This is a genomic window from Peribacillus muralis (assembly GCF_001645685.2).
In the GTDB taxonomy this organism is placed as follows: domain Bacteria; phylum Bacillota; class Bacilli; order Bacillales; family DSM-1321; genus Peribacillus; species Peribacillus muralis_A.
The window spans coordinates 1511101-1568771 of sequence record NZ_CP017080.1; the positions used below are offsets into that span (position 1 = coordinate 1511101).

Sequence of the window (57671 nt, forward strand, 5' to 3'; positions counted from 1 at the left end):
GTTTATGAAGGAGAACATATTTGGGGTATCAAGCCAAGGAATGTCCAGCAAACGATGGCCCTGGATTTGTTGCTTCGGTCCGATATCCAACTGGTGACGCTGATAGGGAAAGCGGGGACAGGGAAGACGTTATTGGCATTGGCAACAGGCTTGATGCAAACGGAAGATCTGTCACAATATAAAAAACTTTTGGTTGCCAGGCCGATTGTTCCGGTAGGCAAAGACATCGGGTATCTCCCGGGTGAAAAAGAAGAAAAGCTAAGACCTTGGATGCAGCCTATTTTTGACAATCTGCAATATTTGTTCAATACAAAAAAACCAGGTGAATTGGACGCCATTTTAGCAGGTATGAGTTCGATTGAAGTCGAGGCCTTGACGTATATAAGGGGAAGAAGCATCCCAGATCAGTTCATCATCATCGATGAAGCGCAGAACTTAACCAAGCATGAAGTGAAGACAATATTGACGAGAGTCGGTGAGCGAAGCAAAATTGTCTTGATGGGGGACCCGGAGCAAATAGACCATCCCTATTTAGATGAATACAATAATGGCTTGACCTATGTGGTGGAGAAATTCAAGACCGAACGGATTGCCGGGCATGTTAAATTGATAAAAGGGGAAAGGTCAGGACTAGCCCAACTCGCCGCAACGCTATTATAAAGGGATCGGCAAGCGGGGAGTACCCCTTGCCGATCCTTTTTAAGCTAAACATCCCCTATTTTATGGTGAAGGAACGCACATTCTTTATCGGATTTTCGAGGTTGGAGGCATCTCCGAAATAGATTTCCAAAGGGCCTCCCTCGGTTACTTTAAGAGGTTTGCCGTCCTTGGAAAAGCCTAGGAAAAACTGAAGTGCCACTTCCACCGGGAATGTAAGTTCATTATCTGCTGTTGTAACCAGTACTTCAGTTACGCCGCTTTCAGGTTCGGCATTATTAAAAAAAGGTTCGAAAGGGATGCCAAAAGTCCCTTCCATCAATCTTTGCTTTTCGAATTTTCGCTCCGTTTTCAAAGTAGGCGGCAATGTTGCACCCTCTTGAATTTCTTTTTGCCAATGCTTGGATGCTGCGATCGTATACTCTTCCAATTCATTGACTTCAGCTCTGTCAGCGTGGAAGTATGTATCGATTTCAACTTTACGGTCATCAAAAATCCAGACACCGGGATCTAGCGTAATAGGATATTTCACCTTTCCATTAATAAACACGATGGGTTCCAAATATCTCATTCCTTTCTGTTGCACTTAAGTAATTATAATCAATTATAAATGAAATGTCACATCATCAAGAATGTCGATTCATATTGATGGCTCCGTATGTGTACGGAGAGACGAATGTGACTAACCCGCGGGAATTTGTTTGTCAATGTCCTTGCTTTTTCACAAAACTAAAGGTAGAATTTAAAGATAAGATATAATCGCTCTGAGCGGGGGGATTTAACATGGCATCTGATATGCTTGTCAATCATCGAGAAAAAGCTTATGCTTTATTAAAAGCAGATGCTGACAAGATTCTAAAACTGATAAAAGTTCAAATGGAGAATCTCACTATGCCTCAATGTCCTTTATATGAAGAGGTACTTGATACTCAAATGTTCGGCCTTTCACGAGAAATCGATTTTGCCGTACGTTTAGGCTTGGTAGAGGATACCGAGGGTAAATCCCTTTTGGAAACACTCGAACAGGAATTGTCAGTTTTGCATGAAGCATCATTAAAAAAATAATATATAAAACATACTAACTCAAACAAATCTCGATGATTGTTTGAGTTTTTTATTTATGTACAATAACTTTTAATAGTGTTATACTAAATGTAATAGTGACATACTAATTAACGCGAATTAGCTCAATCAGGGCTTTTTTTACTGTCCACGATCAATCCGTTTAGAAAAGCGGAAAACTTTCAGATTTTTCGAAAATTTCTTTTTGCATTTCGATTATTGCAATAAAATCGATTAACAAATGCTGATTTGATTTCAGAAAAAGAGTACGCTTAATTCCTTGTTTTTGCATGCGAATATACATAATTTTTTATTTTTTTATTGTATTCAGTTTATTTTAGTATTATGGTTATATTAATCGATTTTTAATACAACTGTTTCTTTTTGATAATATATTATAATAGCTTAATTTCTAGTTGCTAAATGCTGAGGGTTATTTATCCATTTATGATAAGATACGTGAAAGTGAAAGCTGAAAATATATCGAAATAATTAGAATCGCAATAAAATAGACATTATTGGATCGTTCTCCCCTGTAGCGTGGGAATAATTTAGTGAATAAAAAGTGGTGTATCCGTCACGCTTTTTTTCTATATATTCTATAAAAATACATATTGAGTAGGGTGGTAGCAATGGGTAAACGTATAGAAAAAGTACTAGCGGCAAATCGTGGAGAAATAGCGATACGTATTTTCAGGGCATGTACGGAATTGGACATTCATACAGTAGCAATCTATTCAAAGGAAGATTATGGTTCTTATCACCGTTATAAAGCGGATGAAGCATATTTGGTTGGAGAAGGCAAAAAACCGATCGATGCATACTTGGATATTGAAGGCATCATTGCAATTGCCAAAATGAGCGGAGTCGATGCGATTCATCCTGGCTATGGTTTCCTCTCGGAAAATATCGAGTTTGCTAAACGTTGTGAGGAAGAGGGCATAATCTTCATCGGACCCGAGTCAAGACACCTTGATATGTTTGGGGACAAAGTAAAAGCTAGAACACAAGCGGAACTAGCTGATATTCCGGTCATTCCTGGAAGCGAAGGTCCAGTGACGAGTGTGGAAGAAGTCAAGGCATTTGGTGAACAATACGGTTTTCCAATTATTATAAAAGCATCGTTAGGCGGCGGCGGACGCGGAATGCGGATTGTCTCTAAGGTTGCAGAAGTAGAAGAAGCATATGATCGCGCAAAATCAGAAGCAAAGGCAGCCTTTGGGAATGATGAAGTGTATGTAGAGCGGTTCATCCAAAATCCTAAACACATCGAGGTTCAAATCCTCGCCGATACCCATGGGAATATCGTCCATCTCTATGAACGTGACTGTTCGGTTCAGAGGCGGCACCAAAAAGTTGTCGAAGTGGCACCTTCCGTTTCCCTTTCGGATGATTTAAGGGAGCGGATTTGCGAGGCTGCAGTCAAACTTGCGAAAAATATTGACTATGTGAACGCTGGCACGGTCGAATTTCTTGTAGCCAATGGGGAATTTTATTTTATTGAGGTGAATCCAAGGGTTCAGGTTGAACATACGATCACTGAAATGATCACAGGCATTGATATCGTTCAATCCCAAATCATGATTGCCGAAGGACATGAACTCCATGGCAAGAAGATCGGGATTCCTGAACAAGCTGGAATAAAAACGCACGGATATGCCATTCAATCACGGGTGACGACTGAGGATCCTTTGAATAACTTCATGCCCGATACCGGCAAGATGATGGTCTACCGTTCAGGTGGGGGCTTTGGGGTTCGTCTGGATGCCGGGAATGGGTTCCAAGGTGCGGTGATTACGCCTTATTACGATTCTCTTCTCGTTAAACTTTCAACACATGCGCTTTCATTTGAGCAGGCAGCTTCTAAAATGGTCCGTAACCTTAAGGAGTTCCGGATCCGTGGAATTAAAACGAATATTCCCTTCCTTGAAAATGTTGTAAAACATGAAAAATTCATAACTGGTGAATACGATACGTCTTTCATCGATTCAACACCGGAGCTGTTTAGCTTTCCGGTCAGGAAAGACCGCGGGACCAAAATGCTTTCATATATCGGAAATGTTACAGTAAATGGCTTCCCGGGCGTCGAGAAAAAGAAAAAACCTGTTTTTGATCCAGCTCCAATTCCTAATGTGACTGGTTTGCCGCTTATTTCGGGTACAAAAAGCATCCTTGAACAAAAAGGCGCAGATGGTCTCGTTAACTGGATTAAAGAGCAGAACGAGGTATTGATCACTGATACGACGTTCCGTGATGCACATCAATCCTTACTGGCGACGAGAGTCCGGTCGAAAGATATCCTTGATATTGCCGAGCCTACGGCAAAACTCCTTCCTGAATTATTTTCTATGGAAATGTGGGGTGGGGCAACGTTCGATGTAGCTTATCGATTCTTGAAAGAAGATCCATGGGACAGGCTGTTAAGTTTCAGGAAGAAAGCGCCGAATGTCCTTTTGCAAATGCTTTTGAGGGCATCAAATGCGGTAGGCTATAAAAACTACCCTGATAACGTCATTCGTGAATTCGTGGAAAAATCAGCGGATGCAGGAATTGATGTTTTCCGGATCTTCGACAGCTTAAACTGGGTCAAAGGTATGGAGGTGGCGATAGATGCAGTCCGTCAATCAGGGAAAATTGCGGAAGCGGCCATTTGTTATACGGGAGATTTGAATGACCCATCAAGAAGTAAATACAATATCGACTACTATAAAAACATGGCAATGGAATTGGAACATGCCGGTGCCCATATTCTGGCGATCAAGGACATGGCCGGGCTGCTGAAGCCGGATGCTGCCTATCGACTAGTGTCGGAATTGAAAGCAGCGACATCCCTGCCAATCCACCTTCACACCCATGATACAAGCGGGAATGGAATCTACATGTATGCAAAAGCGATTGAAGCTGGTGTGGATATCGTCGATACGGCAATTGGATCTTTAGCTGGTCTGACATCACAGCCGAGTGTGCAAACCCTTCATTATGCACTGGAAGGATCAAGCAGACAGCCTAAATTGGAAGTCGATGCACTAGAACGTCTAGGCGAGTACTGGGGCGAGGTCAGGAATTTCTACCATGACTTCGAAAGCGGCATGAATGCCCCGCATACTGAAGTGTACAAACACGAAATGCCAGGAGGTCAATACAGCAATCTGCAGCAACAGGCAAAAGCGGTGGGACTGGGAGAACGCTGGCATGAAGTGAAAGAGATGTATCAACGCGTCAATGCCATGTTCGGTGATATCGTTAAAGTTACTCCTTCTTCCAAAGTGGTGGGGGATATGGCTTTATTCATGGTGCAAAATAACCTATCCGAAGAAGATGTTCTGACAAAAGGCAAATCCATTGATTTCCCTGATTCGGTCATCGAGTTATTCGAAGGTTACTTAGGTCAGCCGGTTGGCGGTTTTCCAAAAGAACTTCAGGAAGTTATCTTGAAAGGAAAGAAACCTATAACGGTAAGACCTGGAGAATTATTGGAAGAAGTGGACTTCGGTGCCCTGAAAGAAGAGTTATTCAAGGAATTGGGACGGGCTGTTACGGATTTCGATGTGCTCGCATATGCCTTATATCCAAAAGTGTTCTTGGATTATAATAAAACCATCGAGCTGTTTGGCGATGTCTCTAATCTTGATACCGCCACTTTCTTATATGGAATGCGGTTAGGGGAAGAAATAGAGGTTGAAATTGAAAAGGGAAAAACGCTTATCGTTAAATTGGTATCAATCGGTCAACCGTTGGCTGATGGGACACGTGTTGTATATTTCGAGTTGAATGGACAATCTCGTGAAGTGATCATCAAGGATGAGAATATAAAGTCTTCCGTAATTTCAAAAATGAAAGCTGATCCAAAAAATAAAGAACAAATCGGTGCGACGATGCCAGGTACGGTCATTCGTGCAGTCGTAGAAAAAGGTGATCAAGTCAAGCAGGGGGATCACCTGATCATTACGGAAGCGATGAAAATGGAAACGACCGTCCAAGCGCCATTCTCTGGTACCATTAAAGATATCTATGTAAAAGATGGGGAAGCGATTAGTACAGGGGATTTATTGATTGAAATAATTAAGTAAAACCGCTGACTGGGTGCTGGGAGGGTGCTTAGCTCTTTGAGCCTCCCCATACCCGTTGTTTAATGTACGGTCAAGGGTAAGTGTCAAGAAAAGCAAGAACCACCAATCTGAAATGATTGGTGGTTTCAGTCTGTATACACTCTCGTGAATAAGGAGAGTGTATACAGTTTTTTTGTTTATTCTTTGTATTTGCACCCGTACTAATCAACGTAGCCGATAACTCGGCAAGTATGACTATATATACGATGACCTTTTTTTTTCACTCACTATATCATTAACGGAACAATCAGATATTAACGAGCGGGTAGCGTCGTCGTGATATCATGCTCATTTTGACCATTGACCGAGCGGGAGGAACTCCCTTTCAGCTGGGCTAAAGCATTTTTTTTGCTTCTTGAAGTCAGCAGCATCAAATAGCTCATGACACCAAAAAAGCAAGCGATGAACAAGGCGTGTGATAATGCGATGTATAGATTCTGCCTTGAGAAGATGATGAATGCTCCGGCGATAACTTGCAGTAAGACGAGAATGAATGCAGCAATCCATCCGCCGTAGATCACTTTTTGATTTTTGTAATGTTTATGTGCAATATAAGTCACATAAGAAACCCAAAGGAATATCGTCCCAGCAATCGCGCGATGACCCATTTGTACCCATTCATATAAATTGGAGGGGAGCGCAGGGCTGTCGTTTATACATAAAGGCCAATCTTTACAGATCAAGCTGGATTCTGTATGCCTTACAAGTGCCCCCGTATACACGACAACTAAACTGAAGATCAATATACCGATGATATGAAATGTCATTCGCTTATCAACGATAAGTTTTTCGGCTTCGAACTTCTTGTCCACTTCAAAAATCAACAGCGTCAATAAAAAGACGGATGCGAAGGAAATCAGTGAAATGCCAAAATGAAGGGCGAGGACAAAATCGGATTGTGACCATAGGACGGCAGCGGCCCCTATCAACCCTTGCAGTAACAGGAAGCTAAAAGAAAGAACGGATAAAAATCGCGCTTCACGAATATGCCCGATCTCCCGCCAAGACATATACGATAATAATAATACCAAGAAACCTCCGGCGCCTGAAACGAGGCGATGGGAAAGCTCAATGACCAATTCAAGCGTAATTTTGTCAGGGATCAATTGGCCATTGCACAATGGCCAGGACCTCCCGCAGCCCATTCCGGAATCCGTCTTGGTGACTAGAGCTCCACCCAATAAGATGAATAGCATTACAATCGTAGTTAAAACAGCAAACCATTTAAGAGACGATTTCACTAGTAGCCCCACCTTTTTCTCTGTAGCCAAGTTATTTTGTTCCATAGGATTAATAATAGCATTATTTTTCACAAATATTTGTCGAACTTCCTCGATATTACACAAAATAGAATGATTTTACAAGTTCGGATAATACTATGGGCCGTGAATTAAAATGCCCGAAACAGTTGAAAGTTACATAAGACTTTGATAGAAATAATAGAGAGTGTAAACCTTCAAGTAGGTGCAAAATAGAGATAGAGCCTAGGGGATGATGAAAATGACATACTATTCAAGTTCTGATGAAAAATTTGGTAGCTGCTTACGATTGCAGTGAAAGCTATCGAGACACAAATTGGTCAAAAAATATCCGAAAAATTTTCACAAAAGCTTCCAAAAATGTGTTTTAATATATTGGAGAAATGATTTTACTAAATTTTACTGTTTTAAGCTGATGTAAAGAATAATAGCTCTCGATGTATTTCATTGACGATAGTCATTGGTAATTTATTTACTTTTTGTTTTACGCTTCCTTGGTTACAAATATCGAAAAGTATGAAATAATGTTCCTATAGCATATGTAAGTATTTTTTTGCATGTGCGTTTGTGTTGAATGATTTAAAGGAGGAAAACAAATGTCAGAAACAAGGGGTTTGTCAGAAGCTGTCATGAAGGACAGTAAAGCCGCCCTTCAATCGGATATACCGGAAACAACAGCTTGGAAGGACTTTCTCGCGCTTATAAAAGTGGGGATTGTCAATTCAAATATAATAACAGCTTTTACCGGCGTATGGTTAGCCCTTCATTTTTCGGGCCTTAGCTTTTTAAGTAATCTTGATGTAGTATTTTATACACTTGCCGGATCTGCGCTTATCATGGCAGGGTCGTGCAGTTTCAATAATTATTATGACCGAGATATAGATCATTTAATGGAAAGAACGAAAAACCGGCCGACAGTAACCGGTAAAGTTCAACCTTCGAAGGTTTTGGCGCTAAGCTTCGGCTTGATTGCTGCAGGGTTGATTTTACTTGCCTTGACTAATATGACAACTGCCTTGCTTGGTGCGTTTGGCGTCTTCGCATATGTTGTTCTATATACCATGGTCTTTAAACGGAGATTCGTATCGAATACGATCATAGGCAGCATATCTGGAGCGGTACCTCCGCTTATTGGTTGGGCTGCCGTCGACCCGAACCTGGATACGATTGCTTGGGTTTTGTTTGCGATCATGTTCCTATGGCAGCCGCCCCATTTTTATGCACTTGCGATGAGGCGTGTCGAAGAGTATCGTGCAGCGGGTGTTCCGATGCTTCCGGTCGTAAAGGGGTTCAAGGCTGCAAAACGGTCTATCATGCTGTGGATCATCTGTTTAATGTTCATTCCTTTCTTCCTGGTTCCATTAGGAATTCCGCTAGTCATTTTGGCAGCATTATTAAGTACAGGCTGGCTTATTTTGGGAATCAAAGGGTATAGAAAGAAAGATGATGTCAAATGGGCAACATCCATGTTTGTATATTCCTTAAATTATATGACCATTTTATTTGTAGCGATGGTTATTGTCACACTCATCTAGGCTTGGTTAAATGGAGCTGCAGCCTGTCCTTTACAGGCTGCAGCTTACTAATAAAAATTACGTGAACCGCCATACATACATATTAATGGAAACATTTTTCAGCTAGGTCATTCATAAGAGCGGTTACATGTATTAAGATCCTTAGATTAGGGATTCTTTCTTTTTAGAAATTGACATAGAGGGAATATTCGCAATTGCGCCCATTTTTGTTTTTGTGAGAAAATTTTGACGAAAGAGGGGGTTTCTGAAACTATGAAGAAAAGGCTGCACAAATGGCGCCTATTTGCTTTGCTGGGTATTGTAGGACTTGTCCTTTCGGGCTGCGGCGAACCATTTCTATCCGCACTGAAGCCAGCTGGCGATGTTGCGCAATCTCAGTTCGACTTGCTGATATTGAGTACACTGATCATGGTATTGGTTATTATTGTAGTACTTATTTTGTTCGTTGTAGTGTTACTGCGCTTCCGTCGGAAGAAAGGTGACGAAACAATACCGAAACAAATTGAAGGAAGTCATAAACTCGAAATTATCTGGACTGTCATACCTATCCTTCTTTTAATTGTTCTGGCTGTACCGACCGTCGTCACCACCTTCGACCTGGCTGACACAAAGGCGATGGATAAGAAAGATAAAGATGGAAAAACGAAGGATGCACTTGTCGTGAATGTTAGGGCAAACCTTTATTGGTGGGAGTTTGAATATCCAGACCTAGGCATCGTAACAAGCCAGGATTTGGTTGTGCCTACCGACCAAAAAGTTTATTTCAACCTAACTGCTTCAGATGTCAAGCATTCATTCTGGATACCGGCTGCCGGAGGAAAGATGGATACGAATACGGATGGGGTCAATAAGTTTTACTTACAATTCGATAGTAAAAAGGCAGAAGATTCGAATAATTTATTTTACGGGAAATGCGCCGAGCTTTGTGGTCCTTCCCACGCTTTGATGGACTTTAAAGTCGTTCCGAAAGCAAAAAGCGACTTTGAAGCATGGGCAAAAGATATGAAATCCGTAAAAGAGCCTGTCGTTGAAGGTGATGCTGCCAAGCAGGGAGAAGCTGTGTTCAACAAAAGCTGCATAGGTTGCCATGCAGTGACCCCGAATGATAGCAGACCTGAGGCTGCTCGTCAGGCACCTAATCTGGCTACTTTTGGTGAACGCCAAAAAATAGCGGGCGTATTGGATCATACGGAAGCAAATTTGAAGAATTGGATCAAAGATCCTGAGAAGTATAAACCGGGCAACACGATGACCGGTACTTACGGCGAACTTTCAGATTCAGATATTGATGCGCTGGCAGCTTATCTTTTACAGCTTAAGGTGGAAGAAAAATAGACGTTTGATCAAGGAGGTTAAATCGTGAGTACGTACGCTAATAAAAAAGGTTTTGGCGCTACGATTTGGGATTATTTGACGACCGTGGACCATAAGAAAATCGCCATTTTATATCTTATCTCTGGCGGGTTATTCTTTGTAATCGGCGGTTTGGAAGCGATGTTTATCCGTATTCAGCTTGCAATCCCAAATAATGACTTCGTAAGTGCCGGCTTTTATAATGAAATATTGACCATGCACGGTACAACCATGATATTTCTGGCAGCGATGCCATTGGTATTCGCTGTAATGAATGCGGTTGTGCCATTACAAATAGGGGCCCGTGATGTCGCGTTCCCGTTTTTGAACTCGTTAGGTTTTTGGTTGTTTTTCTTCGGAGGAGTGTTTTTGAACCTTTCTTGGTTTTTAGGCGGGGCTCCTGATGCAGGCTGGACGTCATATGCATCGCTTTCCATGCACTCTGCAGGACATGGCATAGATTTTTATGTTCTCGGTTTGCAGTTGTCAGGTTTTGGGACACTAATAGCGGGGATCAACTTCCTTGTCACCATCATTAATATGCGTACACCTGGGATGACCTATATGCGGATGCCGCTGTTTACCTGGTCAACATTTGTGGTATCAGCCTTGATATTATTCGCGTTTCCACCACTGACCGTTGGGTTGGTATTAATGATGTTCGATCGGATGTTCGGCGCGAATTTCTTCGATGTAGCAGCAGGGGGAAACACCATTATTTGGGAGCATTTGTTCTGGATATTCGGTCACCCTGAAGTGTATATCTTGATTCTTCCTGCGTTCGGAATATTTTCGGAAATTTTTGCCACATTCTCCAGAAAAAGATTATTCGGTTATTCTTCAATGGTATTTGCAACCGTACTAATCGGTTTCTTAGGCTTCATGGTATGGGCCCACCATATGTTCACCACTGGTTTGGGACCTATTGCAAATGCGATTTTTGCTGTCGCTACCATGGCAATCGCGGTTCCAACAGGAATTAAGATTTTCAACTGGATCTTCACGATGTGGGGAGGAAGCGTCAAGTTCACGGTACCAATGCTTTATGCAGTTGCCTTTATACCTTCCTTTACCATGGGTGGCGTGACAGGAATCATGAACGCATCTGCACCTGCCGATTATCAGTTCCATGATAGCTATTTCGTTGTTGCCCATTTCCACTATGTCATAGTCGGTGGGGTTGTATTGGGATTATTGGCTGGGATCACTTTCTATTGGCCGAAAATGTTTGGGACGATGTTAAATGAGAAATTGGGACAGATCACATTTTGGACGTTTTTGATCGGTTTCCATTTAACATTCTTCATTCAACATTTCCTAGGTCTGATGGGGATGCCTCGTCGCGTTTTCACGTTCTTGGATAATCAAGGCCTCAATACAGGTAATATGATCAGTACCGTCGGCGCCTTCTTAATGGCAATTGGGGTTTTGGTGATGGTAATCAATATCATCATCACATCATTTAAAAACGAAAAAGTCGGCAATGACCCATGGGGAGATGGCCGTACTATTGAGTGGGCCATTCCTTCACCGCCGCCATTTTATAATTTCAAACAACTGCCGCTTGTTCGCGGTTTAGATGCTTACTGGGTTGAAAAGATGGAAGGTAAAAAGGAAATGACCCCTGCAGAACCTTTAGGAGATATCCATATGCCGAATTCATCCTTCCTGCCGGTGACGATTGCCTTCGGTTTATTCGTAGCTGCCTTCGGTGCTTTATATCATATGGATGATAAGTCGTGGACACTGCCTATCATCATCGTTGGGCTTTTGATCACATTCGGTTCAATGTTGATCCGTTCCGTAAAAGATGATCATGGATACCATATTCATAAAGAAGACCTGATGGATGATAAAGACAAGGGAGGTAAGGCATAATGCACGCAGATGAAAAATTCACGGATGCCACTTGGCCTGCCGCTCCCGAGAAAGCAACTCTGGAAGGGAAAAATAAGTATTTAGGATTTTGGTTGTTTCTTGGTGGAGAGACGGTCTTATTCGCCTCACTATTTGCCACTTATCTTGCCTTAAAGGATAAAGTGCCGAATGGTGAAGCAGCCTTGGCAAAAGATTTATTCGAATTGCCACTTACTTTTGTAGCGACGATGCTGTTATTGACAAGTTCATTAACAAGTGTATATGCGATGTACCATATGAAGAATAATCATTTCAAACAAATGCAGGCTTGGCTAGTCCTGACGATTGCTCTTGGTTTTGCCTTCTTGGCGCTTGAAATATATGAATTCAATCACTATGTTCATGAATTTCATCATACCTTTACAAGCAGCGCATTCGGCTCAGCTTTTTATACACTTGTCGGCTTCCATGGGGGGCACGTTGCCTTTGGCTTGATGTGGTTCATATCCCTAATGGTACGTAATGCAAGACGGGGACTGAACTTGTACAATGCCCCTAAATTTTATATTGCAAGTCTATATTGGCATTTCATTGACGTCGTCTGGGTGTTTATTTTTACAGTCGTATACTTAATGGGAATGGTGGGATAACTGATGGCGAATGAACAATCAAATTCAGCGAACCCGAATGTCGATTTAAAATATCGCCGTAAGAAAAATGCTGAAGAGATGAAACATCAAGTAGTAACTTTTGTATTGATGATATTCTTTACAGTGATTTCATTCATAGCAGTGGCTATGGAAGATTTCTCACATTGGTTCATCAAACCGGTCATTTTACTGCTCGCGGTCATTCAGGTGGTTTTCCAGTTGTATTACTTCATGCACATGAAGAACAAAGGACATGGTACGATTGCTTTGTTCTTATTCTCTGGACTTGCGGTAGGGTTAATAACCGTGCTCACTTTCTTGACGATCGTTTGGTTATAACTAAGGAAATCGGCTATTGAAAGATAGCCGGTTTTTCTTTATGTGCCGATGCTGAGGCGGAATAATCCAGGTTTGTCTATATTTGTTACTATGTTTCATTTTAGGTATAATGAAAGCAAGGAAAAAGATGATGAACGAGGTGATTTTTTGTCTATTGATATTTTTGGATTTCGTGCTTTATGGAGTCCTTACTATTTTGCGGCCCTCGTACTTATAACCGTAGGCTATTTTTGGCTGGTGACAAAGAAAAGGGGACAGTTTTCAGGCAGTGCATCACTTACGGGTAAGCAAATCACGTATTTTTTACTGGCGATGATCCTTCTTTATGTGGTGAAGGGTTCGCCGCTCGACTTGTTGAGCCATATCATGTTCAGTGCCCATATGTTTCAAATGGCTTTGCTCTATCTTGTGATTCCCCCATTGTTCATCATTGCCATACCAGATTGGCTTTGGAGGTCTTTCATCAATTCAAGGGGAGTTCGCGGCTTCTTTAATTTCTTTACAAGACCTCTTTTTGCTCTTTTACTATTCAATGTTCTGTTCTCGTTATATCATATACCGTTAGTGTTCGACTTCATTAAAACGGGAATGTGGATACATGCGGGGTACACCGTCCTTTTATTCGCGACTGCCATTCTGATGTGGTTCCCGCTAGTCAATAAATTGGCGGAACATGAAAGCCTATCAGGTGTGAAAAAAGTGGCTTATATTTTTGGGAGTGGCATTTTGATGACCCCGGCTTGTGCCTTGATCATTTTTGCTAATGCGCCGCTTTATGATACATTTACGAACGCGGAATCTTGGGCGAGCGCAATGGCTCTTTGCGTACCTGCTTCCGCATTGTCCAACTTAACACTCAGTGGTCCGGAGATGTTCAATGGATTGCCCTTGCTCGAGGACCAACAGCTCGGCGGGGTCCTGATGAAGGTGATTCAAGAAATCGTGTTAGGTTATGTATTGGGTGTCATTTTCTTTGCATGGTTCAATAAGGAGAATGGCGGGCAAAACGATATCGATCCGATTCCTGCGGAGTTTCAGACTGTCAAATAGCCAGCGGGGTCTTAAAAAACTTGTCTAGTGGCAGACAAGTTTTTTATACGTTTGCCCGCCCGCCCAATCCGGATACGGTGATTAGGGGGGAATAATGATTCTGCCTAAATAGCCAGTGATTTGTCTTGGCTTTTCTTTAAAAGTGAGCATTCTGTTAATAATGCTTGATTTTATTGAATTTTATGGTTGCCTCTTATAAAATGATAGATGATTACTAAATATAGAGAGGAATGCAATACTTATGTCTTTACCAATCCTTCCAACGATAAGTACAGCCTTCATTGTATTAAGTGCCATCACTGTTGCAATAGGCTGGTACCAAATTAAACAACGTAAAATCGAGACACATAAAAAAACGATGATGGCAGCTGCTGTTTTCGCAGTGATCTTTTTCGCCATCTATCTCTCTAGAACGGTGTTTATCGGCAGTACGTCATTTGGCGGACCAGATGACATAAAAATTTATTATACGATTTTTCTGATCTTTCACATCACGCTTGCGACAACCGGAGCCGTATTGGGAATCATCATGCTTACCACTGGATTTAAAGGGAATTTTGCCATTCATAAAAAAATTGGACCTACGACAAGCATCATCTGGTTTTTCACGGGGATCACTGGTGTGGCCGTATACATCCTGCTTTATGTCATTTATCATGGAGGAGAGACAACCTCTTTAATAAAGGCAATCCTAGGATTTTAAAATGATGAAAAAGCCTGGTGCAGAAAGCATCAGGCTTTTGTATTACGTGCTGATCACCTCGCTTTTCTTCGAGGCTGTTATAGGCCATTGAATTGTGTAAGTTCTTCTTTGACTTGTGCGAGGATTTTTTCGCTTTGTTTAACTAGGGAAGAAGGGAAATCCTCACCTTCGCCATATTCGACTCCATGTGGATAATAGTGTTTCCCCAATAGCGGAACCATTAGTTTAATAACGGCCCTATGGGCGCCGACATCGCCTTCTGTAGCATAGCCAAGTATTCGCAAGTAAAAAATGCCTTCTTTTAATTCGAATTTACGATCGTAGCTGACTCTTTCGTAATCCCATTGCTCTGCACGAATTAACCCATATTGGGGCATTAGGTCATCTAATCGGTTTAGGTCAGCTGTGATATTTTCGATTCCAAAGCTTTCAAATTTCACGAGTAGTACCTCCCATGTTCAGTATTTGAGAATGAAAATGACATACCGGGAAAATATTATGTACAAGAATATATTAAAAATCTCCAAGTATGTTTATAATATACCATTTTATCCTATATTTAATAATAGTATGAAATGCTGGAAGTTGCAATGAACTTAATTCATCGTATTTTAATCATTCGCAAAAGTATCACTAGTGAATAAATTTAATGAAGGAACAGCTTATCGTAAATTAGAAAATTATGCTTGAACAATGATATAATCAGGTAAGGTAGGCTTTTGCATTGGATACATAAAATAGATAGAGAGAGGGTGTGTTCCTCTGCGCAGATTAGGTAAGGTTTTGGTGTTGATCATTATTTTTTTCGTTATTGGTATTTATCTTAATATCGGCAATGAAGATGGAGGGAACCCTCTTTTAGATGGTAACAAGGGTGTTAACCCCAATGAACATTTAAATGAAAAGTCCACTACCTCCGAAAAGGGAAGAGTGGCTAAAGCAACGGAAGGTCTGGCCGTAACGATCGGGAAAAATGCAGAAGAGATCGAAGCGGAATTCGGTGAGCCTGATCGAATTGATCTGTCGGCCTACGGATATGAATGGTGGATATATAAGAAGGACTATAGCAATTATATTCAATTAGCCGTTGAAGATGGAAAAGTGGTATCAGCATACGGAATCGGTGAGAAGGTAAATGTCGCTCCATTTAAAATTGGGCAGTCCCTTGATGCCATCTATTCCAGCTTATATATAGAACCAACTGTTGATATCGAGGTTGACGACAGCTCCTATCGTTTCGAATTGTCTGAGGAAGACATGAACATGAGGCCGTTGATCAAACTCGGGAACATTCATGTTCAGCTGTACTTGGATAAATTCACAGGGACGGTTTCGAGCATCCGGTTTTTGAATGATTCCGTCCTTTTGAAACAGCAGCCATATGAGTTGACCTACCATGGTAAACTTCCGAGTGTTGAGCCTTTATCTAAAGAAGACATGGAGAAGGTGGAAGATGGAAATGAACAGCAAATATTCGATATCACGAATATCATGCGCAACAGGTTCGATTTGAAGCCTCTGGAATGGGAAGGTCCTACGTCGGCAGTGGCTTATCTTCATAGCCGGGAAATGACGGACGCTTCTGAAGGAACGCATGTTTCAGAAGCGAAAGGGGATTTGGAAAAACGGCTTGATGCAGGTCATGTCAAATACAAGGCAGCAGGTGAAAATATCGCTGCTCATTATGTGGACGCAGCAGCGGTGATGGAAGGCTGGCTCAATAGCAAAGGTCATCGTGATACGATGCTGAATGAGGAATTTACAGGACTTGGTGTAGGAGTTTATAACAAGTATTACACCCAGAATTTTATAAAAAAATAACAAAACGGATCCGATGTGGGTCCGTTTTTGATTTCCATGATGAAAAAATTCCCTGTGGATACAGCGCATTGTTCCCTATCATCACGGTGGACCTTGCCCTCGATGATGATTGTTTTCCTTCCCCTATGGATTAACTCGCACGTGCATGTCTATAAATCGCCAATGGCCGCTTTAACATATCTGAATTCAATATCCTGAGTCACTGTTACATAGTCTTTTGGAATGGTCGAGCCTGCAAGCGTGCCCATCGCGGAATCCAGCAAGGTGGCCATCATCCCGCCATCGGTGATGTTCCGTTCATTACGTACAAGAGGCGTGTTGGGCAAGGTCATCGTAAGTTTCGTACCCTCGTCGCTTACATTCTTATTTAACTGAAACAGGCTGGAAATATTGGAATATTTACGTTTCCGACTTCTTGATTTTAGTTCTGAGAATAGGATAGACTTTGCCAGCTTTTGAAATTCATTGACCAAATCACTTGAATCTTACATGAAATCCCCTCCTCCATTCCCTAATATTATACGTAAAGGAAATGAAGGGATGCACTTTTCATATCAGTGGTGCATATGGTGGAATAGGCAATGTCTATGTGTGAGGTGAGAGTAATGGCAAAAAAAAAGCGCCCCTCCGTTGATGGATTCAGGAAGTTCGTCAAGGAGCATCCTTATTTAGTGAACGAGGTGAGAAACAAGCAAGCAACATGGCAGGAACTTTTTGAGGAATGGTATTTACTCGGTGAAGATCATCCACGCTGGCAGGCTGAAGGCAGCATGAATGAAACTGTTGTGAATGCAAAATCTCCATCACCCCCGGTGGAAAAGGAAGAAAGTACGGAGTTGATTGGTACGATTATGAGTGCAGTCAAAAATATGGATATGGGGCAGATTCAACAGTATATTGTGAATGCCAACCAGGCCATCGGGGCCATCCAAGGAGTTCTATCTGCTTTTCAGGGGAACAAGTCAGGTGAATCGACTCCTCCCTCGAAAGAAAAAGAGCAGAGATCCAACCCTTTTTTATTCACCAAAGATTAAGGAGGACCCTTCATGCGTCAGAATATATATGAATTCATCCAAACGAATGAAGATATGCGGAATTACTTGAGAGTTCAACCTGCATGGTACAAAAGGTTAATGCGTAATCCACATGAAGTGGATGTATTTGAAACCGAGGCTAAATATTATTTTGAGAAATCGATTCCCCATCGTGTTTCTAAATTTTCGGAAAGTGTTCAAGTTGCCTCGATGATGCTTCATATGTTTCAAGCCATGAACGCTCCAGGTGAATGAAGAAAAAAAGAGTAAATTACTCCTTTTGGCTAACAATAAAGGCAAAAGGGGGACGATGGTATGAGGAAATTGATTTTGGGTCTAGCAGTGTTGATGGCAGTGGCGGGTTGTGGCAAGAAAATACCCGAACCTGAAAATTCAAAAGTGGCTATACAAGATGTATCTACCCTTAAAGCTGCCACCACTGTATCAAGCGTTCGAAATTCAGATGAGGATTTTAGGGTGAAAACGTTTGTGAAGGGTAACTCGGTATACGTAGAGTGTTACTTGAAAAACTATAGTTTTTCAAACGTGAATTCAGGAAACATGGCAACGGTGACTGTCTTCATTGATAACCATAAAAAAGCCGATATGAAAACAGCAGCATTTATTGTAAAGGATGTTCCGAATGGCATGCATAAAATAAAGCTGGAGATATTGAATGGTTCTGGGAAGAAAACCGGCTTGCAAAAAGAGTTCGATGTACATATCACTTCTTCGATATAATTAAACCATTAGCATCTGAAAGGGACTAATGGTAAAATGAAGGTGGAGGTGAGCTTGTTAATGCTTGCTACTATGGAAATCATCGACATTTTGCACCAGGCTGATGGATTGGCTGAAATGATCCTTCATTCTGAAATAGGAGAAGAATATCTCCTTAGTTTATATAAATTACAGAGCGACAAAGAGGCACAGCAAAAAATATCGAAGTTCACTTCATTAAAGGATCTATTTGAAGATGTTCAAAGGTTCGGTAAGTATCACCCGGATTATAAACGCATCAATTTAGAAACGAGAGAAGCTAAACGAGATATGGATATGCACGATTCCGTTGCTAATTTCAAGAGGGCTGAGACCGAGCTGCAATCGGTTCTTGATGAAATAAGCGGAAGGATAGGGAGTGCTGTATCGGAACAGGTCAAAACTCCGGCAGGCAATCCGTTTTTTGTATCTTCGGGTGGGTGTTCTACCGGAAGCTGTGGCACTGGCGGAAGCTGCGGTTGCTCTGCCTAAATAGTGAAGTTTGCTGTCCGGCGACGGCGGCAGCAGCGTAATAAAGCCATCGAAATTCGTTAGTTCATCCGAAGCTCGGTGGCTTTTACGTGTCCGAAATGTTTTCAAAAGCGGTCAACTGCGAAAAAGGATACAATCCGGACAAAGGTTTCCACAGCAAAACATCTTTTTCTGCGGAACGTAAAAACGATGGCGGAATACATATAGGCTTTCTTCCTGTCTTACGAAAATCGTTTCACAATGGAGCTGCTTGCCGCGCATCGAATGGCTTGCAGCTTTTTTTATGATGAAAGAAAGCAACTGCTCGTCGTTATCCGGAGAGTGGTAATGGATATATATAAAGGGGATGCCGGAAAATTTCTTTACTGAAGCTTGATTAATTTCTTCATTGGAAAGTAACTGATTGATAAATTGATGCCAAATTTGTTCTAAATCCATCGTTTCATCTCCATTTCCAATAGGTATATTCATAATAGTGAGAGAATTTCGTTTATAATCTTTTTTCTTGGTTGAAAGTAAAGTTTCTGCTATGCTACACTTAGTTAAAACCTTTACAAAAGGGAGTTATTGATATGCTTGGAGCGAGACAAGGAATCATCGTCTATTTACATACATTAAAGCAAGCCAAAATGCTTAGGAAATTTGGAAATATCCATTATGTTTCGAAAAAATTGAAATATGTGGTCCTTTATACGAATATGAACGAAGTGGAACCGCTTGTGGAAAAGCTGAATAACTATTCGTTCGTAAAAAAAGTCGACCTTTCTTATAAGCCCTTTCTGAAGATGGAATTCGAAAACTCCAAACCGGATAAGGCGAAGGAATACGATTATAAGATGGGAATCTGAAAAAAACTGACTCAGCAAGAGTCAGTTTTTTTAGCCCAATGGCGGAAGGTACCTATTCATTCGCAAAATGCCGATTAAGTGTTGGTAGTAAAGTTCGGTTTCTGCAAAAAGCACAGAGGGTTTCACATCGATTTCAATGATGGGCTTATCCAGTTCTTCAGCCAGGTTTTCAAAAGTCTCATAGCGTTTATTTTTGGTTATATGAGGGTTAGGTATACCTTCACGGCAAATATAAAGCGGCTGGAACTTACCTGGATCCGTAGGCTGCATGACGATGGCTATGGAGGTTACCTTTTTATCGTTTATGGTAGTATGCAGGGCCAATAGCCTGATGACACGATGTTTCTGGTTACGACCTACCTCAAGCAGTTCATATATATCAGAAAGTCCTTGTCCGAGTTCAATAAAACGTTGAATCAATTAAACCTCTCCTAACTAACTTATTATTCATTACTTTATCATTTTCCCTCATAAAAGAGAAGGACAACTTCATGTTTGTATCATGACAAAGCTTCACGGGTTTATGTGGTAAAAAAAAAAGCCCTGCAAAATATTTGCAGGGTCCTTCTATGTCTAACTATGGACCAGAAGGCAAAGGGAGAGGAGAAACCGGAGGAAGAACTTATGGGGAAACGTAAGCCTTCTCCGCGGTTGGCAACAACACCTAAAAAGGAATGTTGTTATTCTTATTATGACCAAAAAACGTTAACTTATTCAAAACGTATAATATTTGAAGGAAAATGATTGTCTTTCTTCCTTCGTAGAAAACATGAGCGGATTCCGGACTCATACTGAAGGAATTGCATTAAATATTGGCTTGCTTTTTCTAATATGTTAGGATAGGAAAGTAACAGAAATTTGTCAAAAAATGTGGTGAGAATGATGAGGGTCGTTTCCGGAACTTGCAAAGGAAGACCACTTAAGGCTGTACCGGGTACAGGAACCCGGCCGACTACGGATAAAGTGAAGGAATCCATTTTTAATATGATTGGACCTTATTTCGAAGGGGGATTAGTCCTCGATTTATTTGCTGGCAGCGGCGGCCTTGGAATTGAAGCGTTAAGCAGGGGCATGGATAAAGCCATATTCGTCGATCGGGATTACAAAGCAAATCAAACGGTTAAGACCAATTTGGAACTATGTAAGTTTTCAGACCGTGCAGAAGTTTATAAAAATGATTCTGAGCGTGCCTTGAAAGCTTTGGTCAAGAGGGAAATGGCGTTTGAGTTAATTTTTCTTGATCCGCCGTATAAGAAACAAAAGCTAATGGAAATTGTTGAAGAAATACATAAACACCGATTACTGAGTGATAATGGATATATTGTTTGTGAACATGGCCATGATGTTACATTGCCGGAAAGTGTTGGAAGCTTTACGGTTAGGCGAAAAGAAGTTTATGGCGTCATCGCTGTTACGATTTATCAATGGGGAAATGTACACGAACAGGGGGAACTATGAATGTCCAAAATAGCGATTTGTCCAGGGAGTTTTGATCCAATAACGTTCGGCCATCTTGATATCATTCAAAGGGGAGCGAATGTTTTTGATGAGGTATATGTCGTCATCGTGAATAACTCAGCGAAAAATTCACTTTTTTCAGTGGAAGAGCGGCTGGAATTAATTACGGAGGCAACGAAACATATGCCGAATGTTAAAGTGGATTTCTATCAAGGATTGACAGTCGACTATGCTGAAAGCGTTTCTGCAAACGCCATCATCAGGGGATTAAGGGCGACTTCCGATTTTGAATACGAAATGCAGGGAACTTCAATGAACCGGTTTCTTAACAGTAGAATTGAATCATTCTTTATCATGACGAAAAATCAATATTCTTTCCTGAGTTCAAGTATTGTTAAAGAGGTCGCGAAATATGGAGGAGATATCTCCGAACTAGTTCCTCCTGTTGTCCAGGAAGCCCTGTCGAAAAAGTATGCACAACAGAAAGGATAGAAAAAAGAGCATTGCCACCGCGCAATGCTTTTTTTTCTATTTATGTTATGGAAGTCCTTTGAATATCCTTTTCGTGAATATGATGATGTAAAGGATGAGAAACATGAGGGTGAGGAGCGGGCCGAAATCAATCATATATTGATAAAGTGAGCCTGCCTGTTCGCCTGTGCCGCTGACTGGAAAAGCTTGTACCGTGCTGCCGCTTCCCTTATTGCCTTTATAGAATGGTACCCAAAGCAAAACGGTGATCATCGATGCCAGAAAGCCATGCGCAATCCTTGCGAAGAAAAACGGCAAGAAACGTATGTCAGTTGATGCTATTATACTCGCAACCTGTGCCTGGATGCTGAATCCGTTGAAAGCAAGAATGAAGCTGGTCATCACTGTTTGCTGGAAAAGACTCGCATTTTCCACGGCACTGGTCAATTTTGAACCAAGCGTCATTTCAAACATTCCCGAAATGAACGGGAGACTTAGGGAATCCGGGAAATTGTAAATATGTAAAACCCCTCCGACCCACGATGCGAGCAATCCGGTAATGTTCATATGAAATAAAAGCTTGTTGACTACTGAAAAGAGAATGATGAATCCCCCGATCATTAATAAGGTTTGAATGGAAGATAGTACTGCATCTCCAAGCAAACTGCCAAAGGGTCTTGTTTCCTTTATCCGGGTTCGGTGCATCTGGCTAAAGGCTTGTCTAATGGAAGGGAGCTTGGGCATGGCTTTAGTATGGGATTTTTCCTCTTTCCGCCGGTAAAAACGCATGATGATGCCTACACAAAAATTTCCTAGGTAGTGGGATAGTGCAAGGATGATCCCTAAATGAGGATTATGGAAAAAGCCAACGGCAACGGCAACGAACAGAAACAACGGATTGGATGAATTAGTGAAACAAACGAGTCTTTCAGCTTCAATGCGGGTCAATTGTCCCTCCTGGCGAAGCCTTACAGTGAATTTTGCACCAGCAGGGAACCCTGAGGCAAGTCCCATTGCCCAGACGAACCCGCCCACTCCGGGTACACGGAATAACGGGCGCATGAATGGTTCGAGCAAGACTCCGATAAACTTTACTACCCCAAAACTGATCAATAACTCCGAGAAAATCAAGAATGGCAGAAGTGAAGGGAAAACGATTTTCCACCACATATTCAGCCCGCCTGTGGAAGCTTCAAAGGATTCTTGGGGGAAGATGATCAAGCCGACTGCCATCATCGTGACGGAGGTAGCCAGCAGTATTGTTTTCGATTTTGATTTAAGCAAAATTCAGCCTCCTTTTGAAGGTTACTAAATAAGGGCAGTCCGTTTCGTATATAATAAAATATGAACTTTCTTTTCTCGAAATGAAGGGTGTAGAAGTAAGTGAACCATATGCACATGTCCATATGGGCAAAATTGTTCAATGTAGATCCTGACCCCTTTAAAACACACGGTACATACATTTCCCCGTCAAGCTTGTTTCACTGTCAATATAAATAATATGCTTCTATAAATCCGTTTAAGACCATAACTTTGAATGAGTTGTATTTTCAATATTTTTCAACAGGGGGGATTATCTTTGTCGGAACCGAAGGTCGGGCTTGCTCTTGGATCGGGAGGAGCAAGGGGGTTTGCGCATATTGGAGTGATAAAGGTGTTACAGCAAGAAGGTATTCCAATCGACATGATTGCCGGCAGCAGCATGGGGGCGATGGTAGCGGCCTTTTATGGAGCCGGTTCGGATATTGAACGGCTGTATAAGCTGTCTCGTGCATTTAAAAGGAAGTACTATTTGGATTTTACCATTCCTAAAATGGGCTTCATTTCCGGTAAACGCACTAAGGAATTGATCAGGGTATTTACATATGGAAAGAATTTCGAAGAACTGGATATTCCTGTGGCTGTAGTCGCCACTGATATAAAAACGGGTGATAAGGTCATTTTTCAGGAAGGTCCCATCGCTCCTGCAGTCAGGGCAAGCATTTCGATTCCTGGGATATTCATACCCGAAAAAATAGGCAAACGCCTGCTTGTTGATGGCGGGGTCGTTGATAGGGTTCCTGTTTCTGTCGTGAAGGAGATGGGGGCAGATATCATAATCGGAGTGGATGTCGCTCATGTAAAACAGGATATGGAGATAAACTCCATCTATGATGTTATTATGCAAAGCCTCGATATCCTGCAAATGGAGCTTGTGAAAAGCAGGGAGTTTGCTTCAGACATCATGATACGTCCAAGGGTGGAGAAATACAGCTCTAAATCATTTACAAACGTACAGGAAATAATTAGTATTGGAGAAGAAGCGGCAAGAGGGAAAATCGATCAAATAAAACAAAGCATTGCTACTTGGAAGGAGTCTTTTGAAGATGAACCGTAAAATGTATGTACGCACTTTCCTGGTGGTTGCTATTCTTCTCATAGCATCAGCACTTTATTCCCTACCTTTTTATGTATCCAAACCAGGAATGGCGAAGGAATTGGAGCCGATTATAGAGGTTTCAGGCGGGGATGAAGCGAAAGGGAGCTTTATGTTGACCACGGTAAGGATGGGGCGGGCAAATATTTATTCCTATTTGCTGGCAAAGTGGAGCAAATATCAGGAGCTTTATCCGGAAAACGCGATCAGGAGCGCAGATGAAACGGATGAAGAATATAATATTAGGCAATTACACTTAATGGATGGTTCTAAAAACAATGCCATAAAGATCGCATATGAAAAAGCAGGAAAAGAAGTCGATTATGAATATTTGGGTGTATATGTTTTGGACGTGCTTGAGGGAATGCCTGCTGCGAAGGAACTGAAAGCAGGCGACCAAATCATTCAGGTCGATGATGTGAAATTCAGGTCTGCACAAGAATTCATGGGCTACATTAACGGGAAGAAAGCTGGAGATAAGGTTGAAGTGGTATATAAAAGGGAAGAAACAGAGAAAAAAGCGGTTTTATCCTTGCAGCCTTTCAAAGATGACCCGAATAGGGTTGGCATAGGCATTTCACTTGATGACAATCGAAAAGTGACAACAAAGCCGGCCATCGCCATTGATTCCGAACAAATAGGCGGTCCTTCTGCTGGATTGATGTTTTCATTGGAAATATTTAATCAATTGACAGAAGGTGATCTTACGAAAGGATACGATATAGCGGGTACAGGTACGATGGCAGATGATGGGACGGTCGGGCCGATTGGCGGGATTCAACAGAAAATAGTGGCCGCAGATAATTCTGGCGCGGAAATTTTCTTTGCACCAAACGAAAGTGGAGCAGCTGGCTCGAATTATGAAGATGCACTTATAGCAGCGAAGGATATCGGAACGGATATGAAGATTGTCCCGGTAGATAATTTTGATGATGCCCTGACTTATTTAAATAAGTTAAAAGGGAAAGGAAAATGACAAAAAGCGCAGGCAGGCTATTGAACTGACCCATCGAATTGAGACTTAGAAAAAACACTCATGCTGCCTGCTCTCCAAACTCAATTGGAGACAGGTAGTTTAATTTTGCTTGAATACGTATTTGGTTATAATAATACATGTATTGATTTACCATTTGCACTACTTTAGAATTAGATATAGATGCTCTTCTTTGAGTGTTGAATCCTTCCGACTTTAGCGAGGAGTGAAAGGATTCTATGACGGCATTATCATGGCAGTTTCCTTTTCGGGACATGCTTGTGATGATGCCTTTTTCTTTAGCTAAATTTTGAAAAACATAAGATGTATAAACAGAACCTTGATCAGTATGAATCAGTAACCCATCTTTTGGTTTTCTTTTCTCTACAGCTTCATTAAGTGTATTTTTAACCAAATCTACATCCTGAGTCTCACTCACTTTGTAGGTTACAATCTCGTTATTATAAAGGTCTATGATTGTTGATAAATACAACATTTTTGATCCATATGGTAAATAAGTGATGTCCGTTACCCATTTCTCATTAGGCTTGGCAGCTGTAAATTCTCTATTTAGGATATTTTTCACCACAATGTTACTCTCACCATTTAAATATTTTGGTCGTTTAACTTTAATTTGACACTGCACTTGATATTTCTGCATGATCTTTTGAACTGTTTTTCGATTAACTTCAATTCCATGTATTCTTTTTAGAAGAGCCTTGATTTTCCTATGACCATAATGAAAATGACTCTCTCCGCATAGGAGAACGACTACTTCTTCAAGTGGGCTCATAACGGATCTTGTATACTTTTTCTTCCACCTATAATAGGTGGCCTTAGGTACTTCTAATACTGTTAATATATCAACGATTTTGTACATGGAAGACAGTTCCTTGACTACTTGTACAACAATTTGTGGCTCCAACTCCTCTCGATCTCTTGGTACTTTTTTAAGATTTCCAACTGTGCTTTTAATTGCTTATTCTCTTGTTTTAAAGCATCTTTTTCACTTAAACCAGCAGGTCCTTTTCCATACGTATATTGTTTTCCTACAGGCTGAGAGAATCGATGGGTTTGCCCTTCATCATGCCATTTCTTCCATGTTTTAATCTGGGATACATTTTTGATTCCTAACTGTTTCATTATTGCTTTATTACTCATTCCTTGTAACTTTAATTCTACAGCTTGCCATTTTACTTCCTCGGGGTAGTGAACTCTTGTGCCCATGAAGAAAAACACCTCCAAAATCGTTTAGATAACTAATACGACTCAAGGGGTGTTTTTTCCTTGTCTCATTTTACTGGGTCACTCTACTATCTGTTTGCGCTTTTTGTTGTCATGAAATCATTTTCATTTAATGATGATGGGAGCCGCATATTCCCGTTTCATCAGGGACGCCTGATACGGCTCGGATAAGCCAAGTGCGTATACCTGTGCGGCTCGTATGTCCATTTCGATGTCCTGTTTTTGATAAGAAGACAGTTTGGAAATGAGCGGGAGCGGCAGGTCTTTCTTAACGGTGTGCAAATATTCCCTTCCCCTGCCATTCATGCCAAGGAGTCTGATATAGCTTGGCAGGTTGGTGTTTGTCATTTGTTCCTTGGAAGTATTGGTCAATATATGGATGCACATCCGTTGGAGCCGTGTCCATGTATAGCGTTTCGTTTTCAGTGCCGTCATGAACTGTGAAAAGGTGGCAGTGGCTTTAGCCATCTGCTTGATCCGATGCTCGATTCCTTCCTCGATTTCGTAAATCGCTGTCAATTCGCTTAAAGAAGAAGAGAGGATCCGGTACTTCAACAGGGGCCAATACATTTCCCAATCATGCAAGGAGCGGAAGTTGGATACATATTGCTCAAGTCCGCTGCTTGTCGGCTTGGGAACATAGCTTGAAACGGAATCCAAGCTTTCCCCCTGTTCTTGGATGGCCTTGCGTATACCAGTTGCGCTGGCAATGGAGTCGTCAGACAAATTAGTATCATGATATCCGGCAGCGACCCTTTGAATCGTATAGGGGCGGATCGAAAAACCGCTGGTAAGGGCAGCACTTACATATTCCTTTCCAAGAATGTTATTAGGCTTAGTCAAATCGAGGGCTCCATCATTCTTGATGATTGCTTGATAGGCCTTGGCGGCACTTGCAGGATAGCTATTCCCGGCATCCATTGCCAATTTAACGGCGGCATCGAATGGGGCGGATTGATCAGAAATGACTGTATGTGCGGTGATGAATGGCTCGATCCTGCCATCCTCGCTCCCGAAACAAAAAGAGTCACAGCCGAGATACTCCAAAAGGGAGATGGAGCCTCTTGCAAAGATTTCCGCCTTCTGCGTTGCAAAAGCGTAGGGAAGCTCTATGACAAGGTCGACGCCGCCTTGCAGGGCCATGGCAGCACGGGTCCATTTGCTGACTATAGCAGGTTCGCCGCGCTGTAAAAAGGGCCCGCTCATGACTGCAACCACAATATCCGCACCGGTTTTTTCTCTGCTTTTTCTTGCATGTAAAACATGTCCATTATGAAAAGGGTTATATTCGACTACTAATCCGCAAGCCTTCATTGGTTCACCTCAGAGAAAAACTTTGTATTTTTTCAACTTAGTGCTAAAATAGTATTTCAAGTAAGATTCCATAATGTTTCATCGTGATTTTTTGGTTTGAAAAGAATCTTAAACTTTGGATAATCAGTTAGGATGACTACATTATAGTGTAAAGAAAAAATATTGACAAACTTATAATTGAAAGCTATAATTATTTTTGTTGCCTTGAGGTGATTTCATTTGAAATGGACGATTAGTCAACTTCAAAAAATTCGGGACAAAGATTTACGGTTTGATGAACACGTGGATGTCGTAGACATTAGAGAAAGAGACCCGCAAATTCGCGACGTTTCTCCGATAAGAGTAGCAGGAAGAGCTGATATCAGTTCGACCGAGATTACTTTTCACTTGCATCTTTCTGGTGAATTAACATTACCTTGCTCCCGTACACTGGTAGACGTTAAATATCCGATTGATATTGATACAAAGGAAACCTTTCTATTAAAGGCAGATGGCACTGATTTCTATGGAGATGATGTCACTGTTGTAGAAGGCGATGTTGTAGACCTTATACCGGTAATTAAAGAAAATTTATTGCTAGAAATTCCGATGCAGGTTTTTTGTGAGGATGTCGATTCCAATGAAGCTGCTCCTCAATCCGGTAAAGACTGGGCTGTTATTTCTGAAGAGGAAAATGAGCATAAGGTTGATCCGCGATTTGCAAAGCTTGCCGACTTTTTTGACAACAATAAAGAATCTTGATTGGAACGGAAAATCGTTAATCCGATTTTTCCAGCTTTTTTATATTTTTTAAGGAGGTGGGAATAATGGCTGTACCTTTTAGAAGAACGTCGAAAACTGTAAAAAGAAAACGTCGTACACACTTCAAGCTTCAAGTACCTGGTATGGTAGAATGCCCAAGCTGTGGTGGAATGACTCTTTCACATCACGTTTGTAAAGAATGTGGAACATACAAAGGAAAAGAAGTTGTCGCAAAATAATTTCTTTCCCTACTTGAAAGCTTTGCTTTCTTGATGCAACACGCTAATAAAAGCGCAGAGATTTTCTCTGGGCTTTTTTTATCAGTTTGTTTGGCTGAATATTCGGAAATGTGAACCTGGAATGATGAATAGAGGAGGTGCTTCCTTGAATCGGACGATTAAGGTTGAAAAGAGTGTACGTGGTTTCATGAAGGTCATATTTAATAGACCGGAGAAAAGGAATGCCGTGAACTATCAACTGATGGACGAACTTCAATCAATACTGGCGGAAGCGGCCTGTGATGATGAGATTAAATTGCTTGTCCTGACGGGGGCGGGTACCGACGCCTTCTGCTCAGGAGGGGATTTGGGTGAGTTTCAAGATTTATATACAGAAGAAGAGGCCTTTACTATGTTATCGAAAATGGGTGAGGTTCTGTATGCACTTGCAGTTTTCCCAAAACCGACAATGGCTTTCATTAATGGCAGCGCTGTTGGCGGGGGTTGCGAAATAGCTACTGCCTGTGATTTCCGGTTAGCGAAAAGCGGCGTCAGGGTAGGTTTTGTGCAAGGTACGCTAGGAATCACCACAGGCTGGGGCGGCGCTTCACTTTTACTTGAAAAAATACCAGGTCAAAATGCGGTAAAGCTATTGATGGGTGCAAACATACATACAGCGGAAGAAGCCAAAGGACTCGGTTTCGTAGATAAGATAGCCGAGAGCTGGGAAGGTTTCGCGGAAGATCTTCTTCGCCATGAGACAAGGGTATTGATGGCTTATAAAAAATTGTTGATCAATAAATGGGAGGCAGGCGGTCTTAAAGGAAGAATGGAGGCTGAAATCCGTGAATGTGCTAAACTTTGGGCAAGTGATGCACATCATGCCGCGGTCAGCCGTTTTTTAAACAAGAAAAAATAAAAATACCGCTTCTATATTTCTTCTATCTTTCCTAGCATGTGCATATTATGAATTAAAACTTGCTAAGGAGGTAGAGAGATGACAATTGCGAGACAAGATGCATGGACCCATGATGAGGATTTGTTGTTGGCTGAAGTGGTGTTAAGGCATATAAGAGAAGGCAGTACTCAACTAAAGGCGTTTGAAGAAGTGGGGAAGCAGTTATCAAGAACATCGGCGGCCTGTGGGTTTCGATGGAATTCTTTTGTAAGGAAGCAATATAAATCAGGAATCGAGCTGGCAAAGAAACAAAGGAAGGAACAGGTCGTCCTTGAGCCGAATGCGGAACCTAATCCTGTTGCGGAAGTGGAACATCATAAGATCGAGCAAGAGGCTCCCCGGGAAGAGGAACAAGATTCTATTACGCTTCAGAAGGTTATATTATATTTAACCAAGATGGATGAGTTCTTCCAGGATGATAACGAGGAGAAGGAACGGATTTCCGAGCACTCCCTATTTCTTGAACAGGATAATTGCCGTTTGCAGGAAGAGAATACCCTGTTGAGAGAAAACTTGAAAGCTGTCGAGGAAGATTACCGTGCGCTTATGCAAATCATGGAGCGAGCCAGGAAGCTTAGTGTACAAGAAGACGAAAAAACGAACCCGAAAGTTAGTTTCCAAATGGATAAGAACGGTAATCTGGAAAGGGTCAATAAATAAAAAAGGCGGGTGGAAGAATCCGCCCGCGTTTTCGTTATTCTTCCGTATCTGTTTCAGTTGTTGCTTGTTTATCGAATGGACTCCAAATCAGCGGGTTTTCCCCAAAGTCGCGTTCCATATCATAGGAAACTGCAGAAAAGCCCATCTTTTTCCAAAAATCTTGTGAATGGACTCTTGGATTGGTTTTGATGGGCATGTTCAGGCTTTTGGCGAATTCGACCAAAGCTTTTCCATACCCTTTTTTCTGATAGTTAGGCAGGACTTCGAGTTTCCAAAGAACAAGGAAGTCCCTTGAATTGTCAAAATACTGATCAAATTTAGCGTTTCTTTTGTACAGGCTCATCCGGGCTACAAGTTTGTCGCCATAAAAGATACCATAAAAAGGTGATTGGCTGTCATTTTCAATGATGTTACCTTCTAGATCATCTAGCATTGACAGTTCCTGAATTCCGTATTCTTTGAATTTTTTGAATTCCTCAAGCGTTTTAAAATTTACAAGTAATCGTTCCACCTTGTATTCCATAAAAAAGCTCCCCCTTAATTCTGATAAACCTCTTCGGTAGTGACCTTCGTAAGTCATCCCACTGTGGAATCCCAACTAAAGGCTAAATCTAGCATGACATTGAACAATTCATCCTGCTGACTAATGCTAACAGCGATAGCCATTCATCTCCGCACACTTATCAGCGATTCCTCGCTGGTATTGGATCGGAGGTATTTTGTATCCCTTAAAGAGTAAAGATTGGCTACGCTTTTCGTATCTAATATACCATTAATTCAACGCTTAAAGAAGGAAATAAATCTCCAGTAGCGTATTTAAGGCACTTTTACTGAATTTTATTGCAAGCCATGCGTTTCTTACCTTTGTTATAAGCTGCGCTGCGGGAATCCCCAATGCGGAAGGCGTGAAAATTGATGCAGGATAAAAAAGATTATGTGTTAAAATAGTAAATATATTTCAGAAAAGTAAGGATTGGTAACATGCGAATTGGAATTATTGGAGGAGGGGCCATCGGACTGCTGTTTGCATCTCATTTGAGTGGCAAACATAGTGTAACGGTCTATACCCGTACGGTACAACAGGCTTCGATCATCAACCATGAGGGGATCCGGCTGATTCAAGAGGGTGAAAGTCGGTTGCTGGACTGCGTCATGTCGAAGAGCTTGGACGGGGGGGTAACCGACCAGGATCTTCTTATACTGGCAGTGAAACAATACCAGCTTCAACACATCTTGCCGGCAATCAACCGTCTTGATGTGCCGCTGCTATTCTTGCAGAATGGCTACGGGCATATTGCTCATTTGGAGCAGCTTCAATCTCGGGCCATCTATGTAGGGATTGTGGAGCATGGGGCTTTGAGACATAATGCAAATACGGTGGAGCATACCGGGCTTGGCCTTACGAGGATCGCTTCATTTAAAGGTGAGCTCGACCGACTCTCATTATTGAATGAAAGGATGGATGGTTTTCCTTTTGCCAGGAGCGAGGACTATCACTCGATGCTTCTCGATAAACTTCTCGTTAATGCAGTGATCAATCCATTAACAGCCATCCTGCAAGTGAAAAATGGCGTTTTGATCACCAATGTCTTTTATTATCAATTGTTTCAAGAGCTTTTCGATGAAATCTCCAGCATTTTGGAAGTGGAGAATAAAGCAGAGTCATTTGAACATGTTAAAACCGTTTGCATGGCAACTGCCGGAAACCGTTCGTCCATGCTAAAAGATTTGGAAAACGGCAGCCAAACGGAAATTGATGCAATATTGGGCCATATTCTTTCTATGGCAAAGCATAAGGGGAAAACGGATGTCATGGCGTCTTCTCTATTCAAGATGATCAAGGGGAAAGAGACTCTGGGGGGATGAGGATGTGCCGAACGTTGTTTCAAATCTTGCCGCAATATTCATTACCTTGCCTTTTTTAGGGTACATATTGTTTTTTGTAGGAGCCAAGCAATTGACTGGTAGCCATAGGCGCTCCGTTCAGTTCGCGATGGATATGAGTGCGATTTTATTCGTAATATCCGTCCATTATTTAATCATTGCCATTTGGGATAAGCAAATCCTTTGGGTGATCATGCTGATCATGATTGTCAACGCAATAGTGGTGGTAATGGTCCATTACAAGGTGAAAGAGGAAATCATTTTTCATAAGGTAGTAAAGGGTTTTTGGAGAGTGAACTTCGCTTTCTTTTTCGTCGCTTATATACTCTTATTTTCAATTGGATTAATAACAAGTATTACAAAGATATTTACTACATAAAATAGAACGCCACATCAATTTTCTGCTGCTGGGCAACTTCTTTTGTTTTCTTAAAGTGGAATGTTATACTCTAAAAAGAATTGTAGTTGCAGAGAAAGGGAGAACAGAAATGGAGATGAAAGATCTCGCTTTACCATCTTTAAACCGTTTTGCATCGGACTATTTACAAAACCATCTTGAAGCGGAGGATTATTTTCATTATGACTTGTCTAAGGCGGATAAGTATCGAGATAGATATAATGAATTGATGAACCGTGCTTTTTCACGTCGTGAACTATCCGATTACATACAACGATATATGTCCCGTTTTTCAAGCAGCGAGGAAGTTAAAGGGAATATTGAAAGGTTGCGCAGAGATGATTCCGTTGTTGTTATTGGCGGACAGCAGGCTGGGCTGCTATCGGGTCCGCTGTATACCATCCATAAAGTGATCTCGATCATAAAACTTGCAAAAGAACAGGAGAAAGAATTGGGACGCCCTGTCATACCGGTTTTTTGGATAGCTGGCGAAGATCATGATTTGGCTGAGGTCAATCATGTGTATATTATGAAAAACGGAAAGCCGCACAAAAAAACGTATCCTTCCTATCAGCCTTATAAAACGATGGTATCGGATGTGGAGCTTGAAACGGAAAAGGCAGAGAAATGGTTCGAAGAAATCATCGAAACCTTTGGAGAAACGGCCTTTACGAATAAACTTTTAATTAAAATGAAAGAAATGATAAATGAATCGAAAACCTTTGTCGACTTTTTTGCCAGGCTGATTCATGAGTGGTTCCATGAATATGGTCTTTTACTCATCGATGCGGCAGATCCGGACTTAAGGCAAATCGAGAAGGGCCATTTTATAGCGATGATCCAAAAAAGTGAGCGCATCGCTGAAGTGGTCGAGGATCAACAAACATTCATGCAGGCAAAAGGTTATCCTAAAATGATAGAAATGGATAAACAAGCAGCGAATTTATTTTATTATGATCCGGAAAAAAAAGATCGATGTTTACTGGAGCGTGTACAGGGCGGCTTCAGCGGTAAAAACACGGAGTCGTTTTCGGAGGAGGAATTGCTGCATATAGCCCAAAATCATCCTGAACGGCTTAGCAACAATGTCATCACACGTCCGCTTATGCAGGAAATGCTATTTCCGGTATTGGCCTTCATCTCCGGACCAGGGGAAATTGCCTATTGGGCCGAATTAAAACGGGCATTTGAATTGTTTTCGATGAAAATGCCGCCAATCATCCCTAGGCTAAACATCACGATTGTAGAACGGCGTGTCCATACGGATTTAGAAGAAATGGAACTTACCTTGGAAACTGTTCTGACTGAAGGAACCGCTAATGCGGTAAAACGGTACTTGGAAGAAGTGGAAGATGAGACAACGGCTAACCTGTTCGGGAAGCTGAAATCACAGCTTGAAGAGAACCATAAACAACTTTCCGACCATGCTGTTTCATTGGATAAAGGGCTTGAGCCGATGCTGAACAAAAATATTGAATTCATCCAAAAACAATTGGATTTCATATATGGGAAAATCGGTGACCGTACAAAGGAACGCCATTCGGTTACCTTGAAAAAATATGAACGCATCGCCCAGTCGCTTTACCCGCTTGAATCACCTCAAGAGAGGATCTGGAATGCTTTTTATTACCTGAACCAATATGGACCGGAATTCATTAGTGATATCATGAAGCTGGATTACCAATTCAATAATCAGCATAAATTGATTTTCATATAGAAGTATTAGCCGCATTGGGGAAAAGTGGCGGATTAATCAATTATGACGGACAGTTGAAAAGCAAAAAAAGACAGGTGCTAAAGCCTGTCTTTTTTCTGTTTCCTGAGCCTAGTCGTTAATGCTTCGACAGGAATAGTGCGACTATGTCCCAGTATGAGTCCATTCGAGGGAAATGTACGGTTCTTTGAATAATTTGGCTAAATAAAAAAGGGATTGAAAAGAAGGGAATTATTACTTGGAAGGAGAAAGTAAAAACAAGTGGAGAAAGGTGGGGGAATGTGGTACATTGAGATTAGAATGTGGGGGTAGTGGGTATGTTCATGGGAGAGTACCATCATAACATCGATATAAAGGGCCGTTTGATCGTTCCCGTGAAATTCAGGGACAATCTCGGGGAGCAATTTGTTCTGACCCGCGGACTCGATCAATGTTTATTTGGTTACCCTATGGAAGAGTGGAAGCTGCTTGAAGAAAAGCTGAAAGCCCTGCCTTTAACAAAAAAAGATGCCCGAGCCTTTACCCGTTTTTTCTTTTCTGCAGCAACAGAATGCGAAATCGATAAACAAGGGCGAATTAATATCCCCGCGCCGCTTACTTCATATGGCCAATTGGAAAAAGAATGTGTAATTCTTGGTGTTACCAATCGTATTGAGATTTGGAGCAAATCCCTTTGGGAAAACTATTTTTCAGCTTCGGAGGATTCTTTCGCTGAGATAGCAGAAAATATGATTGGCTTTGATATTTAAGGCTGCCCTCAGAAATAGAGTCACTCAATAACCGATTGGAAGGATGTCTAGCATGTTTCAACATACAACAGTGTTATTAAAAGAGACGGTTGATGGATTGAACATCAAACCTGATGGAATTTACGTGGATTGTACTTTAGGAGGAGCCGGCCACAGCGAATACTTGCTTTCACAGCTCTCTGACAAGGGCAGGCTTTATGCTTTTGATCAGGATGAAACGGCAATACGGAATGCTAAGGAAAAACTGGAAAGCTATGGTGAACGTATCGTTCTTGTTCCGAATAATTTTAAATACTTAAAAGAAGAGCTGAATGCCCGCGGGATCGAGAAAGTCGATGGAATCCTGTACGATTTAGGGGTGTCATCGCCGCAATTGGATACACCGGAACGAGGTTTCAGTTATAACCATGATGCGCCTTTGGACATGAGGATGGATCAAAGCGCTGCCATCTCTGCCTATGATGTAGTCAATACATGGTCATTCCATGATTTGATGAGGATTTTCTTTCAATATGGGGAAGAAAAGTTTTCCAAGCAAATTGCCCGCAAAATAGAAGCGGCCCGAGAAATTAAACCGATTGAAACGACGTTTGAGCTAGTGGAGCTGATTAAGGATGGGATCCCTGCCCCTGCAAGACGTAAAGGCGGACATCCTGCGAAACGGGTTTTCCAAGCGATCAGGATTGCCGTGAACGATGAGTTGGGCGTCTTCGAGGATTCTCTGGAGCAAGCGATTTCGCTTTTGGATATGGAAGGCAGAATATCGGTTATTACATTCCACTCGCTTGAAGATAGGATTTGCAAAACGGTTTTCAAAAAAGCCAGCAGCATGCCGGACCTTCCGCCTGGACTTCCTATCATCCCGGATGAATTCAAACCAACCTTGAAAATAATTACGAGAAAACCGATTCTACCTTCAGAAGATGAGTTGGAAGGGAATAATCGTTCCCGTTCGGCTAAACTAAGAATCGCTGAAAAACAAAAAATATAGAAAAAAATCAGTAAGGGGGAACAGGAATGAGTTCCATAGCCAAAAAGATCCAAGAACAGCAATATGAAGACCAAAAGCAACATCAGCAACAGGCACATCAAACAGTGGTCATCCGTAAAGCAAAGATATCCATTGGTGAAGTTTTCTTACTATGTGCCCTTGCTATTATGGTTGCTTACATGGGAGTGAAAATCGTTTCTAATCAAGCTGCCATTTATGAAACCAATAAAGAAATCCAGCTTGTTGAATCGAAAATTGCCGAACAAGGCAAAGTGAATGACGATCTGAAAGTGCAGGTTGCGGAACTTAGTACATACGAGAGAATTTGGGAAAAAGCTGCAGCGCTTGGGTTCAAGTTAAATAAGAATAATGTGAAGGGTGTGCAGTGATAATGCAGAAACAAAAAAATATGAAGCATGGGGCAGCCGGATTATTCTTCTTATTCGGCCTGCTCTTTTTTGTTTTAATCAGCCGCTTTTTGTATATCCAGGTGACAGGAACCGCAGGCGGGGAAGTGCTCGCTTCGAAAATCGAAAAGAAATACGAAAGGAAACAGGTGCTGGAGGCAAAAAGGGGCAGCATTCTCGATGCAAAGGGGGAAGTCATCGCCGAGGATACTTCTTCTTATATCTTGAGGGCAATACTCAGTAAAAAGGAAACTGAGCGCGTCAAGGATCCAGAAATGACCGCGAGTAAGCTTGCTAGATATATAGACATGGACGAACAGGAAATCTATGAACGCCTTACGAATAATAAAGAGGCATATCAGGTCGAATTTGGCAGCGCGGGCAAGGATTTGTCGCAGGTCGTCAAACAGAAAATCGAAAAATTGGAGCTGCCGGGAATTACATTCGGAAGGACGAATAAACGATTTTACCCAAATGGAATCTTTGCATCGCATTTAATCGGCTACGTAGAAAAGGATGAGAAAACGGGCGAAATGGCCGGTAAGTTCGGCATTGAGAGGTATCTCAACAAAGAATTGAAGGAAACGGACGGGAAGCTGACATTTGACAGTGACTCACAAGGCTTCCTTTTACCTGATGCGAAGGAAAAAGTTGTCGCACCGGATAATGGCAATGATGTCATGCTGACCATCGACAAGAAAATCCAAACCTTCTTGGAAGATTCGTTGAGTAAAGTGCAGGCGAAATATGATCCCGAGCAAATCATAGCCATTGTTTCCAATCCTAAAACGGGAGAGATAGTGGCCATGGGGCAAAGGCCTACCTTCCATCCGACAACGAAGGTTGGACTCACCGATACATGGCGCAACCTTGCCATTGAAGAAACGTTCGAGCCGGGATCGACCATGAAAGCCTTTACGCTTGCAGCAGCTGTGGAGGAAGGGGTCTTCAACCCGAATGACAGCTTTGTAGCCGGAACCTATAAAGCGGGATCAGGGGAAATTCATGATCACAGTGGTATCGAAAGAGGGAAAAGCATGACATTCCTTGAAGGAGTCCAACGTTCCTCCAACGTCGCTTTCGCTACACTTGCAATGGATAAAATAGGAGCGGATACATTCAGGGAGTATTTGACTAAATTTGGGTTCGATAACAAAACGGGAATCGATTTGCCGAATGAGATAACCGGTAAAATTCAATATAAATATAAGCTTGAAAAAGTGACAACTGCCTTCGGCCAGGGTTCGACTGTCACCCCCATTCAACAAATCCAGGCTGCTTCGGCGATAGCCAATGACGGAAAAATGATGCGGCCTTATGTGATCAAAAGCATTTCCGATCAGGATACAGGAAAGGTTTTGAAAACGACAAAACCGAAAGTGACGGGGAAACCGATTTCGGCAGAGACTGCCAAGCAGGTGCGTGACTATTTGGAAACGGTGATTTCTGCGAAAAAGGGAACAGGAAGCAAATATGCCATCGACGGATATGAAGTAGCCGGAAAAACCGGTACAGCCCAAATTGCCGGTCCGACTGGTAGATATCTGGAGGGGAAGAATAACTACGTATTCTCCTTTTTAGGGATGGCACCGAAAGATGATCCGCAATTGGTCATGTATGTGGCAGTCAAGCAGCCTAAGCTGGGCACGTCTTATGTCGGCGCCGACCCATTGTCAGAGATATTCAATCCTGTCATGCAGAATAGCCTGCAATATTTGAATATCAAACCATCTGATGTAAAAAAACAAAAAGCGAATAAAATCGTTGATTATACGAATCAAACTGAAAGCTCAGCAGCCAAGGAGCTGAAGGATCTAGGGTATGATGTAAGCACGGTAGGGAGCGGGCGTAAAGTGCTCGACCAATCCCCGAAGGCTGGAAGCTCGCTTTTACAGGGTGAAAAGATCATCTTGAGAACGGAAGGTGAAATGAAGGTTCCTGATATGAAAGGGTGGTCATTAAGGGACGCCATGAAATTGGCTAAGGTCGCAAAACTGGACTTGAAGACAACAGGGACGGGATATGTGAGTAAGCAGAATCTCGAAGCAGGGAAAAAGGTGAAGGAAGGCGATTCCTTCAATATTGAATTAACCCAGCCAAAGGGAGCTGGTGAAGATATACCGACAAATGAGAGCACCGAATGAGCACGAAGAGGGGAATCCATAAGGATTCCCCTCTTTCATTTTTGATGGTTTTTTAGTCTAGCATCGAGTAGACAAGCATATATTGTAGCATGTATGAAATGGAGGTGCCTGTTTTTGCGTGTTTCGAATGTTACTGTCCGAAAACGGCTGGCAATCGCATTGGCAGTAGGAATCGTAGTTTTTTTTATCATTGATATCCGCTTGGGAATTGTACAGTTCTATTTAGGTGATAAGTTGACGGGGCTTGCTGAGGATTTATGGAGCAGGAATATTCCATTTGAGGCTAAGCGTGGGGAGATTTTAGATCGCAATGGTGTGGAGCTGGCGACGAATATATCGGCCCCGACGGTCTATGTCATCCCAAGGCAGATTGAAGATGCAGATAAGACGGCGGGACAGCTTGCTTCCATATTGGATATGACCAAGGAAAAGGCTTACCAATATCTGACCAAACAGGAGATGAGCGTAAGAATTCCTGAAGGCAGAAAAATATCCCATGAAAAGGCGAAGGAAATAAAAGCATTAGGAATAAAAGGGGTATATATCGCTGAAGATTCAAAGCGTCATTACCCATTCGGCGAATATCTTTCCCATGTACTAGGGTTTACGGGATCGGATAACCAGGGATTGATGGGAATTGAATTGTCCTATGATAAGGAACTAAGCGGGAAGAGGGGGTTTGTAAAATTCTATTCGGATGCCAAAGGGAAAAGGCTTGAGAATATGGCCGATGACTATAAGCCTCCCGTTGATGGAGATAATTTGAAGCTGACAATCGATAGCAAAATCCAGACGATCGTGGAGAGGGAGCTCGATAATGCGGAGGCAACGTATGACCCTGATGGTCTGATCGCCATCGCCATGGACCCCAATACCGGCGAAATTCTAGCCATGTCGAGCAGGCCTACTTTCGACCCAGCCAATTTTCAAAACGTACCATCCGAAGTGTATAACCGCAATTTACCGGTTTGGAGTATATATGAACCAGGATCGACGTTCAAAATCATCACCCTTGCTGCGGCTTTGGAGGAGGGGAAGGTGGATTTGAAGAATGAACATTTTTATGACTCCGGTCATGTTGAGGTGGCTGGATCGGTTCTTCATTGCTGGAAAAGCGGCGGACATGGAGACCAAACCTTTCTTGAGGTTGTCGAGAACTCATGCAATCCAGGATTTGTGGAGTTGGGCAACAGGCTCGGGAAGGACAAGTTGTTTAAATATATCAATGATTTCGGTTTTGGACAAAAAACAGGGATTGATTTAACCGGAGAAGGAAGGGGAATCATGTTCAATATGGATCGTGTGGGTCCTGTTGAGCAGGCAACAACGGCGTTTGGACAAGGTGTGGCCGTAACGCCGATTCAGCAAGTGACGGCCGTATCGGCTGCCGTGAATGGCGGAACTTTATACACACCATATATCGCCAAGGAATTGGTTGACCCAAAAAGTGGTGAAGTGCTTATGAGAAAGACCCCTCAGGCCAAGAAAAAGGTGATCTCGGAAGCAACTTCGAAAAAGGTTCGTGAAGCACTTGAATCGGTTGTAGCGCAAGGCAGCGGTAAAGGTGCATTCGTGGAGTCATACCGGGTTGGAGGGAAGACGGGGACGGCTCAGAAAGCTGAAAATGGACGATATCTTGAAAATAATTATATTCTCTCATTTATTGGTGTCGCCCCAGCTGATGACCCGCAAATCGTCGTCTACATCGCGGTCGATAACCCGAAAGGAACGGTGCAATTCGGCGGCGTCGTGGCCGCTCCGATCGTCGGCAATATCATGGAGGATTCCCTCAGGGCGATGGGTGTCAAACCAAGAAAAAACCAGATTGAGAAGGAAACCGTCTGGACCGATCCCGTCATGGTCGAGGTTCCGGACGTAGTGGGAATGAGCAGGAAAGAGCTTCAAACCCAGCAGGTGGATTTGAAGCTCGATATTGCCGGAAATGGGGATAAAGTCATAAATCAAGCTCCTGATGCGGGTGTTAAGGTAAAAGAAGGCTCTACAATAAGAATTTATCTTGGCGAAAATAAAGAATAAGTATAATATAATAGATGAATAGGTAAAGCGGCTGAAGAATCATCAGCCGCTTTGTTTACGGAGTCGTGATAACCTCGTATAATTAAAATTGGTTTCTCGACAAGCTAAGGTTAATCACATATAATTAATCCTCAAATTAAGTTGAGAGGGATGGAAAAATGAAGCTTCAAAAATTACTATCTTATTTACACTCCTTATTAAACCATGAAGGAGAAAATCCTGAAATCACCTCCATTGAAAATGATAACCGTAAAGTCAAAGACGGAAGTTTATTTGTTTGCATAAAAGGTTATACAGTCGATGGTCATGATTTTGCCCAATCCGCTGTTGGAAATGGAGCTGCGGCAGTCATTGCCGAGCGGGAGCTTGATTTGCCTGTACCCGTGATCGTCGTCAGGGATTCAAGCAGGGCTATGGCGGTCCTTGCCGATGCATTCTACGGTCATCCGACCCAAAAGCTGCGCTTGATCGGAATCACCGGCACGAACGGAAAGACGACCACCAGTCACCTGCTTGAAAAGATTTTCGAGGATCGGCATGAAAAAACGGGATTGATCGGCACGATGTATACAAAAATAGCCGATAAGGTTTATGAAACAAAGAATACGACGCCAGATAGCGTCACCCTGCAGAAGGCTTTTCATGAAATGACCGAAGCGTTTGTGTCTACGGCCATAATGGAAGTATCTTCGCATGCTCTTGAACTTGGACGCGTCCATGGCTGTGATTATGATATTGCTGTATTTACCAATCTCACACAAGATCATTTGGATTTTCATAAAACGATGGACAGATACAAGCAGGCGAAATCCTTATTCTTCTCCCAGCTCGGAAATGCTTACATAGAAAATCGTCCCAAATACGCCGTGCTTAATGCTGATGATGACGCAACTGATGATTTCATAAAAGCGACGGCTGCTGCAGTCGTTACTTATGGCATTGACAATGAAGCCGATATCAGGGCGAAGGATTTAAAGATTGATGCAAATGGCACATCCTTCACCTTGACAGCGGGTAAGGAAGAACGTTACATTCAGCTGAAGCTGATTGGTAAATTCAGCGTATATAATGTGCTCTCTGCAATCTCGGCTTCCTTATGTGCTGGGAACGATTTAGATGACACCATTAAATCGATCGAGGAAATAAAAGGCGTGGCAGGCCGTTTTGAGCTCGTTACGGCGAATCAAGCCTTTCCAGTCATCGTTGACTACGCCCATACGCCGGACAGCTTGGAAAATGTCCTCAAGACCGTTGCCGAGTTCGCTGAAAAGAAAATCTTTGTTATCGTCGGGTGCGGCGGCGACCGAGACAAGACAAAGCGCCCAATCATGGCAGAGATTGCCTGCAACTTGGCGACAGACCCAATTTTCACCTCCGATAATCCGCGCAGTGAGGACGCGGCCCAGATCCTTCGGGATATGGAAGCTGGAGTGGCGGGTAAAGAATATTCGGTAATCGAGGACCGGAGGCAGGCGATAGTCCATGCCGTTTCCAAGGCGGAAGAGGGCGACGTTATCCTGATAGCCGGAAAAGGGCATGAAACATATCAATTGGTCGGTGACGAAGTGCTGCATTTCGATGACCGTGAAGAAGCGGAAAAGGCGATTCTCAGCCGTTTAGGTTCAGCTTGAACCCAGCGGTGAGTGTGCCGGGCTTACAAACAAGAAAAGACAACAAGCAGAATTTTATATTTGAATTGTGTTAGGAATGAGGGAGTAAGGAATGTTGGAACAAGTAATTTTTTATACGATTTTGGTGGCGTTTTTAGTAACTGTACTTCTTTCGCCGATTTTCATCCCGTTTTTGAGAAGGCTGAAATTCGGGCAGAGCATCAGGGAAGAAGGCCCACAATCGCATTTGAAGAAAACGGGAACGCCTACCATGGGCGGTTTGGTCATATTATTATCGGTAACCATCGCTACGTTGGTGATGACTTTTAAATTTTCGGTACCTTCCACCGAAACCTATTTATTATTATTCGTTACTTTAGGATTTGGATTGCTTGGTTTCCTGGATGATTTCATCAAGGTGGTCATGAAAAGAAACCTAGGCTTGACATCCAAGCAAAAACTGCTTGGACAAATTGTGATTTCGGTCATCTTTTACTTCGTCTTCAAGCAGACAGACCGTTTCAATCCGGAACTGACGATTCCTGGTACTGACTTTTCGGTCGACTTCGGCTGGTTTTATCTATTTATCGTGATTTTCTGGCTGGTTGGTTTTTCGAATGCCGTCAATTTGACGGATGGTCTCGACGGACTTGTCTCAGGAACTTCGGCCATCGCCTTCGGTGCTTTTGCGATTTTGGCATGGAGTCAGTCACAATATGATGTGTCTATATTTTCGGTGGCGGTCGTAGGGTCTGTTCTAGGGTTTTTGGTATTCAATGCACATCCTGCAAAGGTATTCATGGGCGATACAGGGTCGTTGGCTCTGGGAGGAGCAATAGCAACCATCGCCTTGTTGACTAAGCTTGAAATACTATTGGTAATCATTGGAGGAGTATTTGTCATCGAGACGCTCTCTGTCATCCTGCAGGTAGCATCTTTTAAAACGACTGGGAAACGTATTTTTAAAATGAGTCCGCTTCATCACCATTATGAACTATCTGGTTGGTCCGAATGGCGCGTCGTCGTCACTTTCTGGACAGTAGGTTTGCTGTGTGCGGTACTCGGAATCTATTTAGAGGTGTGGATATAATTGAAAGAGACTGCAAGGTATTCAGAGAAAAAAATATTGGTATTGGGCCTGGCAAAGAGCGGAGTGATGGCAGCATCGCTTCTACATAAATTAGGCGCCTTCGTGACGGTCAATGATATGAAGCCATTATCGGAAAACCCAGAGGCTCAAGGTCTTTTGGAACAGGGAATCAAAGTCATCTGTGGCAGCCATCCAATTGAACTGCTGGATGAAGGCTTCGAATTGATCGTGAAAAATCCAGGAATACCTTATCGAAACCCAATCGTAAAAGGGGCGTTGGATAAAGGGATTCCGGTCATCACCGAAGTGGAGCTTGCCTATCAAATCAGTGAGGCCCCTTTCATAGGAATTACGGGCACGAATGGGAAGACGACTACGACAACTTTGATATTCGAAATGTTGAAGGCCGGTGAAAAGTCACCGCTCATCGCGGGGAATATCGGGACAGTCGCATCTGGTGTGGCCGAAAAGGCGACAGCGGATGACTCGATCGTCATTGAATTATCATCGTTCCAGCTGATGGGCATCGAGGAGTTTCGTCCAGAGATAGCGATCTTGACTAATTTGTATGATGCACATCTGGATTATCATAGCTCCAGACACGAATATGCAGAAGCGAAAGCCGCGATTACGAAAAATCAACTAGCTTCGGATTTCCTGATTTATAATGCAGAGCAAGAAGCTGTCAGATTAATGGCGGCAAGGACCGAGGCTCAACTAGTTCCTTTTTCAACGGAAGGCAAACACGAAAAAGGCGCCTACGTTGAAAATGGTGCAGTCTTCTTCCGCGGAGACAGGATCATCGGCATTGCCGACATAGCCCTTCCCGGGAAACACAATTTGGAGAATGTGCTGGCGGCCATTTCGGCAGCCAAATTGAAGGGTGTCGCCAACGAAGCGATTCAAACGGTACTCAAAACATTTTATGGTGTGGAGCATCGTTTGCAGTTCGTAGCTTCGATCGAAAACCGTAAATTCTATAATGATTCGAAGGCAACGAATATCCTTGCTGCTTCCAAAGCACTCACATCCTTTGAAGAGCCTGTTATCCTTTTGGCGGGCGGATTGGATCGCGGTAATGAATTCGATGAGTTAAAACCGGCCATGAAAAATGTCAAGGCCGTGATAACGTTTGGCGAAACGGCAGAAAAAATTGAGCGAATATCCAAAGAAATAGGAATAACGAATATAAAACGTGTCGATAATGTAGAAAAGGCCGTACCGGCTGCATTTGAACTATCGAATGAAGGCGACTGTATTCTTCTCTCCCCAGCTTGTGCAAGCTGGGATCAATATAAAACTTTTGAGCAAAGAGGAGACATGTTTATGGAGGCTGTGCATAAACTTAATTAAGAGCTTTCGCAGAAAGAAGTGAATTTGCTTCTACGTTGACACCTTGGAAAAAAGCGATAATGAGCCGTTATCGCTTTTTTTTTGGCTATAGTGCAGCATTGATTTTTATATTCGTACAGGCTCGAAAAACTTCCTCGAGGTGGATGTCCGTGCCATTTAAAAAATCGAATCCTGATCTCATTCTCATTATCGTCACCTTAAGTCTTCTGACCGTCGGCTTAATCATGGTTTACAGTGCAAGTGCCATTTGGGCAACATATAAATTTGAAGACTCCTTTTACTTTGCGAAACGACAGTTGCTATTTGCCTGCGTAGGGGTCATCGCCATGTTTTTCATCATGAACGTGGATTACTGGACATGGAGGACATGGGCCAAGATCCTGATCATCATTTGTTTCATCATGCTGCTTGCTGTATTGGTGCCAGGAATAGGGATGGCAAGAAATGGATCTAGAAGCTGGATCGGCGTAGGGGCTTTTTCGGTTCAACCTTCTGAGTTCATGAAGCTGGCGATGATCGCATTTTTGGCCAAGTTTTTATCCGAACGGCAAAAGCTCATCACTTCCTTTAAAAAAGGAATGCTTCCATCCTTGGGTTTGGTATTCTTGGCATTTGGATTGATCATGCTACAGCCCGACCTTGGAACGGGAACGGTCATGGTGGGAACGTGCATCGTCATGATTTTTATTTCCGGTGCAAGGATCAGCCATTTTGTAGGCTTGGGGTTGATCGGTGTGGTAGGCTTCATCGGTTTGATTTTGTCAGCTCCATACAGAATTAAGCGGATTACATCATTTTTGGATCCATGGGAAGATCCTTTGGGCAGCGGCTTTCAAATGATCCAGTCATTTTATGCAATCGGTCCGGGGGGGCTGTTCGGTCTTGGCCTCGGGCAAAGCCGCCAAAAATTTTTCTACTTGCCAGAACCACAGACAGATTTCATTTTTGCGATACTTTCCGAGGAACTGGGTTTCATCGGCGGCTCTCTCGTCATTTTGTTGTTTGCCCTTATGCTTTGGCGGGGTATCAGGATAGCCCTGGGGGCACCAGATTTATACGGAAGCCTTGTGGCGGTAGGCATCATTGCCATGGTTGCCATCCAGGTCATGATCAATATAGGCGTCGTGACGGGCTTGATGCCAGTTACGGGTATCACCCTGCCCCTATTAAGCTATGGTGGTTCATCGCTGACACTCATGTTGATGGCGATTGGTGTACTATTGAATATTAGCCGATACTCCAGGTTTTAGAAAAAGGTAAATTAGGAGATTCGGAAAAAGGGAGGCCCTTATACGCGGGGTTTCCCTTTTTTGGTTGAAAGCCTTTGCAGGAAACGATGGGTGAGGGAACCGTGGGTGAATTTAGGAATAATTGAAATGCCAATTAAATATTACCATCTATGAATGTTTCGGAAACCACAATAAATATTGGCAATACAGCTTTGTTTAGACTATAGTATAAGAGGGTTAGGCCGCATAGGCGCTTACTTCTGTTCATATTTCCGCTTTTACATGCAAGATGTCATCATTCTTTGAAATTAGAGTCCTCATGGAAGAGGAAATGAAAATCATAATTTGGAATTTTTGGAACAACAAGGAGGTTTATCATGGATAAAGTGATAAAGCAATTAACTGAAATGAAAATTGGCAAGGTTCTTGAACAGGAACCGCTTGCGAATCATACAACTATGAAAATAGGAGGGCCCGCTGATTTATTCATCGTGCCATCTTCCGTTGAAAATATAGAAAAAACGATGCAAATCATCAAAGAGCATGCCATACCGTGGCGGGCGATTGGCAGGGGCTCCAACCTTCTTGTGAGCGATGGGGGAATTGAAGGTGCCGTGCTTAAATTGGGCAGGGGCCTTGATCACATCGAGATGAATGGAACGGAGATTAAAGCTGGAGCAGGTGTTTCTCTTGTCAGCTTGTCCGTTCAAATCAGTAAAAAAGGCTATGCAGGATTGGAATTTGCCAGTGGAATCCCCGGCTCGGTCGGCGGAGCTGTCTATATGAACGCAGGTGCACATGGTTCCGATATGAGTGAAATCCTAAAGGAAGCGCATGTTCTGTTTGAGGATGGATCATTAGCATGGCTTTCGAAGGAGGAAATGGAGTTTTCTTATCGGACTTCCGTTCTTCAAAAGAAAAGACCCGGTATCGTATTGGAAGCCGTTTTTCAATTGACCGAGGGCGATAAAACCGAAATCGTTGGAAGAATGCAGGATAATAAAAATTACCGCAAAGATACTCAGCCATATAACCTTCCCTGTGCAGGCAGCATATTCAGGAATCCACTTCCACATCATGCAGGTAAATTGGTGGAAAATGCTGGTCTGAAAGGACATTCGATTGGCGGAGCGCAGATATCCCCAATGCATGGGAATTTTATCGTTAATACGGGTAACGGCAGTGCAGCAGACGTTCAAGCCTTAATACAGCATGTGAAAGATACGGTGTATGATAAATTTGAAATTGTAATGGAAACAGAAGTGGAAATAATCGGCCGTAAATAATTGGATTCATCATATCCAAATTTTGTGATATAATGTGTTACCTTTTAAAGTTTCATATAAACGGACTTAGAGTGTGTCTTGATTTCGTATAGTATTTTAAACCATCCATTTTTTCAGGAAGAGGTGAAAGGGATGGAAAAGGGGAAAATCGTTTCCATTGAGGACCGCATCCCGAAGTTAAAACAATTAAGAAAAAGCAAAGCAAATAGAAGGCTGGTTCTTTTGCTTTCCCTTTTCTTCATCCTGGTTGCATGCGTGCTATATTTCTTATCCCCGTTAAGCTATGTGCAAACCGTGCAGGTGGAAGGGAATCGGTATTTCACCTCCAAGCAAATCATTGAATTGAGTAAGGTGAAGAAGGATCGCAGCATTTGGAAGGTAGATACAGGGAAAGCGGCAGACAATATTAAAAAGAACGAGGAAATAAAAAGCGCCCTGGTCACACCTGTCTTTCCTAATTCGATTAAAATTACGGTTTCCGAACATAACAGAATGGCTTATCTGTCCAATAATGGGAAGTATGCCCCCATTTTGGAGAACGGGACCGTTCTGGAGGAATTGGCAACAGGAGAAATTCCAGTATTTGCCCCGGTTTTAATCGGTTTCAAAGAGGGTAAAGCATTAAAGTTGCTTTTAGAAGAGTTGGATAAGCTACCCGTCGAGATTCAGAATGCCATTTCGGAAATCCATTACGCCCCAACAAAAACCGATGAATACCATATCGTCATGTTCATGAACGATGGGTTTGAAGTGAGCGCGACAAGCCGGACTTTATTCGAGAAGATGATTCACTATCCATCAATCGTCAGTCAGTTGGATCCAAAGGTAAAGGGAGTCATCGATTTGGAAGTGGGATCTTATTTTAAAGCATATAAAAATGCGGAACAAAAGGAAGGCAAGAATGGGCAAAATTGATGGCAAACGAATGGTTTAGCTCTCGTTTGCGTGGTTCTCGGATTTATGTTTGGCCTTCTCTTGCAATCTGACTAAATATATATGGAGGAGTAAGGGAGGACAAGGCCTGGAATAAAGAATATGGTCTTCGGCACCAACTGATCGAACAAGAGAAACAGAACCGGGAATTTCAGAAGGGTCTGTTTCGTGCACAGGAATTTGTATTCAGTTTAAAAAAGAACCGGAATGAAAATGTAGCCTATGGTGCCAAGAAATATCGGATGATACTCGGCAAAGTGAAGGTAAGAGGTACAAGCCGTCAGGTGCCCCTTGAAGATGGTGCAAACATGGACCCCTAATATAATGTCGATGACTTATAGATTCATGAACAGCATGTCTTCAAGGTTGTAAATGAATTATACATATCAGGTGCTGAGGCTGCTGCGATAAATGGCCAGAGTCTGAACATGATTCCTATATAATCTGTAATGGGCTTGTCATCACAGTCTATTGATAGCAGCATCCAGCACCATTCATTATTTCGCAATCGGCGATCCGGATGTCCTTGGTGCGTCCCTCGACCTGCCTGGGGAGGCATAAGCTTAAAGGAACAACTGGTCATGATCATATTAGAAAAGAAAAAGAATATCATGTTGCTCCATTCTTGGAGGGTGTCCAGATTCCCGGATTCGGATTCGGATTCGATTAAAGATTGGTGAGAGAGACTGGAAATGAAAAAAAGCTTTCTTTTAGTTTGCTTATTTTGATTGCTGGCTTCATGCTCGCTATACCATTCAATTTGATGAATCAGCCTGTCGCTTCCGATACGGAGTAAGCTCTTGGAGGGGAAGATTGTTTCCTGATGAAACCAAGAAAAATGCGGGATATCATGATTGAATTAAAGGCTGAGGCGGGTTTGACCGAAATAAAAGGTAATGTGTAATGTAATCGTATGCTTCGGAGCTGACGGAATTTCGATTGCAGGACAAAGGGACATGCATCATCCGCCATTCGTGATTTAAATGGGCAGCCGAAGATGGATGGATAGCCTCTTGACGATTACCCGGTCGAATGGAAGGCAATAAAGGATGATCCGAAGATATTAATGCAGCGTATTGAAGGTTTCGGACTACTGCTTGATTTATTAAAATGATCTGAATTGCAAAGTGCCTTCCAGTTTTTGGACTTCCGGCCGAGGTCACGCTTGGCTTTTCGGTCGGTTTGAAAATCCTTCATGCAAATGCAAATTATCTTCCCATTGCCGTTCTCGCGGCTTATGGTGCCTTATTCGGAGGCATCAGGGCCCATTTGTAAGGTCATTATGATGAAGTTGTTTTCGTAACTGGATACTTCTATAATATTGTCCTTGCCGCATGTTTGGCTTTTCTAGGTGTACATCTTGGTGTAGACTGGTAGTTAACCGCTATCTTGCATTCGGCTTAAGGCTGTTTCAAAATATCGCCATGATCACAAGAACCTTAATTGAAAAATGGTCCATTTCCCGGAAAAAGTAGAAAAAAATTCAATAATTTTAAAGGGAATTACATGATAAATGACGAATAGTTTATGGCAGTATCTAGTTTAGAAGATTACTCAAATATGACGAGAAGCGAACAATATATACCATATTGTGAGAAATTTACGAGTTTTTTAGAAGGTAAACGAATTTATGACAATCGCTTGTTGTTGAAATCAGTACTATTATTCTATAATGAATAGGTCTTTCGATATAGAAATGTTATTCTACTAAAACATGTAAAAACTGAAGGAGGTGCCATGGAGAATGAACAGCAATGAAATTTACGTAAGTCTTGACATCGGTACATCCAGTGTAAAAGTTATCATTGGGGAAATGGTCAATGACACATTAAACATAATCGGCGTGGGAAATGTTAAATCAGAGGGGCTTAAAAAGGGCTCGATCGTCGGTATAGATGAAACCGTCCAATCCATCCAAAAGGCGGTTGAACAAGCAGAGCGAATGATAGGGATGGAGATCAAAAACGTTATTGTCGGAATAAGTGCGAATCACGTGACGCTACAGCCCTGTCACGGGGTGGTTGCCGTATCCAGTGACAATAAAGAAATTACGGAGCATGACGTTTTCCGTGTCAGGGAAGCAGCGGAGTTAATTACGATCCCTTCCGACAGGGAAATTATCGACGTGGTGCCAATCCATTACAAAGTTGATGAACTTGATGAAATCAGTGATCCAAGAGGCATGATTGGCGTTCGCTTGGAAATGAGAGGGATCTTAATCACAGGTCTTAGGACAATCTTACATAATACGTTGCGGTGTGTGGAAAGGGCAGGGTTAGAAATAACCGATATCGCCCTTCAGCCATTAGCTGCAGGTTCCCTTGTTTTATCCAAGGATGAAAAAGAACTTGGTGTGGCACTTGTCGATATTGGCGGAGGTTCCACTACGCTGGCAATATTCGAACAAGGCTATTTACAATATACGTCTGTAATACCTATAGGCGGGGAAACACTTACGAAAGATCTTTCCATCGTTCTAAGAACAACCATGGAGGAAGCTGAGAAAATAAAAGTAAAGCATGGCCATGCCTTTTATGATGATGCGTCTGAAGATGAAGTATTCCAAATACCGATCATCGGCAGCGACCAGCAGCAGCCATGCAATCAGTTAATGCTTTCGGACATCATTGAAGCGAGATTGACCGAAATTTTCGAGTTGATTCAAGATGATTTGAGGAGACTTGGTTTTCAGGATATTCCAGGTGGCTTCGTGTTGACCGGCGGCGTTGTCAAAATGCCGGGAGTCCTTGAGCTCGCCCAATATGTGTTCCAAAACCGTGTAAGGACGGCTGAACCGAACTACATCGGTGTCAGGGAACCCCAATATACGACTGCTGTTGGTCTGATTAAACACGCATGCAAGAAAGAAAGAATGCAAAAAAACACCGCTAAAAAAACGCCTGTAGCAGCTGGACAAACACAAGAAGAAAACGATCAGCGCAGCCAAAAGGTTTCTCAGAAAAACAAAGAGAACATACCGGTTAAAAAACAAGGTGAAAAAGGTGAATCTAAATTCAAAAAAATCCTGGGTTACTTTTTTGAATAACAATCATTAAGAATCGGGAATTTCGTCAAAATAGGAGGATTGTCATGTTGGAGTTTGATTCTAATTTAGAACAATTAGCAACGATTAAAGTAATAGGTGTTGGCGGCGGCGGAAACAATGCGGTAAACAGAATGATCGAGCATGGCGTACAAGGTGTTGAATTCATTTCTGTCAATACTGACGCACAAGCTCTTAATCTATCGAAAGCTGAAATTAAAATGCAAATCGGCGGTAAGCTCACGAGGGGATTGGGCGCTGGAGCCAATCCTGAAGTAGGGAAAAAGGCTGCTGAAGAAAGTAAAGAACAGATTGAAGAAGCACTCAAAGGTGCCGATATGGTTTTCGTAACCGCTGGAATGGGTGGCGGCACCGGAACGGGAGCTGCCCCTGTCATCGCTGGGATTGCTAAAGATCTAGGAGCGCTTACAGTTGGTGTAGTCACGCGGCCATTCACTTTTGAAGGCAGAAAACGGGCAACACAAGCACAGGGTGGCATTTCATCCATGAAGGAATCGGTTGATACACTTATCGTCATTCCAAACGACCGCCTTCTTGAAATCGTCGATAAAAGTACGCCGATGCTTGAAGCTTTCCGTGAGGCAGATAATGTACTTCGTCAAGGTGTACAAGGCATTTCAGATCTAATTGCGGTTCCAGGTCTAATTAACTTGGACTTTGCCGATGTTAAGACCATCATGTCCAATAAAGGATCTGCTCTTATGGGCATCGGGATTTCCTCAGGAGAGAACCGTGCGGCAGAAGCGGCGAAAAAAGCCATTTCCAGTCCGTTACTCGAAACATCGATTGATGGAGCCCAAGGTGTGCTGATGAATATCACTGGCGGAACGAACCTAAGCTTGTTTGAAGTTCAGGAAGCGGCTGATATCGTTGCCACTGCATCCGATCAGGATGTAAACATGATTTTTGGTTCGGTCATCAATGAAAACCTTAAAGATGAAATCGTTGTGACGGTTATTGCAACAGGCTTTAATGAAGTGGAAGCTTCCATACGCCCTACTGGACGTCCGACACTTGGACAGCAGCAATCAAGGCCGCAAACTCAACAAACGCCTCAGACTAATGTGAAGCGTGAAGTGAAGAGGGAAGAAGTCAATGAGCAGCCTGCCCGTAATGCGAATCAAGGGGAAGAAGCTTTGGATATTCCAACTTTTCTCCGCAACCGCAATAGACGCCGTTAATATCTATATCAAAAAAACCGTCCCCTTTTGGGACGGTTTTTTGTTCATTCATTTGGATTTTAGTGATAGCCCACATTCGTCTTCTTGTGGCTATCACTAAGTAACTTTCTCGTTGAAGCTTCTATAAGTGCATAAATGTCCTGTAGGTGTGCTAATCCTGCCGTATACATTTGCATGTTTTTATTGTTTGGAATGAACGTTTGCAGGACTGGGGGATTCAAGAATTTCAGGAAAATAGATAGGGAGCTCAATAAAATCGTAAACTTTTAAAACATAAATCGACAGAAGTAAAAGGGAGCAGGATAGTCTCCCGGAAAGTATTAAAAATTTCAAGAGCTGTTTTTCTACAAAAAGGGTAAAAATGACTGAAAAACTCTTAAGTTTCCGGTACAAAAAGTGACACACTTTCTAAGGCTGGTTACGCTATACTTTTTGCTAGTGGAAGGTTAGTTCCTAAAGGGAGGGGATGGTGTTTGACCTTATATTTAGATGTGATCTGGTTGTTGAATTGGTTATTTGACTGCCTCCTTTTATATTGGACAGCAATCATTCTTAAGCGAAGAGTCGCATTATGGAGAGTATGCATCGGCGGTCTGGTGGGTTCTTTCATTATCGTATTGGCCTTCACTCCTTTTTATGCAATAGCGGACAGAGTGTACATGAAGATTTTTGTTTCCCTGGTCATGGTGCTGATCACCTTTGGATTTAATAGGTTAAAACTTTTCATGAAATCGGTGGCCACTTTATACTTTGTGACTTTTTTATCCGGGGGAATCCTCTTGGGCCTTCACTATTTATTCGAATTCCAAATCGTAGCCAAGGACCCTGGTCAATATGCAGGAATCAATCGCTATGGTGACCCTGTCAGCTGGATATTCGTAATGATTGGATTCCCGCTTGCTTGGCAATTTTCCAGACGTACACTTGAAGGGATGGAAATGACAAAGCTTACACATGAACAAATGGTTTTGGTTTCCGTTAAGATTTCTGACTTTGAAGGGACATTCCACGGACTGGTGGATACCGGGAATCAATTATATGATCCGATTTCACGTTCCCCGGTGATGATCATTTCTCTTTCAGGAGGGGAAACAGGGATTCCCAGCGATATGCTAGAGCTCTTTAAAAACCCTGATAACCTGATTAAGCAGGAAGAACATCCCGAGTACTCATGGACTGGACGAATGCGGGTCATCCCTTATAAGGTCGTCGGGCATGAACATCAACTTTTAACCGCTATCAAGCCAGATTCCATCAAAATCGTTCAAGGGGAAAAAGAATATCACGTTAAGCAAGGGCTCGTTTCATTCACCTTTTCGAAACTCTCTCCCGACAATAGCTATCAATCTATCGTTCACCCGAAAATGTTAACCGGCATCCCGGTGCAAAATGCCTCCTGAACCATTGATTCACTCTAACATTTGACCCATAATCCGTTTATTAGAAGGGAGAATTATTTTGAAGAAACTCATTCTTCGGCTCACTTATTTTTGGTACAAACTATTGTTCAAGCTTGGATTGAAAACGGATGAAATATTTTACATTGGAGGGAGTGAGGCGCTGCCGCCGCCCCTTTCTAAGGAAGAAGAAGCAATACTGATCAATAAATTGCCGAATGGCGATGAAGCGGCACGATCGATATTGATCGAACGCAATTTACGATTGGTCGTCTATATTGCAAGGAAATTTGAAAACACGGGAATCAATATTGAAGACCTAATCAGCATAGGCACGATCGGCTTAATAAAGGCCGTGAATACGTTCAATCCAGAGAAGAAAATCAAATTGGCTACATATGCCTCTAGATGCATCGAAAATGAAATCTTGATGTATTTAAGAAGAAATAACAAAATCCGTTCCGAAGTTTCTTTTGATGAACCGCTGAATATCGATTGGGACGGAAATGAACTTTTATTATCGGATGTTCTTGGCACGGACGATGACATCATCACGAAAGATCTTGAAGCAAACGTGGACCGCAAGCTGCTGACAAAGGCTCTTACGCAGCTATCCGAACGCGAAAAACAGATAATGGAACTCAGGTTTGGACTCGCAGGCGGAGAAGAAAAAACACAAAAGGATGTTGCCGATATGCTTGGCATTTCCCAATCCTACATTTCTCGTTTGGAAAAACGGATCATTAAGAGGCTAAGAAAGGAATTTAATAAAATGGTGTAAAAAAAAATAAGTGCCTAAACACCAATCAAATCAATACTTTGGTAGCGATAAAAAAAATATTGGCGATTTTCTGTTCTGGCCATGTGCATATTTTTCCCTCCCGCGGAAATACTGTTTTTTGTACAGCGCTCCTGTGAGGAGGGAATAATTTTGTCTCGTAATAAGGTTGAAATCTGCGGTGTGGATACATCAAAATTACCGGTTTTGAAGAATGAAGAAATGAGAAAACTCTTTAAAGAACTGCAAGATGGCGATAATTCAGCAAGAGAGAAACTGGTAAACGGGAATCTCCGACTCGTTCTAAGCGTCATTCAGCGCTTTAATAATCGGGGAGAGTATGTTGATGATCTATTTCAGGTAGGCTGTATAGGGTTGATGAAGTCGATAGATAACTTTGACTTAGGTCAAAATGTTAAGTTTTCAACATATGCTGTACCGATGATTATTGGAGAAATCAGAAGATATCTTCGTGACAATAATCCTATTCGGGTTTCCCGTTCTTTAAGAGACATCGCTTATAAAGCTTTGCAGGTTAAAGAAAAGCTAATTAGTCAGACCCTTCGTGAGCCAACAGCTGAAGAAATCGCCAAGGTGTTGGAAGTATCTCATGAAGAAATCGTTTTTGCACTTGATGCGATACAAGATCCTGTTTCACTTTTTGAACCGATTTATAATGATGGCGGGGATCCGATTTATGTACTCGACCAACTGAGTGATGAAAAAAATAAAGATAGTACGTGGATTGATGAAATAGCTATAAATGAAGGCATGAGACGGTTGAATGACCGGGAAAAAATGATCCTTCGCAAACGGTTTTTCCAGGGAAAGACGCAAATGGAGGTAGCCGAAGAAATTGGCATTTCACAGGCGCAGGTTTCCCGGCTTGAAAAAGCGGCAATAAAGCAAATGAATAAAAATATCCAACAGTAGAAGCTGAGCATGAGAAAAAGTAGCTGAAGCGGGTAGTCGAGCAAAGTCCATTACCCGCCCAAAGCCACCTATCCGTAGCGGCTTTTTTATTTTGTCAAAAAATAGGCAGTGAAAAGGGAAGACACGGAGGCATAACGTTTATTTAACGGATTCTTCATCCTTAAGTGAATCATGTCATATACATGTGAATAGGACCTTCATCTATGATGAAATTGTGAGGAGCTGAGAGGGATGACGAGGATTTCCGAATTTCAAATCAAGGATATCGTCAATATAGCGGATGGGAAGAAACTAGGCAACATGTCAGATCTTGAAATCGATACGGCCACAGGGAAAATTGAGGCGATTGTCGTTTCGAATGGCACTAGGTTAATGGGTTTCTTCGGTAAGGAGCAGGATATTGTCATTCCATGGCGCAAAATAAAAAAAATCGGTGCAGATGTCATTCTCGTTGAACATCAGACGGTATTTCAAGCAGAACTGAAAGATGAACGGTTTTAAGGGGTGCAGCGTGCAAATTTATGGTACACTAGACTAAAAATGAAGAGGTTAAAAGCATGAAAGAGCCATTTGTTTTAATAGATGATCAATATATGCTCATTGACAGCTGGAGACAAAAAAATCTCCAGCTCGTAGCGGGCTTCACCACAAAAAATGGGGGAGTCAGTTCAGGAGATTTCCAATCATTGAATACCGGTTTCCATGTTGGTGACCGGCTTGAAGATGTCCAGGGAAATCGCGGGATCTTGGCAGAGAAGCTGTCTTTTTCGCTTGATGGCTGGATAGGGGCGGAGCAGACGCATGAAACGCAAATCCTGCAAGTGACCAGCCTTGATGGCGGGAGAGGCTCAACGGATTACATTTCAGCCTTTAAAGCTACTGACGGATTCTATTCGAAGGATCGCAATGTTCTTTTGACGATGTGCTATGCGGACTGCGTGCCGCTATACTTTCTGGCTCCGGCGCATGGTATGATTGGGGTGGCGCATGCTGGCTGGAAGGGTAGTGTAAACGGAATTGCCCGAAAGATGGTTGAGGCATGGCTAAGAGAGGGTATAAAGGAAGCGGAGATATTTGCTGTAATAGGGCCGTCCATTTGCTCGAAGTGCTATGTCGTTGATGACAAAGTCATCGATTTAGTGCAGAATTTGCTGGAAGATAATGACGAAAAGCCATATAATTTAATCAGTGAAGGACAATATCAGTTAGATCTTAAGCAACTTAATGGATTGGTTCTTCAAAAAGCAGGAATTCCAATAAGTCAAATTGACATGACATCATACTGCACAAGCTGCGATCACGACTTGTTTTTTTCACACCGCCGTGATAACGGGAAGACAGGCAGATTAATGAGTTTTATCGGTTGGAAGGAGGATTTAGGCTAATAGTGAAAGTATTGGATAATCTAAAAAACATCGAAGAAAAGATACATATAGCATGTGAAAATAGCGGCAGGAGCCGTGAAGCCATAAAGTTGATCGCCGTGACGAAATATGTTTCGGTAGAGAGGGCGAAGGAAGCCTTGGAAGCGGGAATCAGCGACTTAGGTGAAAACCGTGACGAAGGGCTTTTGAATAAGTACGCGGTATTGAAGGACAAGCCGAACTGGCATTATATAGGATCCTTGCAGACACGAAAAGTAAAGAATGTCATTGATAAAATCAACTATATTCACTCACTGGACCGAATTTCTTTGGCGGAAGAAATTCAAAAACGCGCAAAAGAGCCGATAAATTGTTTAGTGCAGGTGAATGTTTCAGGTGAGGAATCAAAACATGGTATGGACACAAAGGCAGTAATGGGCTTCATCAAGGAGTTGGCCGGTTTCGATAAGGTGAAGGTTGCAGGGTTGATGACGATGGCTCCGTTGACGGATGATGTACAAGTATTACGTCAGTGCTTCCGAAGCTTAAGAAATCTGCAGGTGGAAATCCAAAATGCCGCGTTTGCCCATGCGCCATGCACGGAATTATCCATGGGGATGTCAAATGATTTCATGGTTGCCATCGAGGAAGGCGCTACTATGATTAGGATTGGCACGGCACTTGTAGGCGAATAATTTTAAGGAGGTACGTTAAAGATGTCGTTCGTATCAAAATTTAAATCTTATTTCGCACTGGATGATGAGTACGAGTACAAGGATGAAGTGGTGGAGGAAGAGGAGGCTGAACGAAAAACCGTGAAGTCAGCTAAACAGCAGCCAGTTTCTGCAGGGACTAACGCCAATCAGAATATCGTAAGTTTGCAAAGCGTCCAGAAATCTTCTAAAGTAGTATTATTGGAGCCTCGTGCTTATGCAGAAGCCCAGGAGGTAGCCGACCATCTTAAGAATAGGCGGGCGGTTGTCGTGAACCTTCAACGCATCCAGCATGATCAAGGAAAGCGAATCATCGATTTTCTAAGTGGGACTGTCTATGCAATCAGCGGGGATATCCAAAAAATCGGAACAGACATATTCTTATGTACACCTGACAACGTCGATGTTTCTGGTAATATTACCGGCTTCGCCGTC

The 57671-nt window shown here is 42.4% G+C and carries 58 protein-coding genes and 1 pseudogene (2 of these 59 only partly in view); 49 read left to right on the plus strand and 10 right to left on the minus strand.

Annotation, left to right across the window (positions count from 1 at the left end):
• Positions 1-660 carry the final stretch of a PhoH family protein gene (locus ABE28_RS07280; RefSeq protein WP_064466393.1) on the plus strand. Its footprint begins 672 nt before the window's first position, so only the last 660 of its 1332 coding nucleotides appear in the window; its start codon lies off the left edge, out of view; it ends in the stop codon at positions 658-660.
• A 55-nt stretch (positions 661-715) separates the two neighbouring features.
• On the opposite strand, the gene ABE28_RS07285 is transcribed toward ABE28_RS07280, so the two are convergent.
• Positions 716-1219, minus strand: a complete 504-nt coding sequence (locus tag ABE28_RS07285) for a peptidyl-prolyl cis-trans isomerase (RefSeq protein ID WP_156775703.1) — start codon at positions 1217-1219, stop codon at positions 716-718.
• Between the two features lie 221 nt (positions 1220-1440).
• Here ABE28_RS07285 and ABE28_RS07290 point away from each other — a divergent pair, with 221 nt between their 5' ends.
• Both ABE28_RS07290 and pyc read left to right on the plus strand, forming a co-directional pair.
• Complete coding sequence (locus ABE28_RS07290; RefSeq protein ID WP_061144087.1) at positions 1441-1722, plus strand: Fpa/YlaN family protein; 282 nt, start codon at positions 1441-1443, stop codon at positions 1720-1722.
• Between the two features lie 629 nt (positions 1723-2351).
• Entirely contained in the window at positions 2352-5789 is a 3438-nt protein-coding gene (gene pyc, locus ABE28_RS07295; protein WP_064466391.1) for a pyruvate carboxylase, read from the plus strand.
• A 293-nt stretch (positions 5790-6082) separates the two neighbouring features.
• Here pyc and ABE28_RS07300 read toward each other — a convergent pair whose 3' ends face one another.
• On the minus strand, positions 6083-7069 hold the full coding sequence (locus tag ABE28_RS07300; RefSeq protein WP_064466390.1) for a COX15/CtaA family protein: 987 nt from the start codon (positions 7067-7069) through the stop codon (positions 6083-6085).
• A gap of 614 nt (positions 7070-7683) precedes the next feature.
• On the opposite strand from ABE28_RS07300, the gene cyoE reads away from it, so the two are divergent.
• The 7 genes from cyoE to ABE28_RS07335 all read left to right on the plus strand — a co-directional run bounded on the left by cyoE (position 7684) and on the right by ABE28_RS07335 (position 14574).
• The gene (gene cyoE / locus ABE28_RS07305; RefSeq protein ID WP_064466389.1) at positions 7684-8622 is read left to right on the plus strand and encodes a heme o synthase; all 939 of its coding nucleotides are present in this window, start codon (positions 7684-7686) and stop codon (positions 8620-8622) included.
• 252 nt (positions 8623-8874) lie between these two features.
• Positions 8875-9957: a cytochrome c oxidase subunit II gene (gene coxB / locus ABE28_RS07310; protein WP_064466388.1), complete on the plus strand. Its 1083-nt coding sequence runs from the start codon at positions 8875-8877 to the stop codon at positions 9955-9957.
• Between the two features lie 24 nt (positions 9958-9981).
• On the plus strand, positions 9982-11853 hold the full coding sequence (gene ctaD / locus ABE28_RS07315) for a cytochrome c oxidase subunit I (protein ID WP_064466387.1): 1872 nt from the start codon (positions 9982-9984) through the stop codon (positions 11851-11853).
• A complete protein-coding gene (locus ABE28_RS07320; protein WP_064466386.1) occupies positions 11853-12482 on the plus strand; it encodes a cytochrome (ubi)quinol oxidase subunit III in 630 nt (209 codons plus the stop codon). The genes ctaD and ABE28_RS07320 overlap by 1 nt, the downstream gene beginning before the upstream one ends.
• Positions 12483-12485: 3 nt before the next feature.
• Positions 12486-12821, plus strand: coding sequence for a cytochrome c oxidase subunit IVB (ctaF, locus tag ABE28_RS07325; RefSeq protein ID WP_064466385.1), 336 nt, complete (start codon positions 12486-12488; stop codon positions 12819-12821).
• A 147-nt stretch (positions 12822-12968) separates the two neighbouring features.
• Positions 12969-13871, plus strand: a complete 903-nt coding sequence (gene ctaG, locus ABE28_RS07330; protein ID WP_064466882.1) for a cytochrome c oxidase assembly factor CtaG — start codon at positions 12969-12971, stop codon at positions 13869-13871.
• 241 nt (positions 13872-14112) lie between these two features.
• Positions 14113-14574, plus strand: a complete 462-nt coding sequence (locus tag ABE28_RS07335; RefSeq protein ID WP_064466384.1) for a DUF420 domain-containing protein — start codon at positions 14113-14115, stop codon at positions 14572-14574.
• A gap of 77 nt (positions 14575-14651) precedes the next feature.
• Here ABE28_RS07335 and ABE28_RS07340 read toward each other — a convergent pair whose 3' ends face one another.
• Positions 14652-15014 (minus strand): YugN family protein, encoded by a 363-nt coding sequence (locus ABE28_RS07340; RefSeq protein WP_064466383.1) that lies wholly within the window; start codon positions 15012-15014, stop codon positions 14652-14654.
• Between the two features lie 346 nt (positions 15015-15360).
• Between ABE28_RS07340 and ABE28_RS07345 the strand changes: the two genes are divergently transcribed.
• Positions 15361-16395: a CAP domain-containing protein gene (locus tag ABE28_RS07345; RefSeq protein WP_257390735.1), complete on the plus strand. Its 1035-nt coding sequence runs from the start codon at positions 15361-15363 to the stop codon at positions 16393-16395.
• A 149-nt stretch (positions 16396-16544) separates the two neighbouring features.
• On the opposite strand, the gene ABE28_RS24900 is transcribed toward ABE28_RS07345, so the two are convergent.
• Entirely contained in the window at positions 16545-16727 is a 183-nt protein-coding gene (locus tag ABE28_RS24900) for a PaaI family thioesterase (protein ID WP_156775705.1), read from the minus strand.
• A 273-nt stretch (positions 16728-17000) separates the two neighbouring features.
• On the opposite strand from ABE28_RS24900, the gene ABE28_RS07355 reads away from it, so the two are divergent.
• From ABE28_RS07355 to ABE28_RS07370, 4 genes are read left to right on the plus strand one after another with little or no spacing between them, the layout of a single operon-like run.
• Entirely contained in the window at positions 17001-17429 is a 429-nt protein-coding gene (locus ABE28_RS07355) for a YlbD family protein (RefSeq protein WP_064466381.1), read from the plus strand.
• 12 nt (positions 17430-17441) lie between these two features.
• On the plus strand, positions 17442-17684 hold the full coding sequence (locus ABE28_RS07360) for a YlbE-like family protein (RefSeq protein ID WP_061144075.1): 243 nt from the start codon (positions 17442-17444) through the stop codon (positions 17682-17684).
• 60 nt (positions 17685-17744) lie between these two features.
• The gene (locus ABE28_RS07365) at positions 17745-18170 is read left to right on the plus strand and encodes a hypothetical protein (RefSeq protein WP_064466380.1); all 426 of its coding nucleotides are present in this window, start codon (positions 17745-17747) and stop codon (positions 18168-18170) included.
• Between the two features lie 60 nt (positions 18171-18230).
• On the plus strand, positions 18231-18680 hold the full coding sequence (locus ABE28_RS07370) for a YlbF/YmcA family competence regulator (RefSeq protein ID WP_064466379.1): 450 nt from the start codon (positions 18231-18233) through the stop codon (positions 18678-18680).
• 114 nt (positions 18681-18794) lie between these two features.
• Here ABE28_RS07370 and ABE28_RS07375 read toward each other — a convergent pair whose 3' ends face one another.
• The gene (locus ABE28_RS07375; RefSeq protein ID WP_064466378.1) at positions 18795-19118 is read right to left on the minus strand and encodes a hypothetical protein; all 324 of its coding nucleotides are present in this window, start codon (positions 19116-19118) and stop codon (positions 18795-18797) included.
• Between the two features lie 134 nt (positions 19119-19252).
• On the opposite strand from ABE28_RS07375, the gene ABE28_RS07380 reads away from it, so the two are divergent.
• A complete protein-coding gene (locus ABE28_RS07380; protein WP_064466377.1) occupies positions 19253-19528 on the plus strand; it encodes a YlbG family protein in 276 nt (91 codons plus the stop codon).
• A gap of 30 nt (positions 19529-19558) precedes the next feature.
• Here ABE28_RS07380 and ABE28_RS07385 read toward each other — a convergent pair whose 3' ends face one another.
• Positions 19559-19948, minus strand: coding sequence for a DUF7147 family protein (locus tag ABE28_RS07385; RefSeq protein ID WP_064466376.1), 390 nt, complete (start codon positions 19946-19948; stop codon positions 19559-19561).
• Positions 19949-20410: 462 nt separating this feature from the next.
• Between ABE28_RS07385 and rsmD the strand changes: the two genes are divergently transcribed.
• Together rsmD and coaD are read left to right on the plus strand one after the other, a co-directional pair.
• On the plus strand, positions 20411-20986 hold the full coding sequence (gene rsmD, locus ABE28_RS07395) for a 16S rRNA (guanine(966)-N(2))-methyltransferase RsmD (protein WP_064466374.1): 576 nt from the start codon (positions 20411-20413) through the stop codon (positions 20984-20986).
• Positions 20987-21478: a pantetheine-phosphate adenylyltransferase gene (gene coaD, locus ABE28_RS07400; RefSeq protein WP_064466373.1), complete on the plus strand. Its 492-nt coding sequence runs from the start codon at positions 20987-20989 to the stop codon at positions 21476-21478.
• 45 nt (positions 21479-21523) lie between these two features.
• Here the strand turns inward: coaD and ylbJ are convergent, their stop codons facing one another.
• Positions 21524-22741, minus strand: a complete 1218-nt coding sequence (gene ylbJ / locus ABE28_RS07405; RefSeq protein WP_064466372.1) for a sporulation integral membrane protein YlbJ — start codon at positions 22739-22741, stop codon at positions 21524-21526.
• A gap of 295 nt (positions 22742-23036) precedes the next feature.
• On the opposite strand from ylbJ, the gene ABE28_RS07410 reads away from it, so the two are divergent.
• Complete coding sequence (locus ABE28_RS07410; RefSeq protein ID WP_156775706.1) at positions 23037-23834, plus strand: patatin-like phospholipase family protein; 798 nt, start codon at positions 23037-23039, stop codon at positions 23832-23834.
• Positions 23824-24849, plus strand: coding sequence for a SepM family pheromone-processing serine protease (locus ABE28_RS07415; RefSeq protein ID WP_064466370.1), 1026 nt, complete (start codon positions 23824-23826; stop codon positions 24847-24849). The genes ABE28_RS07410 and ABE28_RS07415 overlap by 11 nt, the downstream gene beginning before the upstream one ends.
• 58 nt (positions 24850-24907) lie before the next feature.
• Here ABE28_RS07415 and ABE28_RS07420 read toward each other — a convergent pair.
• Positions 24908-26073, minus strand: a protein-coding gene (locus tag ABE28_RS07420; protein ID WP_373921307.1) for an IS3 family transposase whose coding sequence is annotated in 2 segments (ribosomal slippage) — positions 24908-25797 and positions 25797-26073 — 1167 coding nt in all. Because the reading frame shifts where the segments join, the coding sequence is not laid out codon by codon here.
• Positions 26074-26196: 123 nt separating this feature from the next.
• Positions 26197-27405: a nucleotidyltransferase gene (locus tag ABE28_RS07430; protein ID WP_064461733.1), complete on the minus strand. Its 1209-nt coding sequence runs from the start codon at positions 27403-27405 to the stop codon at positions 26197-26199.
• Positions 27406-27624: 219 nt separating this feature from the next.
• Here ABE28_RS07430 and ABE28_RS07435 point away from each other — a divergent pair, with 219 nt between their 5' ends.
• The 4 genes from ABE28_RS07435 (at position 27625) to ABE28_RS07450 (ending at position 29982) form a co-directional block, all read left to right on the plus strand.
• A complete protein-coding gene (locus tag ABE28_RS07435) occupies positions 27625-28146 on the plus strand; it encodes a YceD family protein (RefSeq protein WP_064461735.1) in 522 nt (173 codons plus the stop codon).
• A 65-nt stretch (positions 28147-28211) separates the two neighbouring features.
• Positions 28212-28385 carry a 50S ribosomal protein L32 gene (rpmF, locus tag ABE28_RS07440; RefSeq protein WP_034313929.1) on the plus strand — a complete coding sequence of 58 codons (174 nt, stop codon included), beginning with the start codon at positions 28212-28214 and terminating at the stop codon, positions 28383-28385.
• Between the two features lie 145 nt (positions 28386-28530).
• The gene (locus ABE28_RS07445) at positions 28531-29283 is read left to right on the plus strand and encodes an enoyl-CoA hydratase/isomerase family protein (protein ID WP_064461737.1); all 753 of its coding nucleotides are present in this window, start codon (positions 28531-28533) and stop codon (positions 29281-29283) included.
• A 78-nt stretch (positions 29284-29361) separates the two neighbouring features.
• Complete coding sequence (locus ABE28_RS07450; protein ID WP_064461739.1) at positions 29362-29982, plus strand: RsfA family transcriptional regulator; 621 nt, start codon at positions 29362-29364, stop codon at positions 29980-29982.
• A gap of 34 nt (positions 29983-30016) precedes the next feature.
• Here the strand turns inward: ABE28_RS07450 and ABE28_RS07455 are convergent, their stop codons facing one another.
• Positions 30017-30505, minus strand: coding sequence for an N-acetyltransferase (locus ABE28_RS07455; protein WP_064461741.1), 489 nt, complete (start codon positions 30503-30505; stop codon positions 30017-30019).
• Between the two features lie 458 nt (positions 30506-30963).
• Here ABE28_RS07455 and ABE28_RS07460 point away from each other — a divergent pair, with 458 nt between their 5' ends.
• The 25 genes and pseudogenes from ABE28_RS07460 to ABE28_RS07570 form a co-directional block, all read left to right on the plus strand.
• Positions 30964-31848: a 2-dehydropantoate 2-reductase gene (locus ABE28_RS07460; RefSeq protein ID WP_064461743.1), complete on the plus strand. Its 885-nt coding sequence runs from the start codon at positions 30964-30966 to the stop codon at positions 31846-31848.
• A gap of 4 nt (positions 31849-31852) precedes the next feature.
• The gene (locus tag ABE28_RS07465) at positions 31853-32245 is read left to right on the plus strand and encodes a DUF3397 domain-containing protein (protein WP_064461745.1); all 393 of its coding nucleotides are present in this window, start codon (positions 31853-31855) and stop codon (positions 32243-32245) included.
• Between the two features lie 109 nt (positions 32246-32354).
• The gene (gene bshC, locus ABE28_RS07470; protein ID WP_064461747.1) at positions 32355-33980 is read left to right on the plus strand and encodes a bacillithiol biosynthesis cysteine-adding enzyme BshC; all 1626 of its coding nucleotides are present in this window, start codon (positions 32355-32357) and stop codon (positions 33978-33980) included.
• A 314-nt stretch (positions 33981-34294) separates the two neighbouring features.
• Positions 34295-34726 (plus strand): division/cell wall cluster transcriptional repressor MraZ, encoded by a 432-nt coding sequence (gene mraZ / locus ABE28_RS07475; RefSeq protein WP_057915056.1) that lies wholly within the window; start codon positions 34295-34297, stop codon positions 34724-34726.
• A gap of 52 nt (positions 34727-34778) precedes the next feature.
• Positions 34779-35717, plus strand: coding sequence for a 16S rRNA (cytosine(1402)-N(4))-methyltransferase RsmH (gene rsmH / locus ABE28_RS07480; protein WP_064461749.1), 939 nt, complete (start codon positions 34779-34781; stop codon positions 35715-35717).
• A gap of 26 nt (positions 35718-35743) precedes the next feature.
• Positions 35744-36106, plus strand: coding sequence for a cell division protein FtsL (ftsL, locus tag ABE28_RS07485; RefSeq protein ID WP_064461751.1), 363 nt, complete (start codon positions 35744-35746; stop codon positions 36104-36106).
• A 2-nt stretch (positions 36107-36108) separates the two neighbouring features.
• Positions 36109-38268, plus strand: coding sequence for a penicillin-binding protein (locus ABE28_RS07490; protein ID WP_083231988.1), 2160 nt, complete (start codon positions 36109-36111; stop codon positions 38266-38268).
• A gap of 114 nt (positions 38269-38382) precedes the next feature.
• The gene (locus tag ABE28_RS07495) at positions 38383-40305 is read left to right on the plus strand and encodes a stage V sporulation protein D (protein WP_064461753.1); all 1923 of its coding nucleotides are present in this window, start codon (positions 38383-38385) and stop codon (positions 40303-40305) included.
• A gap of 158 nt (positions 40306-40463) precedes the next feature.
• Positions 40464-41936: a UDP-N-acetylmuramoyl-L-alanyl-D-glutamate--2,6-diaminopimelate ligase gene (locus ABE28_RS07500; protein ID WP_064461755.1), complete on the plus strand. Its 1473-nt coding sequence runs from the start codon at positions 40464-40466 to the stop codon at positions 41934-41936.
• A 91-nt stretch (positions 41937-42027) separates the two neighbouring features.
• On the plus strand, positions 42028-43005 hold the full coding sequence (mraY, locus tag ABE28_RS07505; protein WP_057913497.1) for a phospho-N-acetylmuramoyl-pentapeptide-transferase: 978 nt from the start codon (positions 42028-42030) through the stop codon (positions 43003-43005).
• A complete protein-coding gene (gene murD / locus ABE28_RS07510) occupies positions 43006-44358 on the plus strand; it encodes a UDP-N-acetylmuramoyl-L-alanine--D-glutamate ligase (protein WP_064461757.1) in 1353 nt (450 codons plus the stop codon).
• 143 nt (positions 44359-44501) lie between these two features.
• The gene (gene spoVE / locus ABE28_RS07515) at positions 44502-45608 is read left to right on the plus strand and encodes a stage V sporulation protein E (RefSeq protein ID WP_373921320.1); all 1107 of its coding nucleotides are present in this window, start codon (positions 44502-44504) and stop codon (positions 45606-45608) included.
• 356 nt (positions 45609-45964) lie between these two features.
• Positions 45965-46873: a UDP-N-acetylmuramate dehydrogenase gene (gene murB, locus ABE28_RS07520; RefSeq protein ID WP_064461761.1), complete on the plus strand. Its 909-nt coding sequence runs from the start codon at positions 45965-45967 to the stop codon at positions 46871-46873.
• A 132-nt stretch (positions 46874-47005) separates the two neighbouring features.
• Positions 47006-47788: a cell division protein FtsQ/DivIB gene (locus ABE28_RS07525; protein WP_064461763.1), complete on the plus strand. Its 783-nt coding sequence runs from the start codon at positions 47006-47008 to the stop codon at positions 47786-47788.
• A 359-nt stretch (positions 47789-48147) separates the two neighbouring features.
• Entirely contained in the window at positions 48148-48249 is a 102-nt protein-coding gene (locus tag ABE28_RS26060; protein ID WP_373921336.1) for a DUF881 domain-containing protein, read from the plus strand.
• A 676-nt stretch (positions 48250-48925) separates the two neighbouring features.
• Positions 48926-49281: pseudogene (locus tag ABE28_RS24410) on the plus strand (small basic family protein).
• A gap of 269 nt (positions 49282-49550) precedes the next feature.
• Positions 49551-50852 carry a cell division protein FtsA gene (gene ftsA, locus ABE28_RS07530; protein ID WP_064461765.1) on the plus strand — a complete coding sequence of 434 codons (1302 nt, stop codon included), beginning with the start codon at positions 49551-49553 and terminating at the stop codon, positions 50850-50852.
• 44 nt (positions 50853-50896) lie between these two features.
• Positions 50897-52051, plus strand: coding sequence for a cell division protein FtsZ (ftsZ, locus tag ABE28_RS07535; protein ID WP_064461767.1), 1155 nt, complete (start codon positions 50897-50899; stop codon positions 52049-52051).
• Between the two features lie 473 nt (positions 52052-52524).
• Positions 52525-53451, plus strand: a complete 927-nt coding sequence (spoIIGA, locus tag ABE28_RS07540) for a sigma-E processing peptidase SpoIIGA (RefSeq protein WP_064461769.1) — start codon at positions 52525-52527, stop codon at positions 53449-53451.
• Between the two features lie 58 nt (positions 53452-53509).
• Positions 53510-54229, plus strand: coding sequence for an RNA polymerase sporulation sigma factor SigE (sigE, locus tag ABE28_RS07545; RefSeq protein WP_064461771.1), 720 nt, complete (start codon positions 53510-53512; stop codon positions 54227-54229).
• A 150-nt stretch (positions 54230-54379) separates the two neighbouring features.
• The gene (sigG, locus tag ABE28_RS07550) at positions 54380-55159 is read left to right on the plus strand and encodes an RNA polymerase sporulation sigma factor SigG (protein WP_064461773.1); all 780 of its coding nucleotides are present in this window, start codon (positions 54380-54382) and stop codon (positions 55157-55159) included.
• Positions 55160-55390: 231 nt separating this feature from the next.
• Entirely contained in the window at positions 55391-55660 is a 270-nt protein-coding gene (locus ABE28_RS07555; protein WP_064461775.1) for a YlmC/YmxH family sporulation protein, read from the plus strand.
• Between the two features lie 56 nt (positions 55661-55716).
• Positions 55717-56544: a peptidoglycan editing factor PgeF gene (gene pgeF / locus ABE28_RS07560; protein WP_064461777.1), complete on the plus strand. Its 828-nt coding sequence runs from the start codon at positions 55717-55719 to the stop codon at positions 56542-56544.
• Positions 56545-56546: 2 nt separating this feature from the next.
• Positions 56547-57218, plus strand: a complete 672-nt coding sequence (locus ABE28_RS07565; protein ID WP_064461779.1) for a YggS family pyridoxal phosphate-dependent enzyme — start codon at positions 56547-56549, stop codon at positions 57216-57218.
• A gap of 21 nt (positions 57219-57239) precedes the next feature.
• On the plus strand, positions 57240-57671 hold the 5' portion of the coding sequence (locus ABE28_RS07570) for a cell division protein SepF (RefSeq protein WP_064461781.1). It continues 30 nt past the right edge of the window; only the first 432 of its 462 coding nucleotides appear in the window; it begins with the start codon at positions 57240-57242; the stop codon falls past the right edge of the window.

What these genes read in the sequence shown, in the direction of transcription:
- ctaF (WP_064466385.1), top strand. Translation starts at nt 12,486, where the DNA reads ATGGCGAATGAACAATCAAATTCAGCGAACCCGAATGTCGATTTAAAA.
- ABE28_RS24900 (WP_156775705.1), bottom strand. Translation starts at nt 16,727, where the DNA reads ATGACCTTGCCCAACACGCCTCTTGTACGTAATGAACGGAACATCACC.
- ABE28_RS07335 (WP_064466384.1), top strand. Translation starts at nt 14,113, where the DNA reads ATGTCTTTACCAATCCTTCCAACGATAAGTACAGCCTTCATTGTATTA.
- ftsL (WP_064461751.1), top strand. Translation starts at nt 35,744, where the DNA reads ATGAGTTCCATAGCCAAAAAGATCCAAGAACAGCAATATGAAGACCAA.
- ABE28_RS07380 (WP_064466377.1), top strand. Translation starts at nt 19,253, where the DNA reads ATGCTTGGAGCGAGACAAGGAATCATCGTCTATTTACATACATTAAAG.
- pyc (WP_064466391.1), top strand. Translation starts at nt 2,352, where the DNA reads ATGGGTAAACGTATAGAAAAAGTACTAGCGGCAAATCGTGGAGAAATA.
- ABE28_RS07290 (WP_061144087.1), top strand. Translation starts at nt 1,441, where the DNA reads ATGGCATCTGATATGCTTGTCAATCATCGAGAAAAAGCTTATGCTTTA.
- ABE28_RS07370 (WP_064466379.1), top strand. Translation starts at nt 18,231, where the DNA reads ATGCTTGCTACTATGGAAATCATCGACATTTTGCACCAGGCTGATGGA.
- ftsZ (WP_064461767.1), top strand. Translation starts at nt 50,897, where the DNA reads ATGTTGGAGTTTGATTCTAATTTAGAACAATTAGCAACGATTAAAGTA.
- rsmD (WP_064466374.1), top strand. Translation starts at nt 20,411, where the DNA reads ATGAGGGTCGTTTCCGGAACTTGCAAAGGAAGACCACTTAAGGCTGTA.
- bshC (WP_064461747.1), top strand. Translation starts at nt 32,355, where the DNA reads ATGGAGATGAAAGATCTCGCTTTACCATCTTTAAACCGTTTTGCATCG.
- spoVE (WP_373921320.1), top strand. Translation starts at nt 44,502, where the DNA reads ATGTCCGTGCCATTTAAAAAATCGAATCCTGATCTCATTCTCATTATC.
- ABE28_RS07455 (WP_064461741.1), bottom strand. Translation starts at nt 30,505, where the DNA reads ATGGAATACAAGGTGGAACGATTACTTGTAAATTTTAAAACGCTTGAG.
- cyoE (WP_064466389.1), top strand. Translation starts at nt 7,684, where the DNA reads ATGTCAGAAACAAGGGGTTTGTCAGAAGCTGTCATGAAGGACAGTAAA.
- ABE28_RS07460 (WP_064461743.1), top strand. Translation starts at nt 30,964, where the DNA reads ATGCGAATTGGAATTATTGGAGGAGGGGCCATCGGACTGCTGTTTGCA.
- ABE28_RS07355 (WP_064466381.1), top strand. Translation starts at nt 17,001, where the DNA reads ATGGCAAAAAAAAAGCGCCCCTCCGTTGATGGATTCAGGAAGTTCGTC.
- ABE28_RS07490 (WP_083231988.1), top strand. Translation starts at nt 36,109, where the DNA reads ATGCAGAAACAAAAAAATATGAAGCATGGGGCAGCCGGATTATTCTTC.
- pgeF (WP_064461777.1), top strand. Translation starts at nt 55,717, where the DNA reads ATGAAAGAGCCATTTGTTTTAATAGATGATCAATATATGCTCATTGAC.
- ABE28_RS07525 (WP_064461763.1), top strand. Translation starts at nt 47,006, where the DNA reads ATGGAAAAGGGGAAAATCGTTTCCATTGAGGACCGCATCCCGAAGTTA.
- coaD (WP_064466373.1), top strand. Translation starts at nt 20,987, where the DNA reads ATGTCCAAAATAGCGATTTGTCCAGGGAGTTTTGATCCAATAACGTTC.
- ABE28_RS07320 (WP_064466386.1), top strand. Translation starts at nt 11,853, where the DNA reads ATGCACGCAGATGAAAAATTCACGGATGCCACTTGGCCTGCCGCTCCC.
- ABE28_RS07500 (WP_064461755.1), top strand. Translation starts at nt 40,464, where the DNA reads ATGAAGCTTCAAAAATTACTATCTTATTTACACTCCTTATTAAACCAT.
- ABE28_RS07415 (WP_064466370.1), top strand. Translation starts at nt 23,824, where the DNA reads ATGAACCGTAAAATGTATGTACGCACTTTCCTGGTGGTTGCTATTCTT.
- coxB (WP_064466388.1), top strand. Translation starts at nt 8,875, where the DNA reads ATGAAGAAAAGGCTGCACAAATGGCGCCTATTTGCTTTGCTGGGTATT.
- mraY (WP_057913497.1), top strand. Translation starts at nt 42,028, where the DNA reads ATGTTGGAACAAGTAATTTTTTATACGATTTTGGTGGCGTTTTTAGTA.
- ABE28_RS07450 (WP_064461739.1), top strand. Translation starts at nt 29,362, where the DNA reads ATGACAATTGCGAGACAAGATGCATGGACCCATGATGAGGATTTGTTG.
- ABE28_RS07365 (WP_064466380.1), top strand. Translation starts at nt 17,745, where the DNA reads ATGAGGAAATTGATTTTGGGTCTAGCAGTGTTGATGGCAGTGGCGGGT.
- mraZ (WP_057915056.1), top strand. Translation starts at nt 34,295, where the DNA reads ATGTTCATGGGAGAGTACCATCATAACATCGATATAAAGGGCCGTTTG.
- ftsA (WP_064461765.1), top strand. Translation starts at nt 49,551, where the DNA reads ATGAACAGCAATGAAATTTACGTAAGTCTTGACATCGGTACATCCAGT.
- rpmF (WP_034313929.1), top strand. Translation starts at nt 28,212, where the DNA reads ATGGCTGTACCTTTTAGAAGAACGTCGAAAACTGTAAAAAGAAAACGT.
- ABE28_RS07375 (WP_064466378.1), bottom strand. Translation starts at nt 19,118, where the DNA reads ATGGATTTAGAACAAATTTGGCATCAATTTATCAATCAGTTACTTTCC.
- ABE28_RS07360 (WP_061144075.1), top strand. Translation starts at nt 17,442, where the DNA reads ATGCGTCAGAATATATATGAATTCATCCAAACGAATGAAGATATGCGG.
- ABE28_RS07430 (WP_064461733.1), bottom strand. Translation starts at nt 27,405, where the DNA reads ATGAAGGCTTGCGGATTAGTAGTCGAATATAACCCTTTTCATAATGGA.
- ABE28_RS07555 (WP_064461775.1), top strand. Translation starts at nt 55,391, where the DNA reads ATGACGAGGATTTCCGAATTTCAAATCAAGGATATCGTCAATATAGCG.
- murB (WP_064461761.1), top strand. Translation starts at nt 45,965, where the DNA reads ATGGATAAAGTGATAAAGCAATTAACTGAAATGAAAATTGGCAAGGTT.
- rsmH (WP_064461749.1), top strand. Translation starts at nt 34,779, where the DNA reads ATGTTTCAACATACAACAGTGTTATTAAAAGAGACGGTTGATGGATTG.